This is a genomic window from Allobosea sp. (assembly GCF_035944895.1).
Lineage (GTDB): Bacteria > Pseudomonadota > Alphaproteobacteria > Rhizobiales > Beijerinckiaceae > Allobosea.
Window position 1 is genome coordinate 562,938 of sequence record NZ_DASZAT010000012.1, and the last position, 55,631, is coordinate 618,568.

Genomic DNA, 55,631 nt, shown 5'->3' on the forward strand with positions numbered 1-55,631 from the left:
GCATCGCCGACCCCTATGCCGGCTCCGAGCCGGAACCCATGCAGCCCCGCCCAGCGTCCAAGACCAAGAAGCCCCAGCCAGCGTCATGAGCGACGACACCCGATCTTCCTCCTCATCGGAACCAACAGGCCGCGGCCTGTCGCATTGGCTCGGCCAGTTCCTCGACCGGCTCGGCCTGCGCCAGGGTGGCTCGATCCGCGAGGACATCACCGAGGCGCTGGCGCAGGACAGCGGCGGAGTGACCGACCTCTCGCCGCAAGAGCGGGCGATGCTCTCGAACGTGCTGAGCCTGCGCGAGCGCCGCGTCGCCGATGTGATGGTGCCGCGCGCGGACGTCATCGCAGTCTCCTCGGAGGCGACGCTCGGTGACCTCCTGGCCCTGTTCCGCACCGCCGGCCATTCGCGCCTGCCTGTTTACGGGGAATCGCTCGACGACCCCCGCGGAATGATCCACATCCGCGACTTCCTCGACTTCATCGCGGCGCGGGCCAAGCCGGGCCGGAAGCTGCGCGGCGAGGCCGAGGCGCCGGCCGGCCCGAGTCTCGGCGCCATCGACCTCTCGATGACGCTGGCCCAGGCCAAGATCCTGCGGCCGGTGCTCTATGTGCCGCCCTCCATGCCGGCGGTCGACCTTCTTGTCCGGATGCAGGCAACGCGCACCCATATCGCCCTGGTGATCGACGAATATGGCGGCACGGACGGGCTGATCTCGATCGAGGACCTCGTCGAGATCGTCGTCGGCGACATCGAGGACGAGCACGATCTCGACGAAGCCCCCGCGATCGCGCCGGCCGGCGAGAACCGCTTCATCGCCGATGCCCGCGCCACGCTCGACGAGCTGAAGGAGGCGACCGGGATCGACCTGTCGCGCGCCGAGGTCGCCGAGGAGGTCGATACGCTCGGCGGGCTGATCGTGACCCTCGCCGGCCGTGTGCCGGTACGTGGCGAACTGATCAAGGGGCCGGAAGACCTCGAATTCGAGGTGCTCGACGCCGATCCGCGCCGGGTCAAGCGCCTGCGCATCCATCGCCGCGACCCCGTCGCGGCCGAGCCGCCAGCCGAACCGGACGCCGCATGACCATGCTCTCGGCGCTGGCCGACCGCGTCATCCTCGCCTGGGGTTGGCCGCGCCGGCTGATCGCGCTCATCTGCGGCGCGAGCGGGGCGCTGGCGCTGGCCCCGCTCGACCTCTGGCCGCTGATGGTCGTGCCGATGACCGCCGCGGTCTGGCTGATCGACGGCTCGGTCGCGCAGACCCGGCGCGGGCGCCTCTGGGCGGCCGCGAGCGCCGGCTGGTGGTGGGGCTTCGGCTATCATCTCGCCGGCTTGTGGTGGCTCGGCGCCGCCTTCCTGGTCGAGGCCGACAAATTCGCCTGGGCGATGCCGCTCGGCGTCGTGGCGCTGCCGGCCTTCCTCGCCATCTTCCCGGCCGCCGGCTTCGCCCTGGCGCGGGCGCTCTGGCCGACCGGTGCCGGCCGCATCCTGGTACTGGCGGCCGCGCTGGCGCTGAGCGAGTGGCTGCGGGGCCATGTCCTCACCGGCTTTCCCTGGAACGTCTACGGCATGATGCTGGCCGGCCCGACCTGGCTGGCCCAGAGCGCCAGCCTGATCGGGCTCTACGGGCTGACGGCGCTGGCCGTCGCGATCGGGGCCGCCCCAGCCGTGCTCGGCACGGGCGAAGAGGGCGAAGGGCGCTGGCGCGCTCCGCCGCTGGCGGGGCTCGTGCTGGCGGCCATGGCCGGATTCGGCGCCTGGCGGATTCCGGCGGAGCCGGCTCCGGCGGTGAACGGGGTCAAGCTCCGGCTGATGCAGCCGAACCTGCCGCAGGATGCCAAGTTCAGCCCGCGCAACAGCGAGATGATCCTGTCGCACTACCTCGCGCTTAGCGACCGGGCGACCGGTCCGGCGACCTCGGGCGTGCAGGACGTGACCCATCTGATCTGGCCCGAATCGGCTTTCCCCTTCCTGCTCGGGCGCACGCCGCAGGCGTTGGCGCGGATCGCCGCGCTGCTGCCGCCGAACACGACCCTGATCACCGGCGCGGCCCGGGCCGGCGAGACCTTGCCCGGCGAAAGCCGGCCGCCGATCTACAATGCGATCCAGGTGGTGAACGACGAAGGCGTGATCACCGGCAGCTACGACAAGGTCCATCTCGTCCCCTTCGGCGAGTATCTGCCTGCTGTCTTCGAGCGGCTGATCCGGGCGGTCGGCCTGTCCGAATTCGTCTCGATTCCCGGCGGCTTTGCCTCCGGCAGCCGACGCACGCCGCTGTCGATCCGTGGCCTGCCGCCGGCGGCGAGCCTGATCTGCTACGAGGTGATCTTCCCCGGCGAGGCGATGCCGAGCGGGCCGCGGCCGGGCTTCATCCTCAATTTGACCAATGATGGCTGGTTCGGGCAGACCAGCGGCCCCTACCAGCATCTCGCCCAGGCCCGCCTGCGCGCCATCGAGGAAGGCCTGCCGCTGGTGCGCGTTGCCAACACCGGCATCTCGGCGGTGGCCGACCATTACGGGCGCATCCGCGCAGCGTTACCGCTCGGCGAGGCCGGCGTCATCGACACCTCGCTGCCTCGTGTTGGCCCGGCGACACCCTATTCCCGCTTCGGCGACCTTTTCTTTGCAGGTGTAGTTGCCAGCCTAATGCTCGCTGGAGTAATAATGCGGCGACGGTAATCCCATTTGGAACTTTCTTTCGGGGAGCGCCGCCGAATGGCCAGCATGCCGGGCCTTCAACGGGCCGCCGGCAGACCTGGACAAATAAAAAAGGGGACCGGCAAGCCATGTTGAAGAAAGTACCGAACCCGATCGACCGGCACGTCGGCAGCCGTGTCCGGATGCGCCGCATGCTCGCCGGCGTCAGCCAGGAGCGGCTCGGCGAGGCGCTGGGCCTGACCTTCCAGCAAGTGCAGAAATACGAGAAGGGCACCAACCGGATCAGCGCCAGCCGGTTGCAGCAGATTTCCAAGATGCTGGGCGTGCCCGTCGCCTTCTTCTTCGACGGCGCCCCCGCCGACGATAGCGTCGGGGAAGGCTTCGCCGATGCGTCGGCCACGACCTATGTCGCCGATTTCCTTGCGACCAGCGAGGGCGTGCAGCTGACCAAGGCCTTCGTGCGGATCAAGAGCCCGCGCGTGCGCCGGCGTATCGTCGATCTCGTCGAATCGCTCGGCGACACGCCGATCGAGACCATCGAGCAGTGACGCACTGAACCGCTGAATTTCCTGCCAAGGCATGCTGTCTTTCCGGGACTTCGCGTAGCGAAGGGCCGGAAAGACAGAGCGGTTCCCTTGATGGGACGTTGGCTCAGTGCAGGGCCGGGGGCATATCCTGGGTCAGGACAAGCGTGCTCCGATTGAGCCGCTGCAGTTGCGGGCTGGGATTCACCAGCAGGAAATCCCTGAGCTTCACCTGGTCCGGCTCCGACATGGACAGGATCTGCACTGCGAGCCAGAGCTCGTCCGGCAAATCCATGCGGTGGGCGACATCCACCAGTTCCTGATGCACCGGCTGGTTGCGCAGCAGGGTGGTGAGCAGGCCGAGGGCGTATTCGATCTTGTCCCGGCTGCTGCCGGTGTCGTGCTGATTAGCCATGCGGGATCCTCCGCTCGCCCGGGGCCCGCTTCGCGTCGCGACGCGACAGGATGACCGGCGCTTCGATGTCCTTGAAGGCAAGGGTACGGCGATAGGCGTCCTCGCTGACCGTGATGATCGTGCCGACGCAGTTCATGCCCTCGATCATCGTCGGCAGGCCGAGCGGCCGGACCTCCCAGCCCAGTTCCAGGAAACGCGGCATCCACCACGTCTCCATCACCACCGTGATCGCCGTGATGTCGTTGGCGAGGCAGTGCTCGAACATCCCGGCCAGAACGGTATGCAGGATCTTGCTGTCGGTGCCGCGCCGCTCCGGCACGACGAAGATGCGCGTCCATTCGACGATGTCGGTGCCGCGCTGGAGCCCACGCACATCGGCCAGGAACGGAAAGACATCCGCCATCAGATGCGGAGATGTCGTCGGCACGAGCCGTGTTCCGCCGATGACGCGCCCGTTCTCGATCGCCAGCAGATAGGTCGCATCCGCATTGTCGAACTGGTCGACCTCGCGGCCATCGGACCGCTCGAGCGCCATCCATTTGCGCTCGCCGACATAGATCTGATGCCGAATCCGGTAGTGCTGCTCGAGCTCGGCCCCGTAGAGGTGCCGGTTCCCGGCATCGATAACGTGGATCATCGCCGCTTCCCTCCCTAGAGGGACGCAAGCTGGCTCCATTCAGGTTTCACGGGTATTCCGGAATTCCGGAAGATGCGGGCGAATCCGACCGGATTCGAACGGTTGTTCCTACCGCAAAAGTAGTCCCGCCGCTACGGAACACGCCTAGATGCTGATCTCGCCGCGGCGATAGGCCTCGATCACCGTGCGCGTGCGGCCCCTGACACCGAGCTTGCGGGCGGCGTTCTCGAAATGGGCCTCCGCCGTGCCGGCGGAAACGCCGAGACGCTCCGCCACGCCTTCAGTCGTCTTGCCGATCGCGAACCAGGTCAGGACTTCGCGCTCGCGCACCGTCAGGACGTGCTCGCGGCGCGCCGGCCGCAGGCAATCGGCCGCCTTGCCATGCGCGTAGATCGACATCAGGTGAATGGCCGAACGGGCCTGGCGCGACAGGTCCGGCCGATCGCCGGCCATGGTGACCACCGCCTGAAAGCCCGCCTCGCCATGGATCGGCACGCAGAAGCCCTCGATCATGTTGAAGTCGCGAGCCCGGTGCATCACCTCGCGCTGGCGCGGCAGCGCCGCGCCCTCCTGGTAGACGTCGTTCCAGGCGAACGGGTCGATCGTCGTCTTGCAATGCGCCGCGATCGGGTCCCAGTCCGAGAACGACTTCTCCAGATAGAGCTCGAACCAGCCCGGCGGCCAGCCATTGAGGAGAACGAGCGGGTCGATCCGGTCGCCGATTTCCGGCAGGCCCGTGATGAGGAAGGCGTGGAAGCCATAGCTGGCGAGCTTGTCGCGCAAAGCGGCGACAACCATCGTCGGATCGGCGAGGGTGCTCAGCCGATCGATGAAGTCGAGCGCGTCTCGTCCCGCGTTGAAATGTCGTCCCGACATGTCCCGTCTTTTTCCGACCTTAGCAGCTTCAACCCAGAACGGCCAAGAATCAACGCATACCAATGCATACCGACTCGTGGCTTTGCGGAGCTGGCGGTAGACGCGCGGCCGGAAGTGCGGTTGAGTGGCCCCGAGGTGAACGGCACATGCTGAAGAAACTTCCGAATCCGATCGACCGCCATGTCGGCAGCCGGGTACGCATGCAGCGCATGCTGGCCGGAATCAGCCAGGAAAAGCTGGGCGAGGCGCTGGGGCTGACCTTTCAGCAGGTGCAGAAATACGAGAAGGGCACCAATAGAATCAGTGCCAGCCGCCTGCAGCAGATCGCCAAGATGCTGGGCGTACCCGTCGCCTTCTTCTTCGAGGGCGCCCCGACCGGCGACGTGGCCGCCGGCGGTTTCGCCGACGCAGCGGCAACGACCTATGTCGCCGACTTCCTCTCCACCAGCGAGGGCGTACAATTGTCCAAGGCGTTCGTACGCATCAAGAACCCGCGTGTACGCCGACGCGTCATCGACCTGGTCGAGGCCCTGGCGGACGAATCCGGAGAAACAACCTGATTCCACGTCCTGTTCGTTCGACTTAACGAACAAAATATCTATCAAAAGAATTTCCTGCCTTGACGGCGGACCTTTCCGCTGCAAAAGACGCTGCGCATTTTTCATCCGTGCGCAGGTCCCCACCGGCGCCGCCCCGCAGCCTGGGAAGGATCCCCGACCGTGTCCCGCCAGAACTACCTCTTCACCAGCGAGTCCGTTTCCGAAGGCCACCCGGACAAGGTCTGCGACCGGATCTCGGACGAGATCGTCGATCTGTTCTTCAAGGAAGCGATCAAGGCGGGCCATGACCCGGCGCAGGTGCGCGTCGCCGCCGAGACGCTGGCGACCACCAACCGCATCGTCGTCGCCGGCGAGGTCCGCACCCATCTCGACGAGAAGCAGATCAAGTCGAAGGTGAAGTCGGCGGCGCGCAAGGCGGTCCGCGCGATCGGCTACGAGCAGGACGGCTTCCACTGGAAGAAGGCCAAGATCGACGTGCTGCTGCACCCGCAGTCGGCCGACATCGCCCAGGGCGTCGACGAAGGCAGCAACAAGGATGTCGGCGCCGGCGACCAGGGCATCATGTTCGGCTACGCCTGCCGCGAGACGCCGGAGCTGATGGCCGCGCCGATCTACTACGCCCACAAGATCCTCGAGGTCCTCGCCAAGGCCCGTCACGCCGGCGAAGGCCCGGCCGCCAAGCTCGGCCCCGACGCCAAGAGCCAGGTCACGGTCAAGTACGAGAACGGCAAGCCGGTCGGCGTCACCCAGATCGTGCTCTCGACCCAGCATCTCGACGAGAAGCTCACCTCGGCCGATGTCCGCAAGATCGTCGAGCCCTATATCCGTGAGACCCTGCCCGATGGCTGGATCTCGAAGGACACCGTCTGGCACGTCAACCCGACCGGCAAGTTCGTGATCGGCGGCCCCGATGGCGACGCCGGCCTGACCGGCCGCAAGATCATCGTCGACACCTATGGTGGCGCGGCGCCCCATGGCGGCGGCGCCTTCTCGGGCAAGGACCCGACCAAGGTCGACCGTTCGGCCGCCTATGCGGCGCGCTATCTCGCCAAGAACGTCGTCGCCGCCAAGCTGGCCGACCGTTGCACGATCCAGCTTTCCTACGCCATCGGCGTCGCCAAGCCGCTGTCGATCTATGTCGACCTGCACGGCACCGGCAAGATCGACGAGGCCAAGCTCGAGGGCGTGCTCGGCGAGGTGATGGACCTGACACCGCGCGGCATCCGCACGCATCTGGGCCTCAACAAGCCGATCTACGCCAAGTCGGCGGCCTATGGCCATTTCGGCCGCAAGGCCGGCCGCGACGGCAGCTTCTCCTGGGAGAAGACCGATCTGGTCGATGCGCTGAAGAAGGCCGTCGCCTGATCCAGGCCGCCCGCGCGGACATCGAGGCCGGGGCGACGCCCCGGCCTTTTTCTTTTCGGCCGTCCGCCGTAAAGGCATCCCCATGACAGAGCAGCACGATCCAGACCGGGCCTTCTTCGGCCGCCGCAAGGGCAAGGGCCTGCGCCAGGGCCAGGCCGAGCGCATCGCCGAGACCTTGCCGGCGCTTCGCCTGCCGGAAGGGCAGATCCAGGATCTGAAGGCGCTCTTTCCGATCCCCGTCGAAGCCGTCAGGCTCGAGATCGGCTTCGGCGGCGGCGAGCATCTGCTGGCGCGCATGCGCGAGAGCCCGCAGATCGGCTTCATCGGCGTCGAGCCCTTCATCAACGGCATGGCCAAGTTCCTGGCCGTGATCGAGCAGGAAGGCCTGCGCAACATCCGGCTTTGGGACGGCGATGCCGCGCTGCTTCTGCCGCAGTTCCCCGAGGGGAGCATCGATGCGGCCGACCTGCTCTATCCGGACCCATGGCCGAAACGCCGCCAGCGCAAGCGCCGCTTCGTCTCGGAGCGGACGCTCTCCCTGCTCGCCAGGGTGCTGCGGCCGGGCGGGCGCTTCCGCTTCGCCAGCGACATCGACGACTATGTCGGCTGGACGCTGGCGCGGCTCGCCGCCTCGCCCGATTTCGACTGGATCGACGAGAGCGCGGACGAGTGGCGCCAGCCCTATCCCGGCTGGGTCCGCACGCGCTACGAGGCCAAGGCGATCAAGGCCGGGCGAGTGCCGAGCTATCTGACTGCGCACCGTCGCGCATCCTGAGGAAGCCGAGCACGCGCTGCGCCGTCACCGGCGTCAGGTTGCGGAAGCTCTGCTTGGCCCGCTCCAGCACCGGGGCGGACTTGCCGTCGCCCTTGCGCAGACCGATCAGCGCCCTGGTCGTCTCCCAGGACCAGCCCATGCCGCGCGCCACCAGGAGCACGGCATCGCGATCGGGACCGAAGACGATCTGCTCGGTCGCCGGCAACGTCAGGCGGGCGAGGGTGGCGACCCCGCAGATCGCATGCTCGACCGCGCCGGAGGTGGCGTATTGGGCGACCACGGATTCGTCGAGCTTGCCGGCCTCGTCCAAGGCCTTGACGTCCGCCAGCGCCTTGCCGAACCGGCCGAGCTCGTCGCCGATGGCCGTCTGGGCCGAGACCGCTTCGGCGCCGCGCTCGACCGCGCCGGCGACGGCACCCATCAGGGACGGCTCCAGCGAGGCTTCGAGCCGGCGGCGGGCCGAGCTCTTGGCCGCCGCCATCAACTGCTCGGCGAGATCGGCCGGGATGTCGGCGCGGGTGCCCAGCGTCGCCTGCAGGGCGTCGTCCTGGGCCGCGCGCATGACGAGCACGCCCATACCGTGGCGGGAGAAGCGGGCGCTCTGGTTGGCGGCGACGGCATGGGTCACGACGCGCCCGCCGCGCAGAATCAGGAAATCGGTGACCGGCTCGCCAAGGTCCGGACGCTCGGTGATGGCGAGCATGTGATCGCGGCCCTTGGCGGCGGCGATGGCGACGAGATCATGGTCGCTGAGACGGGGCGAGGCGACGAGGACCGGCCGCGCCACCGCGATCTCGTCGAGCGCGAGCTGGCGCACGACGCCGCTCGGCGCATTGGGGACGGGAGCGAGCCGCTCGGCCAGTTCGATGCGTGCCCTCATCTCGATCGCGCGGGCCAGGCGGCCGATCACCACGTCGAAGACGCCGACCTGATCCTCGCCCATCTCGTTGGCCGTGGCCAGGAAGAGGTCGGTCAGGCGCGACAGGATGACGGCGCGCTCGTCGGTCGAGCCGCGTGCCATCGTCGTCTCGAGATCGCGCAGCAACGCGCCGACAGGACTCATCACGCAACCTCACCACTCAACCATCCCCCGATCCTAGCAATGAAGAATGACCAGCGGGTTAGCGGCATCGTCGAAATCGAGGACAGGCTTGCAAGATCGCCGAAACGGGACTAGATAGCGGCCAACAGCTCTGGTTTCGGTGTAAGCCGGCGATCAAGAGCGGGCCCACCGGCCCGCTCTTTTTTATTGGCCGAACCGCCCCTGAGTCTTTTTTGGAGCCGGCGGGAGACGGGCGAGCCATACGGATGGTCGAGCAGAACAGCCAGGACCGGGAAGAGCGGCAAGAGGCGCGCATCGTCGTGGAGAGCGGCGTGGCCGCGCGCGTCGCGGCAATCGTCGAGCCGGCGATCATGGATCTCGGCTACCGGCTGGTGCGCGTGCGCGTCACCAGCCAGAACGGTTGCACCGTCCAGATCATGGCCGAGCGCCCGGACGGCACCATGACCGTCGAGGGTTGCGAGGCCGTGAGCCAGGCGGCATCGCCGGCGCTGGACGTCGACGATCCCGTTCAGACGGCCTATCATCTGGAAGTATCGTCGCCGGGCATCGACCGGCCGCTGGTCAGGCCGAGCGATTTCGAGCGCTGGGCCGGGCACCTGACCAAGATCGAGACCAGCGAGCCCTTCGCCGGGCGCAAGCGCTTCCGCGGTATCCTGCGGGGCGCCAGCGGAACCGACGCCCTGCTGAGCCGCGACGACGCCAAGACCGACGAGGAGCGCGATGTCGCGATCCCGATGCGCCTGATCGCCGAGGCGCGGCTGGTGCTGACCGACGCACTGGTCACCGAATCGCTCCGGCGCGGCAAATCTGGCCTGGCGCCGGAAATGCCGCCCGCCGACGAGATCGCCCAGCCCGTACCCGGGCGCGGAAAGTCGCTCGGCCCCCGTGACCCCAAGGCCCGCAAGCCGGGCAAGGGCGCCAAGGGGCCGGTGAAGAACACACAGGAAGAGGAGTGAGCGCCATGGCCGTCAGCGCCAACCGGCTCGAGCTGTTGCAGATCGCCGACGCCGTCGCCCGCGAGAAGTCGATCGACCGGCAGATCGTGATCGACGCGATGCAGGACGCGATCGCCAAGGCGGCGCGCTCGCGCTACGGCGCCGAGACTGACGTGCACGCCGAGATCAACACCAAGTCGGGCGAGCTGCGCCTGGCGCGCCATCTCCAGGTCGTCGACCTCGTCGAGAACGGCGCCGTCGAGATCACCGTCGACGAGGCCAAGCGTCACAACCCGGCCGCCCAGGTCGGCGACGTGATCGCCGATCCGCTGCCGCCCTTCGATTTCGGCCGCATCGCCGCGCAGTCGGCCAAGCAGGTCATCGTGCAGAAGGTGCGCGAAGCCGAACGCGACCGGCAGTATGACGAGTACAAGGATCGTATCGGCGAGATCGTCAACGGCGCGGTCAAGCGCGTCGAATACGGCAATGTCTTCGTCGATCTCGGCCGTGGCGAGGCGATCATCCGCCGCGACGAGATGATCCCGCGCGAGACCTTCAAGGTCGGCGACCGCGCCCGCGCCTATGTCTACGACGTGCGCCGCGAGCCGCGTGGACCGCAGATCTTCCTGTCGCGCACCCATCCGCAGTTCATGGCCAAGCTGTTCGGCCAGGAAGTGCCGGAGATCTATGACGGGATCGTCGAGGTGAAGGCCGTCGCCCGCGATCCGGGCTCCCGCGCCAAGATCGCGGTGATCTCGCGCGATTCCTCGATCGATCCGGTCGGCGCCTGCGTCGGCATGCGCGGCTCGCGCGTGCAGGCCGTGGTCGGCGAGCTCCAGGGCGAGAAGATCGACATCATCCCGTGGTCGCCCGATGTCGCGACCTTCGTCGTCAACGCGCTGCAGCCGGCGGAAGTCGCCAAGGTCGTGCTGGACGAGGAAGCCGACAAGATCGAGGTCGTGGTGCCGGACGAGCAGCTCTCGCTCGCGATCGGCCGCCGCGGCCAGAATGTCCGCCTGGCGTCGCAGCTCACCGGCTGGGACATCGACATCCTGACTGAAGCCGAAGAGTCCGAGCGCCGCCAGAAGGAGTTCGTGCAGCGCACCGAGCTGTTCATGAACGCCCTCAATGTCGACGAGACCGTCGGCCAGCTGCTCGCCTCGGAAGGCTTCCGCTCGGTCGAGGAAGTCGCCTATGTCGAGCCGAGCGAATTGTCCTCGATCGAGGGCTTCGACGAAGACACCGCCGCCGAGATCCAGAACCGCGCCCAGGAATATCTGGCCACGATCGAGGCCGAGCTCGACGAGAAGCGCAAGGCGCTGGGCGTCGAGGACGAGCTGCGCGAGGTCGAGGGCGTCACCACCGCGATGATGGTCGCGCTCGGCGAGAACGACGTGAAGAGCGTCGAGGATCTCGCCGGCTGCGCCACCGACGACCTGGTCGGCTGGACCGAGCGCAAGGATGGCGAGACCACCCGCCACTCCGGCTATCTCGACGGTTTCGACCTGTCGCGGCAGGACGCCGAGGCGATCGTGATGGCCGCCCGCATCAAGGCCGGCTGGATCGAGGCGCCGGAGCCGGAAGCCGAGGCGGAGGCCGAGACCGAGGAGTCGCAGGCCTGAGCCGGGACAGCGCGAGATGAACCGGCGCGCCGAACGCGAGGGCCCGGAACGGACCTGCGTGGTGACGCGCCAGGGCCGGGCGCCGGAAGACCTGATCCGCTTCGTGGTCGGCCCCGGCGAGGTCTTGGTGCCGGACATCAGGCGCAAGCTGCCGGGACGCGGCGTCTGGGTCTCGCTCAGCGCCGCCGCGGTCCGCGAAGCGGTGAAGCGACGCGCGTTCGAGCGCTCGCTGAAGACGAAAGTCACGGTTTCGCCCGAGCTGGCGGCCGAGGTCGACGCGCTGCTGGTCCGGGACGCGATCCAGGCGCTGGCGATGGCGAACAAGGCGGGGCTGGTCTCGACCGGCTTCGCCAAGGTCGAGGCCCAGGCGGAAGCAGGGCGTCCCGCCGCGGTGATCGCCGCGAGCGACGGCGCCGAGGACGGAAAGCGTAAGATCGGCCAGGCGCTGCGGCGTGCGTCGGTGCCGAAAGAGATACCGGTCGTGGCGATTTTCGCCGCGGCTGAACTGGAACTGGCGCTGGGGCGTGAGCATGTGATACATGCAGCGCTTGCTCCGGGTCCGGCGACTGAGGGTTTCCTCGCGCGCTGGCGTCGGCTCATCCGTTTTCGGATGAACGATGCTGGCGAAACGGCGTTCATCGACCCGGCAGAATCCGACGTACGCGACCAGACGAAGACCGAACCGGCAGGACCGACAGCGGAATGAGTGATACCAAGACCCCCGGCGACAAGACCTTGAGCGTAACGCCTCCGAAGACGTTGTCGCTGAAGCGTCCTGTCGAGCAGAGCACGGTTCGGCAGAGCTTCTCGCATGGGCGCACGAAGCAGGTCGTCGTCGAGGTCAAGCGCCGCGTCAGCGGCCACGAACCCGTGGCAGCGCCGGTTGTCCGTGCCCCGCAGCCGCAGCAGCAGGCTCCGACGCCGCCGCGGCCACAGGCTCCGCAGCCCGCGCCGCAGGCCAGCCGCCCGGCCGGCAGCATGCTGCTGCGCACGCTCTCGGACGATGAGAAGGATGCGCGTCAGCGCGCCCTCTCCGATGCTCGCGCCACCGAGGCGGAGGCCCGCGCCCGCGCCGAAGAGGAAGCGCGCCAGCGCGCCGCCCGCGAGCAGCGTGAACGCGCCGAGCGCGAGGCCGCCCAGGCCCGCCAGCGCGAGGAAGAAGATCGCCGCCGTCAGGAAGACGAGCACAAGCGCCGGGCCGAGAGCGCGGCCCGCCAGCGCATGAGCGAGGAGGCCGCCCCGCCGCGGCCCGCACCGCCGCGTGACGCTGCACCTTCGGCTGCTCCCTCAGCTCCGCCCTACGCCCAGGCGCCGCGCCCTGCTCCGTCCGGCCCCCGGGAGACGCGTGAATTCGGTGGGCCGCGCCCGCCGGCGCGCGATGTCGGCGCCCGCCCGCCGCGCCTGGATTTCCGGCCGCCGCGTTCGGATTCGCCGCGCCCGCCGCGTCCCGATGCCAATGCGACCGCCGAGCCGCTCGTCGCCCGGCCCGCGCGCCAGGCGCCCTCTGCGGCAGGCGCACCCCGCAGCCGTCCCGATGACGGCGAGGCGCGTCCCGCCTTCCGCCGTCCCGGTGGCAGCCCCGGCGGCGCACCCCGCGGCGCCCCGGCTCCGGCTCCGAAGACCCCGAAGGTCGGCGAGAAGCCGCGCGGCCGCCTGACGCTGTCGACCGCCACAGGCGGGGACGACGAGCGGACCCGCTCGCTCGCCTCGTTCCGGCGGCGCGTGCAGCGCATGACCGGCCATCGTGCCTCGGACGCGCAGAAAGAGCGCGTGATGCGCGAGGTGATCATCCCGGAGACGATCACCATCCAGGAACTCGCGAACCGCATGACGGAGCGCGGCGTCGACGTCATCCGCCTGCTGATGAAGCAGGGCGCGATGCACAAGATCACCGACGTGATCGACGCCGACACCGCTCAGCTCGTGGCCGAGGAAATGGGCCACACCGTCAAGCGCGTCGCCGAATCCGACGTCGAGGAAGGCCTGTTCGACACGCCGGACACCGACGAGACCTTGGTCTCGCGGCCGCCGGTCGTGACCATCATGGGCCATGTCGACCACGGCAAGACCTCGCTGCTCGACGCGATCCGCAAGACCCATGTCGTCTCCGGCGAAGCCGGCGGCATCACCCAGCATATCGGCGCCTATCAGGTGACGACGCCGGCCGGTGCCAAGGTGACCTTCATCGACACGCCCGGCCACGCCGCCTTCACGGCGATGCGTGCCCGCGGCGCCAAGGTCACGGACGTGGTCGTGCTGGTGGTCGCCGCCGATGACGGCGTGATGCCGCAGACGGTCGAGGCCATCAACCACGCCAAGGCGGCCAAGGTGCCGCTGATCGTGGCGATCAACAAGATCGACAAGTCGGACGCCAATCCGGACCGGGTCCGCTCGGAGCTGCTGCAATACGAGATCCAGGTCGAGTCGCTCGGCGGCGAGACGCTGGAGATCGAGGTCTCGGCCAAGACCGGCCAGGGGCTCGACACGCTGCTCGAAGCAATTGCGCTGCAGGCCGAGGTGCTCGACCTCAAGGCCAACCCCGATCGCGCCGCCGAAGGCACGGTGATCGAGGCCAAGCTCGATCGCGGCCGCGGCCCGGTTGCGACCGTACTGGTCCAGCGCGGCACCCTGCGCACCGGCGACATCGTCGTCGCCGGCGCCGAATGGGGCCGCGTCCGCGCGCTGATCTCCGACACCGGCGCCCAGATCAAGGAAGCGGCGCCGTCGCTTCCGGTCGAGGTGCTCGGCTTCAACGGCACGCCGGAAGCCGGCGATCGCGTCGCGGTCGTCGAGTCGGAAGCCCGTGCCCGCGAGATCACCGACTACCGCGAGCGCCAGAAGCGCGATCGCCTCGCCGCCCGCGGCGCCGGCTCGGGTGCCGGCCGCTCGCTCGCCGAGATGATGCGCGAGCTCAAGGAAGGCGCCGGCCGCAAGGAGTTCCCGCTCGTCGTCAAGGGCGACGTGCAGGGCTCGGTGGAAGCCATCGTCGGCTCGCTGGAGAAGGTCGGCAATGACGAGGTCCGTGCCCGCGTGCTCTCGTCCGGCGTCGGCGCGATCACCGAATCCGACGTCACGCTGGCCCAGGCCTCGGGCGCGGTGGTGATCGGCTTCAACGTCCGCGCCCACAAGGAAGCGCGCGAGGCGGCCGAACGGGCCGGCGTCGAAATCCGCTACTACAGCATCATCTACAACCTGATGGATGATGTGAAGGATGCGATGTCGGGCCTGCTGGCGCCGACCCTGCGCGAGACCATGCTCGGCAACGCGCAGATCCTCGAGATCTTCAACGTCTCGAAGGTCGGCAAGATCGCCGGCTGCCGCGTCACCGACGGCACGATCGAACGCGGCGCCAATGTCCGCCTGATCCGCGACGGCGTCGTGGTTCACGAGGGCAAGCTCGCCCAGCTCAAGCGCTTCAAGGACGACGCCAAGGAAGTGGTCGCCGGCCAGGAGTGCGGCATGTCCTTCGAGAACTACCAGGATATGCGCGCTGGCGATGTGATCGAATGCTTCCGCGTCGAGGAGATCAAGCGCAGCCTCTGATCGGCCCGCTTGTTCCCGGAAACCTAGAGATGGCCGGGCTTTCGCCCGGCCATGACGTTTCAAACCCGTCCGTCCGGTCCGATCCCGGAGAACGAGAACCATGGCGAAGAAACCCAATTCACAGGGCTCAGGGCCCTCGCAGCGGCAATTGCGCGTCGGCGAACTGATCCGGCATGCGCTGGCCGAGATGCTGGCGCGCGGCGACATCCATGACGATGTGCTGGCGAAGCATGTCATCACCGTGCCGGAGGTCCGGCTCTCGCCCGATCTCAAGCTCGCAACCTGCTACATCATGCCCCTCGGCGGCCAGGACATCGCAGCCGTGCTGAAGGCACTCGACGGGCACAAGCGCCATATCCGCGGCGAGATCGCCCATAAGGTGAACCTGAAATACGCGCCGGACCTCCGCTTCCGCCAGGACGAGAGCTTCGACGAGGCGGCGCGGATCGACGCCCTGCTCGATTCCGACGCCGTCCGCCGCGACACCGACCGCAAGCCGCTGCGGATCGACCAGGACTTTGATCAGCAAGACAAGCATGATGACGACGACTGACGAGAACCGCCCGGCAGAGGCGGAAAGCGGGCGGCCGCCGCGCCCGAAGAAGCGCGACGTGCATGGCTGGGTCGTGCTCGACAAGCCGGTCGGCATGACCTCGACCCATGCGGTCGCCGTGGTGAAGCGCGCCTATGCGGCGAAGAAGGCCGGCCACGCCGGCACGCTCGATCCGCTCGCCTCGGGCCTCCTGCCGATTGCGCTGGGCGAAGCGACCAAGACCGTTCCGTTCGTGATGGACGGCCGCAAGGCCTATGAGTTCACCGTCGCCTGGGGCTCGCAGACCGATACCGACGATACCGAGGGCAAGGTCGTCGCGACCTCCGAGCTCAGGCCGGACGAGCCGGCGATCGCAGCCTTGCTGCCGCGCTTCACCGGCACGATCCAGCAGGTGCCGCCGAAGTTCTCGGCGATCAAGATCGCCGGCGAGCGCGCCTATGACCTCGCCCGCGACGGCGAGGAGGTGACGCTGGAGGCGCGCCCGGTCGAGATCACCGCGCTGCGCATCGTCAACCATGACGGCCCGACCACCACCTTCGAGGCCGAATGCGGCAAGGGCACCTATGTCCGCGCCATCGCCAGGGATCTCGGCCTGGCGCTCGGCTGCCTCGGCCATGTCGCGCATCTGCGCCGCACCCGCGTTGGACCGTTTGCGGTCGCGGATGCCGCGACCGTGGAGGCACTGCGCGAAGGCGAGGGTGCCGCCGAGGCGCTGCTGCCTGTCTCAGCGGCGTTGACGCTGATCCCGGAGATCGTGGTGCATCGCGACGCCGCGCTCCGGCTGAAGCGCGGCCAGAGCGTGCTGCTGCGCGGCCGCGACGCCCCCCTGGAAGCTGATGCCGTCTATGCCGTGAGCGGCGGCGTGCTGATCGCGACCGGCTCGATCGCGCAGGGCGAGTTCGTCCCACATCGCGTGTTCAACCTGTAGAAGAGTGCTCTGCAGAGCACACGCATGTCGCGGCCCATTTTGTACTGAATGGAACGAGCTCTTCGCAAAACAGGGCCTTTTGGGTCGATATTTCGCCCTTTTAAAACGAAATTTACCAGTTTCGACAGGTTCTTGAGTGCAGGTCGATCTCGGCCGCCTCAAGGAGCCGCCCGTGAAGAAGCTCGCCTCCCTCTGGCTACCCATCTCCAACCGGCTCGCGATCGTCGGCATCGCCATCTTCGCCGCCGCGATCGCGGCATCGGTAATCGTCTCGATCCGCGCCGCCGACAGTGCGATGCGCGAGCGGGCTCAGGCCAGCCTGACCGTCAACATCAACCTGCTGCGGGATATCCTTACGGCCAAGGGTGAGCCCCGGCTGGACGGCGACAAGCTTTTCTTCGGCTCGGAGCTGGTCAACGGCAATTTTGCCGCGGTCGACAAGGTCAAGGCGCTCTCCGGCGGCACCGCGACGGTGTTCATGGGCGACACGCGCGTCACGACCAACGTCCAGAAGCCGGATGGCTCGCGTGCGGTGGGCACCAAGCTCGCGCAGGGCCCTGCTCACGACGCTGTCTTCAAGGAGCGCAAGACCTATTCCGGCGCCGCCGACATCCTCGGCATTCCGTATTTCACCATCTACGAGCCGATCATCCAGACGTCGGACAATGCGGTGATCGGCATCCTCTATGTCGGCATCAAGCAGTCGGACTTCCTTACCGTCATCGACGAGATGATCCGCAACAATGTCATCGCCGGCCTCGTGATCGCCGCGATCGGTGGGGCGCTGCTGTTCTGGCTGACGCGCCGGACGTTGAGGCCTCTGGGCCAGCTCAAGGACACGATGCTGAAGCTGGCCGCAGGTGATCTTGCCAGCGAGCCGCCGAAGCTGCGCAGCGGTGACGAAGTGGCGGCCATGGCGGACGCGGTTTCCATCCTGCGCGAGGCGGCGATCGAGAAGGCACGGCTGGAGACCGAAGCGACCGAGCAATCCGAGCGCAGCGATGCCGAGCGCCGCAGCAACCAGGCCGAGCGCGAGCGCACGGTTGAGCAGCAGCGCGAGCATGCGCGCCAGCAGGAAGCGATCGTCCGTGCTTTGGCAGCCGGTCTGGAGCGTCTCGCCCAGGCGGACCTGACCTGCCGGCTCGAAGACGCCTTCCCGGCCGAGTACGAACAGCTCCGGGCTGACTTCAATGGGGCCGTCGATCGCCTCTCCGCGACGGTCTCGACGATCCAGCTGACAGCCTCCGAGGTCGGCATTGCGGCGCGCGAGATCAACACTGGCGCAGATGACCTGTCGAAGCGCACTGAGGAGCAGGCCTCCTCACTGGAGGAGACCGCGGCGACGACCGAGGAGCTGGCGGCTTCAGTGAAGGCCTCCGCCCAGGGCGCGCGCCAGGCGGCGGCGATCGCCGAGGAGGCGATGCAGGCGGCGCAGGAGGGCGGCGCCATCGCCGGCGAGGCGGTCAGCGCCATGGCCCGGATCGAGGACGCCTCGCGCAAGATCTCCGACATCATCCGCGTCATCGACGACATCGCCTTCCAGACCAACCTGCTGGCGCTCAATGCGGCGGTCGAGGCGGCCCGCGCCGGCGATGCCGGCAAGGGTTTTGCGGTGGTCGCGTCGGAAGTGCGCACCCTGGCGCAGCGTTCCAGCGAGGCGGCCAAGGATATTTCCGGGCTGATCTCCTCCTCGAACAGCGAAGTCGAGGCCGGGGTGAAGCTGGTGCGCCGGGCCGGCGAGTCGCTGGAGACGATCCTGGCGGCCTCGCGCAAGGTCACCGGCACGATCCAGGAGATCTCGGCGGCAGCGGGCGAGCAGGCGGGCGGCATCGAGGAGATGAGCCAGGCGGTCGCCCATCTCGACGAGATGACGCAGGCGAACGCCGCGCTGGCCGAGCAGAGCGCCGCTTCGGCGGGAGCGCTCAGCGGCCGGATCGGCGAGCTCAACACGCTGGTGGCGAGCTTCCGGACGGGCGGCGGGACGCTTGGCGCCATGGCGGCGGGGCCAGGCTCCGCCGGCTTCGGGACGCGTCCGGCGCCCCGGCCTGCCAACCCTGCACTGCGGGCGCCCGCACGCCCTGCGGGGGCTGCGCCACATGCCGCCGGCCCGGCCGATCGCGGCAGTGGCCAGGCGCCGGAGCCGGAGCGCCTGCGCCAGCTCGCCGAGGCCGCCTTCGCCCAGAGCAAGGCCGCCGCGCCCCAGCAGCGCAAGACCGCGAACAGTCGCGCAAGCGAGACCGGATGGGAGGAGTTCTAGGCCGCGTCAGCCGTTGAGCGCTGTTCGGTGCCCCGCAGGCGCGCGACATCGCGCAGCGGCGGGGCGCCGAACAGGCGGCTATACTCGCGGCTGAACTGGGACGGGCTCTCATAGCCAACCTCGAACCCGGCCGAGGCGGCATCATGCGCGTTGGCCAGGATCAGCCGACGGGCTTCCTGCAGCCGCAATTGCTTCTGGTATTGCAGCGGACTCATCGCCGTCACCGCTTTGAAGTGCTGGTGCAGGGCGGACGCACTCATCCGCGCTTCCGCCGCGACGATCTCGACGCTGAAAGGATTGCGGTAGTTGCGCTTGATCCAGGCGATGGCGCGGTTGACCTGCTGCAGCTTGCTCTCCGCCACCGCGATCTGGCGCAAGCGCGCCGCCTGCTCTCCCGTCAGCAGGCGATAGAGAATCTCGCGCTCGACAAGCGGCGCGAGCACCGTAATGTCAGCGGGGGACTCCAGCAGGCTGGTCAGCCGGATGACGGCATCGCGCAAGACCGACGTCATCGGGCTGACCGTCAGCCCCGGGCCGGATGACAGCTCCGGCTCGGCGAGCGGCGGCGCTTCCAGCATCAGCGCGCCGATGGCGGCCGGGTCGAGCTCGAGCTTGGCGCAGAGATAGGGTTCTTCCGGCGTCGCCTCGATCACCTGGCCGATGACCGGCAGATCGAGCGAGACGACGAGGCAATGGGCGGCGTCGTAGCGATAGATCCGGTCGCCCAGGATCACCTGCTTGGCGCCTTGGGCGATGATGCAGAGCGCTGGCTCGTGCAGGCCGTGCATTGGCTCGCTGGGTTGCGAGAGACGGACGACCTTCAGGCGCGGGACCGCGGTCTCGTGGACACCGTCGGTCGGCGCGAAGCGCGCGATCAGCGTGGCGAGTTCCTGAATCTGGGGCATGCACCGGCCTCCATGGCGGGTGACCAAGGCCACCTGATTGCCTGGACTTTCATATAAGGAAATGCGGCGCCTTTGCCATAGCCAGACTCCAGTGCTGGAGGATCAGGCAATGATCGCGGCGGATCGGTCTACCGCTCCCGGCTCGCGCCGATGCATTGTCCCAGCATACCGGCAGCGTCGTCGACCACGGACCCACGGGCGGATCGCCCTGGGCGCCCCGAGCCGGTTGCTACTGACATATTCCTGTCAAAGGCGGCGCTATCTGCACCGCCCAACAACCTGAACGAAAGGAGATCACCATGCCCTTCAGCCAGGTCTTCCAGTCGCTCGGCGCGATCGCGTCGATCATCGTGCCGGCCAAGCGGCCGATCCGCCCGCTCGAGATCGACCTCGAAGCCTTCCAGCCACTGAGCAAGGCCGAGCGCGCCGTGCTCGGCCGCTGGGTCAGCGAGGATGGGGCCACCCGGCTCGATCTTCGTCCCAATGGCCGCTTCGGCAAGCAGCGCGATCAGGCGGCCGGTCATGGCGGCCGCTACGAGGTCGATGCGTCGCAGCTCTATTTCGAGAGCGACGCCGGCCATGTCTGGAGCGGCGAACTTCGCCGCGGCCAACTCGCTTTCGGCGAGAAGCGCTTCCGCCGCACCCTGCAGCTGGATCCGGTCGGATTGATCCGATCCGACCGGTAAAGCCCCACAGCGTCGAGGCGGGGCCTTGTGCCCCGCCTCAATAACCGACCGTGAAACGCTGGCGCGAATGCGCCGGCTTTTCCAGTTCATCGACCAAAGCGACAGCGTAGTCCTCGGCCGAAATCCGGCTCTGGCCGTTGCCATCGACCAAGAGCTGGTCCTTGCCGAGGCGGAACTTGCCGGTGCGCTCGCCCGGCTCGATCAAGGCGGAAGGCGAGAGGAAGGTCCAGTCGAGACCGGGCTCGCCCTTCAGCAGATCGAGATAGGCGCCGCCCTTCCTGGCTTCGTCGAGATAGATCGCCGGGAACTCCTTGGTGTCGAACAGCTTGACGCCCGGCGCAACCTCGAGGCTGCCGGCGCCGCCGACGACGAGATAGCGCTTCACACCGGACTGCTTCACCGCAGCGAGCAGCGTCGCCGGATCGCTGGCGGTGTAATGCACTGCGCTGATCACCGCATCATGGCCGGCGAGCGGGGCGGCGAGCCCGTCCCTGTCATAGACATCGCCTTTCAGCGCGGTGACGCCGGCGCCCTGCGGCACCTTCCCGGGATTCCGAACGATGGCGGTGACCTGATGGCCGCGGCTGGTCAGCTCGGTGAGCAGGCGCGAGCCGATGAAGCCGGTGGCGCCGATGAGAGCAATCTTCATGGTGATCTTCCCTAGTATCTGATGGGAACCTACATCCCAATGGACACCAGATGGCAGGCATGCGATTTTCTCTCAAGAAGGCACTTTCACGCCACAAGGTCACCTGTCGGAAACCGCCATGCTTCAACGCCCCGACCCGTTCAACGCCCGCTGCCCGACACGGCAGGTGCTCGACCGCATCGGCGACAAGTGGGCGGTGTTGGTCATGATCCTGCTCGAACAGGAGACGCTGCGGTTCAACGAATTGCGCCGGCGCATCGACAGCGTCTCACAAAAGATGCTGTCGCAGACGCTGAAGAGCCTGGAACGCGACGGGTTGATCTCGCGCCGGGCCTTCGCGACCGTGCCGGTCACGGTCGAGTATTCGCTGACGCCGCTCGGGCGCACGCTCGCCGGAACGGTCGCGGCATTGACGCAATGGGCCGAAGCCCATATCGGCGAGGTCGAGGAGGCGCAGCGGCGCTATGATCGCGGCGAGATCAGCGCTTCAGGGGCCGCTTCGGCTTGAAGAAGGCGGCCCAGGCGTCGTCAGGCGCGCCCTTTTTCATGACGTCCGGTGCCTTGTAAGCGTCGGGCTTCAAACCCTTCTCCAGCAGCTCCCAGGCGACCGGCATGGCGACTGCGGCGCCGGGGCGTGCGCGCGTCGAGAACGGCGCGATGGCGGTCGAGCCGCGGCCATTCCTGAGGTAATCGATGAAGATGCGACCCTTGCGGGCCTTCTTCGACAGGGTCGCGGTATAGAGTTTCGGCTCGGCCTGCTCCATCGCCTTGGCGAAGTCGCGAGCGAAGCCTTTGACCGCGTCCCAGTCCGCCTTGGGCTTCAGCGGCAGCACGACATGGAAACCCTTGCCGCCGGAGGTCTTGAGGAAGCTTTCGAAGCCGAGCTCATCGAGCCGCTGGCGCACGGTGAGCGCCGCCTCGCGCACGCGCTCCATCGGCACGTCCTGGTCGGGATCGAGATCGAAGATGACCTGATCAGGCGTCTCGACCGCATCGACTTTGGCGCCCCAGACATGGACTTCCACCGTGCCGAGCTGCACCAAAGCGGCGAGCCCGTCGAAATCACGGATGAAGAGCAGCTCCTCGCCATCCTTGTCCCTCATTCGCGAGACGGATTTATGCAGGCCGGCGCCGGCATGCTTCTGGAAGAAAACCTGGCCGCCGACGCCATCGGGCGCACGCAGCAGGCTCAAGGGGCGTTCGATCACGAAGGGCGCCATGCGCTCCCAGACGCTGGCGTAATAGTCGAGCAGATCCTGCTTGGTGAAGCCGATATCGGGCCAGAGCGGCTTGCCGGGATTGCTGAGGGTCACGGTCGTCTCCGGGCCAGCCTTGCGCCTGCCCTTCGTCGCTGGTGCCTTGTTCGCTACGGCCTTGGCGGGCTTCTCCTCGACGACCTCTCCAGCCGGCTTGTCCTCACGCAGGCCGAGGAAGGACGAGTGCCGCAGCGTCTTGGAGGCTGTCCACGAACCAAAGGCGATCTCGGCGACGAGCTCGGGCCTGACCCAGACGATACCACGCTCGCGGCCGGCTTCACCGGGGAATGGCGAGGCTTTCGCGGCAATGGCGTCGAGCTTCTTCTTCAGCGCCGCGGCCGAGTTGCGGGTGAAGCCGGTGCCGACGCGACCGGCGGGCTTCAGCTCGCCATCATCGTGATAGCCGAGGACGAGCGAGCCAAGCTGGTTGCGCGAGGCCTTCGACGGAACATAGCCGGCGATGACGAATTCCTGGCGCTGAGTGCATTTCGACTTGACCCAGTCGCGCCCGCGGCCGCTGCGGTAGGGCGCCTCGGCGCGCTTGGAGATCACCCCCTCCAGCCCCATGCGGCAGGCATGGCGCAGCATGGTCTGGCCGGGCTCGATGAAGTGCTCGGAATAGCGCAAGGGCGAATCCGACCCGACGCTCTTCAGCAGCTCCTCCAGCCGTTCCTTGCGGGCGAGCAACGGCTCCGATCGCAGATCCTCGCCATCGAGATGGAGCAGGTCGAAGGCGTAGAAGACGAGGTTTGCGGTCTTGCCCTCTGACAAAGCGGCTTGGAGCGCGGAGAAAGAGGAGATGCCGTTCTCGCCCAGCGCGACAACCTCGCCGTCGATCAGCGCCGTGTCGTAAGGCAGCGCAGTGAGCGCCTCGGCGATCCGGTCGCCGAAACGCTCGGTCCAGTCGAGCCCGGTGCGTGTGAGCAGCTTGACCTTTTCAGCCGAGAGCCGCGCCTGCAGCCGATAGCCATCGAACTTGACCTCATGCAGCCAGGCGTCACCCGCCGGCGGCTTGTTCTGCAAGGTCGCAAGGCATGGCTCGACGAAGCGAGGCAGCGGCTCGCCTTCGGTCTTTTCCCAACGGCGGGCCGGCTTGGCCTTCGCTGATTTTGCTTTGGCCGCCTTGGCCTGGCGGCCCTTTGCAGGTTTCTCATCGGTCGACCAGACGTCGCCTGCGGGATCCTCGCCGACTTCCTCGACGCTCCTGCCCGACTTCACCGAATCCGGCGCCGTCTCCAGAATATCCTCGTCGTCGCGGGCGAAATCGTCCTCGACCTTGATCAGCAGCCAGTTGTCGCGCTTCTCGCCGCGGCGAGGCTTCAGCCTGACGAGATGCCAGCGCCCGCCGAGCTTGTGGCCTTCCAGCGCGAAGGCAAGATGGCCCTTCTCCATGCCGCGGACGGGGTCGCCCTCCGGAATCCACTTGCCCTCATCCCAAACGACGACCGAGCCGGCGCCATATTCCCCTTCGGGAATCGTGCCCTCGAAGGCGCCGTATTCGAGCGGGTGGTCCTCGACATGAACCGCGAGGCGCTTCTCGCCGGGATCGAGGCTCGGGCCCCGCGTCACCGCCCAGGACCAGAGCACGCCGTCGTGCTCCAGCCTGAGATCGTAGTGGAGGCGGCGCGCGGCGTGCTTATGGATGACGAAGGCGCCGCCGGCCTGCGCTGCTTTGCTACGGCGCTTGCCGGCCCCCTTCGGCTCATGGGTCCGGGAGAAGTCGCGCTTCGAACGGTAGAGATCGAGATTGGCCATGGCGCCCTCCGACGCGCGTCAGGCGCTCTTTTTAGCCTTGCCGGCAGCAGGCTTCTTCGCCGGTTTGCGGGCATTCGACGGCTTCTTGCCGCGTGCTGACGGCTTGCCGGGCGAGCCGCTCTCTTCGCCGAGGCTCTTCTTCAAAGCCTCGAACAGGTTGACCACATTGGAAGGGCGTTCGGCGGGCTTTGCCACCGGCGGCTTCTTGCCCTTGCGCTTGGCCGCGATCAGCTCGAGCAGCGCCTCCTCATAGCGATCCTCGAAGCCGCTCGGATCGAACTTCGCCTCTTTCTTCTCGATGATATGAGTGGCGAGGTCGACCAGTTCCGCATCGAGCTTGCCCTTGCGCAGCCCGTCGAAGATCTCATCCGGCTGGCGCACGGTCTTGTCGTAGCGCAGCGTGGTCAGCAGCAGGCCTTTGTCGAAGGGCTCGATCATCACCGGGCGCTCGCGGCGATAGAGCACGATCCGGGCTATGCCGGCCTTCTTCTGCTTGGCCATCGCCTCGCGGATCACGGCGAAGGCCTCCTCCGAGACCTCGTCGGAGGGGCTAAGATAATAGGGCTGGTCGAAATAGATCTGCGGAATCGCGGCGCGGTCGACGAATTGCTCGATCGAGAGCGTGTGGGAACTCTCGATCTGAACCGCGTCGATCTCGTCCTCCTCGATCAGCAGATATTCGTCGCCGCCGATCTCGTAGCCCTTGACCTCGTCGTCGGAATCGACCGGCTTACCGTTTACGCTGTCGATGTACTGCCGCCTGACCGTGTTGCCGGTCTTGCGGTTGATGACGCGAAACGAGACCTTCTCGCTATGGTCGGTCGCCGACGTCAGTTCGACAGCGCAGGAGACCAGCGAGAGCTTGAGATAGCCCTTCCAGGCCGGCCGGGGCGCCATCAGGCCGCCCTCAGTCTGGGTCGGACCGGCAAGGCCGGCGGCAGCCCACGCAGCCAGGCTTCGGCCCGCACGATCTCGTCGCGGGTCACGACCGGAACGGGATCCGACAGGATGGCGAGCAGCACCTCGCGGTCGAGCTGGCCGTTGGCGATCACATCGGCGAGCGCGTCGCGGGTCTCGCGCTCGGCTCGGAGCTGGGCGCCGAGCGCGGCAATGAGGCGGTCCTTCGACATGGCTGGCATGATACGCAACCCCGGTTGGAAACCTGCGGCGAATCAACCTGCGGAGCCGGCAGAGGTTCCGGGAGCCGTGCTCCCCCTGCTGCGATGCAGCACGCTAGCGTTTCGCCAGATTTCGTGTATATCCCCGGCCAACCGGCCCGATGGCTGGCTGCGCATCCCTTCCGCGATGAGGCGGATGCGGGCTTCGGACCTTGCTGGACGACATCCCGGCCTGGCCCGCCAGATCAACACCCAACCGAAGGACATCACGATGTCGATCACTGCCGAGCGCAAGACCGCGCTCATCAAGGAACATGCCACCAAGCCGAACGACACCGGCTCGCCGGAAGTCCAGGTCGCGATCCTCACCGAGCGCATCAACAACCTGACCGGCCACTTCAAGTCCCACACCAAGGACAACCATTCGCGCCGCGGCCTGCTCAAGCTGGTCTCGCAGCGCCGCTCCCTGCTCGACTACCTGAAGGGCAAGGAAGAAGCGCGCTACAAGAGCCTGATCGAGAAGCTCGGCATCCGCCGCTGATCGAGACCGAAATTCCGCCCGGTGCCTCGCTGCTCCGGGCGGTTCTACTAGGGGCCGATTGATCGGCCTCGCTCCGGGAGCGCCGCAATGACGCGACCTCCCATTCCAGTGCGGCAACCGCATGGGGCGGCTTCCCGCATGATCCGCCGGCGTCAGCGACGTCCATGGCAGGATCGCCGAGCGCCCGGGCGCGCTTCCTGCAAGCACCTCCCGGACGTTTAGCCGTCTTGCCCATGGGCACGATCGACGCCGGACGGATCGCATCCGACCGAAAGAAAATCCTATGTTCGATGTGCAAACCGAAGAGCTGATCTGGGGCGGGCGCAAGCTCGTGCTCGAAACCGGCAAGATCGCCCGTCAGGCTGATGCCGCCGTGCTCGCCACCTATGGCGAGACCGTCGTGCTCGCGACCGTCGTCTCCGCCAAGTCGCCGAAGCCCGGGATCGATTTCTTCCCGCTGACCGTGAACTACCAGGAAAAGACCTTCGCCGCCGGCCGCATTCCCGGCGGCTATTTCAAGCGCGAGGGACGTCCGACCGAGAAGGAGACGCTGGTCTCGCGCCTGATCGACCGGCCGATCCGCCCGCTCTTCGTCGAGGGCTACCGCAACGAGACGCAGGTCGTCTGCACCGTACTGCAGCATGACCTCGAGAACGATCCCGACATCGTCGCGATGGTCGCCGCCTCCGCCGCCCTGACGCTTTCGGGCGTGCCGTTCATGGGCCCGGTCGGCGCTGCCCGCGTCGGCTATATCGACGGCGCCTACAAGCTCAACCCGCTGATCGACGAGGTCAAGGAATCGCAGCTCGACCTGGTCGTCGCCGGCACGCCCGACGCCGTCCTGATGGTCGAATCGGAGGCCAAGCAGCTCTCCGAGGAGGTCATGCTCGGCGCCGTGATGTTCGGTCACAAGCACTTCCAGCCGGTGATCGACGCGATCATCCGCCTGGCCGAGAAGGCCGCCAAGGAGCCGCGCGACTACGTGCCGGCCGACAACTCGGTCGTGCTCGAGGCCGTGCTCAAGCTGGTCGATGCGGATATCCGCGCCGCCTACAAGATCACCACCAAGGCCGAGCGCTACAAGGCTCTCGACGCCGCCAAGGCCAAGGTCCAGGCGCTCGTCTCCGAGACACCGGACGGCAAGACCACCTTCACCAAGGAGCAGGTCGCCGGCCAGTTCAAGGAAGCCCAGGCCAAGGTCGTGCGCTGGACCATCCTCGACGACGGCGTCCGCATCGACGGCCGCGACCTCAAGACGGTCCGCAAGATCGTCTCGGAAGCCGGCATCCTGCCGCGCACCCACGGTTCGGCGCTGTTCACTCGCGGCGAGACCCAGGCGCTGGTCGTGACCACGCTCGGCACCGGCGATGACGAGCAGTTCATCGACTCGCTGGAAGGCACCTACAAGGAGACCTTCCTGCTGCACTACAACTTCCCCCCCTATTCGGTGGGTGAAGCCGGCCGCATGGGTTCGCCCGGCCGCCGCGAAATCGGCCATGGCAAGCTCGCCTGGCGCGCCATTCGCCCGATGCTGCCGGCGAAGTCGGAGTTTCCCTACACGATCCGCGTCGTCTCGGAGATCACCGAGTCGAACGGCTCCTCCTCGATGGCCACCGTCTGCGGCACCTCGCTGGCGTTGATGGATGCCGGTGTGCCGCTGAAGGCGCCGGTCGCGGGCATCGCCATGGGCCTGATCCTGGAAGGCGAGCGCTTCGCAGTGCTCTCCGACATCCTCGGTGACGAGGACCATCTCGGCGACATGGACTTCAAGGTCGCCGGCACGGCCGAGGGCATCACCTCGCTGCAGATGGACATCAAGATCGCTGGGATCACCGAGGAGATCATGAAGGTCGCCCTCGACCAGGCCAAGGGCGGTCGCGATCACATCCTCGGCGAGATGAACAAGGCCCTCTCGGCCTCGCGTGGCCAGCTCGGCGAGTACGCGCCGCGCATCGAGACGATGAAGATCCCGGTCGACAAGATCCGCGAAGTCATCGGTTCGGGCGGCAAGGTGATCCGCGAGATCGTCGAGAAGACCGGCGCCAAGGTCAACATCGAGGACGACGGCACCATCAAGATCGCCTCGGCCGACGGCAAGTCGATCGAAGCGGCGATCAAGTGGATCAAGTCGATCGTCTCGGAAGCCGAGCCCGGCATGATCTATGACGGCACCGTCGTGAAGGTCATGGAGTTCGGCGCTTTCGTGAACTTCTTCGGCGCCAAGGACGGCCTCGTCCACATCTCCGAGCTCGCTCCCAAGCGGGTCCAGAAGGTGCAGGACGTCGTCAAGGAAGGCGACAAGGTCAAGGTCAAGTTCCTCGGCATGGACGAGCGTGGCAAGGTGCGCCTGTCGATGAAGGTGGTCGACCAGGCCACGGGTGAGGACATCACCGAAAAGCTGAAGGCCGAGCGCGAAGCCGAGAAGGCTCGCGAGCGCCAGAACGCCGACGACTGATACGCGATCTGCGTTTCACGTGAATCAGACGCCCCCGCATCGTAGGATGCGGGGGCGTTTTCTTTTGGCCGCCCTCTGGTGCGCTGCAACGAAGTCGAATAGTCTAGACTTATTGACTTCGGAGGCTGGCATGACCGCGCATCGGATTACGTCGCTTGATCAGCTCGCCGCGCTCTATCCGAACCCGATCGCGCCGGCTTCGGTCATGAAGGAGATCGATCACATCGACGCCAACTATGGCGCACTGATCGCGGCCTCGCCGTTTTTCGTGCTCGCGACCAATGGTCCTGATGGCCTGGATTGCTCACCGCGCGGGGATCAGCCTGGCTTTGTCACCGTGAGCGACGCGAAAACGCTGCTGATTCCGGACAGAAGAGGCAATAACCGCCTGGATTCGTTGAAGAATCTTCTGTCCGACAATCGAATCGGAATGCTCTTCCTGATCCCCGGTTACGGCGAAACCCTGCGTGTGAACGGCACCGCGGTGCTCTCGACCGACCCGGAGCTGTGCGCGCGCTTCGAGATGGCCGGAAAACTGCCAGCCTGCGTGATCGTGGTCACCGTCGAGGCCGCCTACTTCCAGTGCTCGCGGGCGGTGGTGCGCGCCGATCTCTGGAACCCGGCGGCGCAGGTCGACAAGCGCTCGCTGCCGAGCGCCGGCACGATCCTGCGCGAGATCTCGGCGCGGACGGCGACAGAGGCCTTCGACGGCGAGGCCTATGACAAGGCGCTGCCGGAACGGGTCAAGGCGACGCTGTACTAACAGACGTGATTCTCGGGCGGAGCGAAGCGCAGACCCGAGAAGCTCATGACGAGAAGGCGCTGACCGGAGTTTCATCCGGCCTGAGATGCTCGGCTCAAGGCCGAGCATGACATGCGTAGTCAGGCAGCGCCCTACTCCAATCCCCCTACGGCCGCCTCGACCGCCTCGACGATCGCACCGGAACGGACCAGAGCCGTCGCCTGGTTCATCTCGGCGGCGTACCAGCGGTCGCCGTCGAGCGCCGGCGGGATCGTCTCCCGGACGGCCTCCAGCGCCGCCTGCGTGCCCTTGCCGAGCGGATGGGCCTTGGCGGTGTCGGCGATCAGCGAGAGCGCCTGGCAGGCCATCAGGATCTCCGCGGCAATGATCATCTCGACATTCTCGACGACCGTGCGCGCCTTGCGGCCGCACCAGGTCGAGTTCGAGACATGGTCCTCGGCATTGGACTTGCCCGGGATCGAGTCGACCGAGCCGGGCGAGGACAGCGTGCGGTTCTCCATCACCAGCGCCGACATCGAGCACTGCACGGTGGCAAAGCCTGTGTTGAGGCCGCGCTTGCCGGCGAGCAGGTTGCGCGGCAGGCCGTAGCTCAAGGTCGGATCGACCAGGCGGGCGAGGCGGCGCTCGCAGATCGAGCCGAGATCGGTCATGGCGATGGCGAGCAGGTCCATCGCCTGCGCCACGTACTGGCCGTGGAAATGGCCGCCGGAGATGACGCGGTAGCCGTCATCCTCGGGGAAGATCAGCGGGTTGTCGGTCGCCGAATTGGTCTCGGTCGCGATGATCCGGCTGATATAGTCGAGCGCTTCGCGCGCCGGCCCATGCACCTGCGGGGCACAGCGCAGCGAATAGACGTCCTGCACGCGCGGCGCCGGCGGCTTGCCGGGCGTGCGACCGATCTCGTCGGGATAGATCGTCTCGCGGGCGGAGGCCGAGCAGCGCTTCGAGCCCTGCGTGATCTTGAGGAGGTTGCGCGCGACCAGCGCCTGGCCGGGATGCGGGCGAGCGGCGTGGACGCGCGGATCGAAGGCCGCGAGCTCGCCGCGCATGGCCTCGAGCGAGAGGGCAAGGCCGATATCGGCAGCCTTGATCAGGCGCCTGGCGTCCTCGGTCGCGAGCACGCCGAGCGCCAGCGACACCGTCGAGCCGTTGATCAGGGCCGAGGCGTCCTTGGCGCCGAGCTTGAAGTCCGGCTCCAGCCCGGCCTTGGCCAGGGCGTCGCGAGCCTTCATCCGCTTGCCCTTGTAGACCGCCTCGCCCTCCTCGAAACCGCAGACCGCGGCCGACATATGGGCGAGCGGGGCGAGGTCGCCGGAGGCGCCGACCGAGCCCTTCTGCGGGATCACCGGATGGATGCCGGCATTGAGGCAGGCGAGCAGGCGCTCGACCAGGGCGACCTGAGGCCCGGAATAGTTCGAGGCGAAGGCGTTGGCGCGCAGCAGCATGGTGGCGCGCGTCACATCCTCGGGAAAGGGCTCACCGATGCCGGTCGCGTGAGCATAGACGCTCTTGCGCTGGTATTCGGTCATCTCCGACATCAGCACGCGCTGGTCCTTGAACAGGCCGACGCCGGTGTTGAAGGAGTACATGAACGGAGCTTCGTCGTTCATGAAATTGGCGTCGATATGGGCGCGCGTCGCCGCGATCGCCTCGCGGGCGGACTTGGCCAGGCTCGCCTTCTCATAGCGGCCGGAGGCGCCGGGCCGGGCCACGCGCAGCACCTGCCTGCCCTTCAGGGTCCGTCCGTCGATCGTTACCGCCATGGCCCGCTCCTCGTCAGCTTTGCCAACGATCTAAAGGGCCAGCGCGCCAAAGGGAAAGACCCATTCCCTGCCGGAAACGAAAAGCACCTTGCACGATGCGGCGTGGCCGGCCCTGGCCTCGATCCGCCAGGGCCCTGCTGCGGCGCGACATCGGCGCGCCTTTACCCTGTGGCTGGAATCCCTCAAAGCTGGCGCCAGGAGGCTCCCCAATGGATTTCCAGGCCTTTTTTCGCAGCGAGCTCGACGGCCTCAAGGCCGAGGGCCGCTATCGCGTCTTCGCCGATCTCGAGCGCCGCGCCGGCCGCTTTCCGCGCGCCGCCTTCCACGGCCCGAACGGCCCGCGCGAGGTCACCGTCTGGTGCTCCAACGATTATCTCGGCATGGGCCAGCACCCTGCCGTGCTCACCGCGATGCGCGAGGCGCTCGATGCCTGCGGCGCCGGCGCCGGCGGCACGCGCAACATCGCCGGGACCAACCACTACCATGTCCTGTTGGAGCGCGAGCTCGCCGACCTGCACGGCAAGGACGCGGCGCTGCTGTTCAACTCCGGCTACATGTCGAACTGGGCCTCGCTCTCGACGCTGGCCGCGCGCATTCCCGGCTGCGTCGTCGTCACCGATGCCGCCAACCATGCCTCGATGATCGAGGGCATCCGGCATTCGCGTGCCGAGAAATTGATCTTCGCCCACAATGACCCGCAGGACCTGCGCCGCAAGCTCGCAAGCGTCGATCCGGCCAGGCCGAAGCTGATCGCCTTCGAATCGGTCTATTCGATGGATGGCGACATCGCGCCAATTGCCGAATTCTGCGATCTCGCCGAGGAATTCGGCGCGCTGACCTATGTCGACGAGGTCCATGCCGTCGGGCTCTACGGCGCCCGCGGCGGCGGCATCAGCGAGCGCGACGGCCTCAGCCACCGGCTCGACTTGATCGAGGGTACGCTGGCCAAGTCCTTCGGCGTGATGGGAGGCTATGTCACCGGCTCGGCTGATCTCTGCGACTTCATCCGCAGCTTCGCCTCGGGCTTCATCTTCTCCAGCTCGCTGCCGCCGACCCTGGCGGCCGGCGCGCTCGCGGCGATCCGGCATCTCAAGGCGAGCTCAGCCGAACGCGAGGGGCAGCAGGATAGGGTGCGCAAGCTGCGCGGCCAGCTCGACCAGGCCGGCATTCCGCATCTGCCCAATCCCAGCCATATCGTGCCGGTGATGGTCGGCGATGCCGCCCTGTGCAAGCGGATCAGCGACGAGTTGCTGGAGCGCTTTGCAATCTACGTCCAGCCGATCAACTACCCGACCGTGGCGCGCGGCACCGAGCGTTTGCGGATCACGCCGACGCCGCTGCACTCGGACGAGGACATCGCCGCTCTGGTCGGCGCCCTCAGCGAGATCTGGAGCGCGACGGGGCTGAAGCGGGCGGCCTGAGCCGCCCGCGCTCCTGTCTCAGAGCAGACCGTTATTGCTCGCAAGCATCTTCAGGTTGACGTCCGGGCGCGCGCCGACATGGCTGATGACCTCGGCGGCGGCGAGTGCGCCAAGCCGCAGGCAGTCGCGCGCCTCGCGGTTCGTCGTCAGGCCGTGCAGGAAGCCGGCAGCGAAGAGGTCGCCGGCACCGGTCGCGTCGACGACGCGCTCGATCGGAAAGACCGGCTCGGCCACGACGCCATCCGGCGTCAGCGCCAGCGCGCCGTTTTCGGAGCGAGTGATCACGGCAAGCACGTTCTCCGCGCGCAGCGCCGCCAGCGCCGTGTCGAAATCGGCGCTCTGGTAGAGGCTCTTCAGCTCGTGCTCGTTGGCGAAGACGAGATCGACCATGCGGTTGCGGATCAGGCCGAGGAACTCGTCACGATAGCGATCGACGCAGAACGAGTCGGACAGGGTGATGGCGACGCGGCCACCGGCCTTATGCGCGAGCTCGGAGGCCTTGCGGAAAGCGTCCTTGGCCGCCGGCGGATCCCAGAGGTAGCCTTCGAGATAGACGATGTCGGCGTTCTCGACCGTGGCCGGATCGACATCGGCCGGGGACAGGCCCTGGCAGGCGCCGAGATAGGTGTTCATCGTGCGCTCGCCATCGGGCGTGACGATGATGAAGGAGCGTGCCGTCGCCGGGCCTTCGGTCGCCGCGGCGGTATCGAATGCGACGCCGAGCGAGGCCAGGTCGTGACGATAGAGCTTGCCGAGCTCGTCGGCCTTGACCTTGCCGATGAAGGCGCCCTTGCCGCCGAAGGAGGCGAGACCGGCAATGGTGTTGGCGGCCGAGCCGCCCGAGACCACCTTGCCCGGGCCCATCGCGCCATAGAGCAGCTCGGCCCGCGGCTCGTCAATCAACGCCATCGAGCCTTTGACCAGCTCGTACTTCATCAGGAAGTCTTCCTCCGCCGAAGCGAAGACGTCGACGATGGCATTGCCCAAGGCGAGCACGTCATAGCGCTTGGAGGTCATGAAACGATCCGTAATGGCGGGAGGATGGCGGCGTGTGGCATTGCCGGCAGGTCAGGTCAAGCGCTGCCGCGCCGGCGCGCGGCACTGTCGAGGATCGAGGTCAGCGCTGCCAGGTCCGACGGACCGAGCCATTGTACCTCATGGGCGAGGCGATTGGCGACCAGGGTTGCTTCCGGTTCGAGACCCGCGGTGTCGATTACCACGCGCGGATGCGAGAGCTCGGCGAGACGGATCAATTCGTCGGCCTCATCCCAGATCACGCCGAGATGATGGATTGCGCCCTGGATCAGGGTGAAGGTCGGCTGGCCGCGCTTGCCGTGCTCCAGCGCCGAGAGATAGGCCGGGGTGACGCCGAGCGCCTGCGCCATCTGCGCCAGTGTGACGCCGCGGGCAGCGCGCAGCTCACGGACGCGGCGGCCGAACGGCGTCATCAACCCGGCTCCCGGCTGCGGCGCAGGCGGATATAGAGCGCCCCGGTGCCGCCATGGCGCTGCTCGGCCTCGTCGAAGCCGAGCACCAGCGACCGCAAGTCCGGCAGCCGGAGCCAATGGGGAACGTTGCGGCGCAGGATGCCGCGCTCCTCGCCATAAGGGACATCGCCGGCAATGCCCTTGCCGGTCACCACCAGCACGAGCTTGGCGCCGCGCTGCTGCTGCAGGCGCAGGAAACCGCGCAAGGCCGAATGCGCCTCGTCCTGGCGCAGGCCGTGCAGGTCGATGACAGCCTCGACGCCCTGCTGGCCGCGGCGCAACTGCGTGCGCATGCGCCGCTCCAGCGGCACCAGGGGCGGCGGGGCGGGCTTCGCTGATTGCCGACCGGGCGCAAGAACAGCGGGTGACGGACTACTCTCTGCCATAGGAACAGGCTTGACCTGTTCGGCCTCCGGTTCAGGCTCGACCGGCGCACGGCCGGCCAGCGGCTTCACCGTGCGCGCGACCTGGCGCCAGAGCGCGAGTTCCGCCTCGGAGAGGAGCTTGCCGCGCCGGCGCATGGCTCAGCGCGGCCAGAGCACGATGAAATCGACGGGATGCCGGATCAGGCCGGCACGGTGGCCTGCTTCCGCGCCCGAGCCGACAAAGAGATCGATCCGCGCCGGGCCGATGATCGCGGTTCCGGTATCCTGGGCCAGCATGAGCCGGGCCAGTTTCTCACTGCCACCCTTGCCGTCGGGGATCTCGGTCTCGATCCAGGCCGGCATACCATAGGGCCAGAGCGAGCGGTCGACCGCGACGCTGCGCAGCGGAGTCAACGGCAGGCCGGCTCCGCCGATCGGTCCGGACTCGGGCGGAAGATCGTCGTTGCGGGCATAGAAAACGAAAGAGCGGTTGAGCCGGATGAGGTCGCGGGCGAAGCCGGCATCGGCCTTCAGCCGGGCGATCAGCTTGTCCATCGTCATCTGCTCGGGCGGGATGTTCTCGCGCCGGCTGAGCTCGCGCCCGAGCGAGGTATAGGGGTGGCCGTTGCGCCCGGAATAGATGAGGCGCGTCACCTTGCCGTCCGGCAGGCGGATCCGGCCCGAGCCCTGGACCTGCAGCACGAAGCGGTCGACGGGATCGCGCATCCAGAGGATCTCGAGCCCCTGGCCGGCAAGCGCGCCCTCCTCGATCGCGGTGCGATCCGGGAAGGGCTCCAGCCCCTTAGCCGTCCGGCGCGCCGAGGTCAGGGCCGGATCGAGGCCGGGCCAGTCATCGCCCGGCATCTTGGTCACGAGATCGGCCGGGCGGCCATAGAGCGGCGTCGGGAAGGCGTCCGAACGGGTCAGCGAGCCCTCGAATTCCGGCTCGAAATAGCCGGTCATGAAGCCGCGCTCGGCGCCGGCCGGGCGGATGCGCCAGAAGGCGAAATTATCGGCGAAGAAGCGCCGGGCCGAGTCCGGGCTGACATCGCCCGCGGCAAGCAGGGCCGCTGCCTTGATGCACAGGGCCGGCAGGGCCGCAGGCGCAGGAGCGCCCTGCCGCAGCGGCGGATCGGTCTCGCAGCCCTGCGCGAACAGGCGCAGCACAGCGAGCTGGTCGTCGGTGCTCCAGCCGGCAAGCGAAGCGGGCGCCACGGGTTCGGCCCGGGCGCCCTGCGGCAGAGATGGGGGAGAAGCGTGAGCGCCGGTCATCGACATACCTGCGGCCAGCAGCCCCAGAACGAAACCGACGACACGGATCACGCGGCCGATTCGGTGGCGACCAGCAGCCAGTTCGGATCGCGGCTGCCGAGCTGGCGGGCGAAGGTCCAGACGTCGTTGACCTCGGAGACCGCCTCGGCGCTGCCGTCGACGACATTGCCCTGCGCATCGCGAACAGCGCTGATCAATTGCGAGACGAAGGCGATGGTGACCTGAGCGGCCTTGCCCTTGACGTCGACGCCGACGATCTCGGCCTTGTCGATCGAGACGAAGTTGGACTCGGCCTTCTCGCCACGCTTCTCCCGCTCGGCGATCGCCTGCTCGAAGCCGTCATAGACTTCCTTGGCGAGCAGGCCCTTCAAGGCCTTGCGGTCGCCGCGGGCGAAGGCGGTGACGATGGTCTCATAGGCCGATTTCGCGCCGATGAGGAAGCCCGGCGCGTCGAAGCGCGGTTCCTGGCGGAGGATGGCGTCGAGGCCGACAGCGATAGCCGAGCCCGGCTCGGCAATGCCCTTCCAGCGCTCGGCATCGGCCACGGGGGCAGCCGCTGCGTCGTTGGCGGCGCCCGGCAGGCGGACGACATTGTCGCGCCTCTCGCCATTGCCGGGCTGATCCGGGCGCAGCGGCGGCGTCTCGCGGCGCGCGAACGGATCGGCCGGCGGCTTCTCGTGCCCGGTCTTCTGGCCCAGAACCGAGCGCAGTTTCCAGGCGACGAAAACGGCCAGGGCCAGGAAGACCAGGGTCGTCATATCGAAATTCTGCATCGCCGGCTGATCCGAACCTCGAAAACTCGTTCCCGCGCGGGCGCACGTCGTCGCCCGTCATCGAACGGATATGGTGTGGGAGGCTCGTAACATCCACCCCCGGGGGCGACAAGGGTGCGAAAGCGCGCGTCGCTTGTGCCGGCCCCGCCGCCATGATAGCCGACGCGAGCCCGGCGCCGCCGCTTGCCGGGCAATTCCGGCCACGGCGCGGAATTTCCCGATGGTTTTCTAGACAATGATGATGGGACCCATGGCCAACGAAAACGGCAACGGCGCCGCCGCCGACCAGCAGGGGCCCAGCCTCAACACGCTGGTCCAGTACATCAAGGACCTCTCCTTCGAGAACCCCAATGCTCCGCGCTCGCTGACCCAGCAGCAACAGCAGGGCGGGCCGCAGATCGGCCTGCAGGTCAACGTCCACGCCAACGCGCTCGGCGAGAACGACGTCGAGACGATCCTGACGCTCGAAGGCAAGGCGACCCTGAACGACGAGACGCTGTTCGCGTTCGAGCTCAGCTATGCCGGCGTCTTCCGCATCCTCGGCGTGCCGCAGGAGCAGCTGCATGCGGTCGTGATGATCGACTGCCCGCGCCTGCTCTTCCCCTTCGCCCGTGCGATCGTCGCCGAAGCCGTCCGCAATGGCGGCTTCCCGCCGCTCTATATCGACCCGATCGATTTCGCTTCGCTCTACCGCCAGCGCCTCGAGGAGATGCAGGCGCAGCAGGGCATGCCGAACGCCTGAACCGCGGCGGAAATCGTGAATTCGACAGGAAAGAGCCCTCAGGGGCTCTTTTTTGTTGGCCCGACCGTTGTAAATCGCCCGGGCGTTTCCATCTCCCGCGGGCCAGAGGCCGCCATCCCGGCGCGCCGTTTCCGCGAGGTACACGACGTCCATGGATTCCCTTATGACGCTCGCCGCCGACCCAGCAGTCTGGGTGGCGCTCGGCGCCCTGATCGCCATGGAGGTCGTCCTCGGTATCGACAACCTCATCTTCATCTCGATCCTGACCAACAAGCTGCCCGAGCATCAGCGCTCGCGCGGCCGGCGGATCGGCATCGGCCTGGCGCTGATCCTGCGCCTCGGCCTGCTCTCAACCGTCGCCTTCATCGTGCAGCTGACCGCGCCGGTGTTCTCGGTCTTCGGCAAGGCCTTCTCCTGGCGCGACATCATCCTGATCGCCGGCGGCCTGTTCCTGGTCTGGAAGGCGACGAAGGAGATCCATCACAAGGTCGATCCGGATCACGGGCCGGACATGTTCGACGGCAGCGCGGCCGCGGCCGTGACCTTCGGCGGCGTGATCTTCCAGATCCTGCTGCTCGACCTCGTCTTCTCGATCGACAGCATCATCACCGCCGTCGGCATGACCGAACATATCCCGGTGATGGTGATCGCCGTCATCGTCGCCGTCGCGGTGATGCTGCTCGCGGCCGACCCGCTGGCGCGCTTCATCGACAAGAACCCGACGATCGTGATGCTGGCCCTCGGCTTCCTCCTGATGATCGGCGGCACGCTGATCGGCGAAGGCTTCGGCGCCCATATTCCGAAGGGCTACATCTACGCCGCCATGGCCTTCTCGGCCCTGATCGAGGGGCTGAACATGATGTCGCGCCGGGCAAGCCGGAAACAGGGCGAGTAGTAAGTGCGACCGTCATGCTCGGGCTCGACCCGAGCATGACGCAGGCGTTCAGGCTTCCTCGGGCACGCCGAGATAACCGCGCCAGAGCGGCCCCTTGAGCTTCAGCACGAAGGCCTCATGGGCCGCTCTTTCCTCAGGCGTAAGCCGCGGCGCGAGCGCACGCTGGCGCACCGGGCGCTCGATCGCGACCGCAAGCCCGGCACCTGCCTTGCCGGCAACGGCGCCGCCGAAGCCGAGGCTCGTCTGCTTGCCACCGATCAGCTCGATATAGACCTCGGCCAGGATCTCGGAGTCGAGCAGCGCGCCGTGCTTGGTGCGGCGGCTATTGTCGATGCCGTAGCGCGAGCAGAGCGCGTCGAGGCTGTTGCTGGCGCCGGGATGCTTGCGCCGGGCCATGGCGAGCGTATCGACGACGAGCGCCGGCACGATCGCGGGCAGGCCGAGCCGGCCGAACTCCATGTTGATGAAGCCGACGTCGAAGGCGGCGTTGTGGATGACCAGCTTGGCATCCGCGATGAACGCGGCGAACTCGCTGGCGATCGCGGCGAAGACCGGCTTGTCGGACAGGAAGGCCTCGGACAGCCCGTGCACCCGGAAGGCGCCATCCGGCATGTCGCGCTCGGGGTTGATGTAGACATGATAGTTGCGGCCGGTCGGGCAATGATTGAGCAGCTCGACGCAGCCGATCTCGACGATGCGGTCGCCCTTCAGCGGTTCGACGCCGGTGGTCTCGGTATCGAGAACGATCTCGCGCATGTCAGCCCGCCCTTTGCGGCCGGCCGAAGCGGCCAGCGACGGCATTCAGGATAGAGCGGACCTGGCGCTCGGCGGCCACGAGCCCGCGTGAGGTGTCCACAAGGAAGTGGGCGCGGCGGCGCTTCTCCGCATCCGGCATCTGGCGAGCGAGGATCGCAGCGAACTTCTCTTCCGTCATACCAGGACGGCCGAGGACGCGCTTGCGCTGGACCTCGGCCGGGGCGGTGACGACGACGACCCCGTCGTAACGCCCCTCCCCGCCCGTCTCGAGCAAAAGCGGAATGTCGAGCACAGCGACGGCCGCGCCACCCCTGCGAGCTTTCGCCAGGAAGGCCTGCTCCTCGGCCCGCACGAGCGGATGCACGATCGCCTCGAGCTTCGCCAACGCTTCGGGCCGGCCCAGCACGGCGGCGGAAAGCCTGGCCCGGTCGACGACGCCATTCGCCGTCGTTCCCGGGAAGGCCGCCTCGATCTGCGGCGCCGCCGCGCCGGCATAGAGATCGTGTACTGCCTGGTCAGCGTCATGGACCGGAACGCCGGCGGCGCGGAACATCGCCGAGGTCGTCGACTTGCCCATGCCGATCGAGCCGGTCAGGCCGAGCAGGAAGGTCATCGCAGCGCCTCCGCCATCGCGCTCAAACGCGGGGAATGTCGATTTCGAGCTTCGCGCGCAGCGCCGCCGTCACCTGCGGGCGGATGCCGAACCAGCGCTCGAAGCCCGGGACCGCCTGGTGCAGCAGCATGCCGAGACCGTCGACCGGGATACCGCCGCGGCGCCGGGCCTCGGCGAGCAGCGGCGTCTCCAGCGGGACATAGACGATGTCGTCGACGATGGTGCCCGGGCGCAAGGCGGAGAGGTCGATCTCCAGCGGCGGCTGGCCATGCATGCCGAGCGAGGTGGTGTTGACGATCAGGTCGCTCTCGCCGACCAGCCGGGCAACGTCCTGCCAGAGCCGGGCTTCGACTGTTCGCGGGAACGATGCCGCCAGCTCGACCGCACGCTCCGGACTGCGATTGACCAGCAGGATGCGGCCGACGCCACGTTCGGCGAGGCCATGGATCACGGCGCGTGCCGCGCCGCCGGCGCCGAGAATGAGCGCCGTGCCGCTCCGCCCGGCCCAATCGGGCACGCAAGCGTCGAGATGAGCCAGGAAGCCATAGGCATCGGTGTTGTCGCCGTGGAGCCTGCCGCCCTCCATCCAGAGCGTGTTGGCGGCGCCCATGGCCCGCGCGGTCTCGCTGACGTCGTCGAGCAGGGCCAGAACGACCTCCTTGTTCGGCACGGTGACATTGCCACCGACGAACTCGCCGGCGCGCAGCCTGGCGATGAGGCCCGGCACCTTGGCCGGCGGGACATCGACGCGCTCATAGCTGCCGGCAAGGCCATGCTCGGCGAGCCAGTGGCCATGGATCAGCGGCGAGCGGGAATGCGCGACGGGATGTCCGATGATGAAGCAGCGTCTGGTCATGGCAGTCGTGGAGCTAAGGATCATGCGACGAGGTCAAGCTCGCGCAGCGTGGCGAGCAGGCTCAGCATAGGCAGGCCGAGGATGGTGGAATGATCGCCCTCGATCGTCTCGAACAGATGGATACCGAGGCCTTCGAGCTGATAGCCACCAACGCTGGTGGTCGCAGCCTGACCAGCCAGCACGACGTAATCCCTGATGAAGCCGGGGGTCAGCGCACGCATGGCAAGCACTGCGCTACTGGTACCACGGCCGATGATCTTGCCATTGCGAGCCAGGGTGAAGGCCGAGGTGAGCTCGTGCTTGCGACCAGCGAGCAAGGCGATCTGCCGCTCGGCCGCTGCCGTGCCCTCGGGCTTGTGAAACGGCCGGCCTTCGCAGACCAGCATCTGGTCGGCGGCGAGGACGGTCCGGCCGAACTGACGCGGCGAGACCGACAGGGCTTTGGCATCCGCCAGCGCGGCAGCGACGCCGGCAGGCGGGCCGCCCATGGCGAGAAAATCGGCTTCGATGGCGCGTTCGTCGACATCCGGCCTGACCACCTCGACCGGGAGTCCTGCCGCTTCCAGCAGCTGTCGCCGCGTCGTGCTGCCGGAAGCGAGGATGAGCGGCGCATCGCCACGCCAGAATGTCGTCTGGCCGGTCACGTCGCGATGAACTTCATGCGGTGGTCGCGCAGCAGGTCGAGGATGGCGGCCGCCGTCTCCTCGATCGAGCGGCGGGTCACGTCGATCACCGGCCAGCCCCTGCGAGCGCAGAGCCGGCGTGACTGGGTGAGCTCATCAGCGACCGCATCAGGATCGACATAAGGCGTCTCGTCATCTGCCCTCAGCGACAACAGCCGGTTCTGACGAATCTGGATGATACGCTCGGCGCTGGCGACGAGGCCGACGATCAGCGGCTTCTTGAGGCTTTCGACCTCGACTGGAAGCGGCACGTTCGGCACCAGCGGGATGTTGGCGGTCTTGATGCCGCGATTGGCGAGATAGATGCTCGTCGGCGTCTTCGAGGTCCGGCTGATGCCAAGCAGGACGACGTCGGCGCTTTCGAGATCGCCGCCGAGCTGGCCGTCATCATGCATCAGCGTGTAGTTCATCGCGTCGATGCGGCGGAAGTAATCGGCATTGAGCGTGTGCTGCGCGCCAGGACGCGGCGCCGAAGCCTGGCCAAGATAGGACTGGAACAGTGAGTGCACGGGTTGCAGGACCGAGAGGCAGGGGCAACCGATGTCGCGGCAGAAGGCCTCCAGACGCTCGGCCCATTCCGGTTCGACCAGTGTATAGAGAACCACACCAGGAGAGGTTTCGATCTCGGCGAGCACGCGCGACAACTGGTTCTCTGACCGGACCAGCGGGTAGACATGTTCGATCGCGGAAACCGCTTCGTATTGTGCGGCAGCGGCGCGGCTGACCGCGATCAGGGTCTCACCGGTCGCGTCGGAGACCAGATGCAGGTGAAAATAGTTGCGCGCCACGGCTTTCGTCGCCCCTGCCGGCCTTGTCTCGTCCCAGCTCTAGAGCTGTTCCGCCAGCATGGGAATCCCTTTTCGATCCTCTGGACATGGCCGAACCGGCACTCACCAGGGGTTGGGATGACTGGGGATAACCCGGCCCCGCCGTGGATCGGTCCCGAGAGGGCGGGATAACCCGGCTCAGGGTTCAACAGGCATCGGCCTGTGGGCTGAATCGGGATGTTTCACGTGAATCATTTTCGGACGCGGCGCCAGGCCGCGCCCCGGAGCAAAATCCAATTCGTTAAGAAACCCTTAAGGGCTGGTCGGCTCCAAAAGACTCTGCCCGCCGGTCGGAGTGCGACCTGTGGACCGGTTGTGGACAATCTTGGGGCGGGCTATGTGCCCCCACCCAAGAGTCAAAACAAAAGACTCTCTTAGAAAAGAATCTTTTAGGACGATGGGCTCAAGGCCCGGTGCGCTTCATGACCCAAAGCCTCTTCCTGCGAGCTCTCTCCGGCGAGACCCTCCCCAAGCCTCCGCTCTGGCTGATGCGACAGGCTGGCCGATATCTGCCAGAATATCGCGAGCTTCGCGCCAAGGCCGGAGGCTTCCTTGATCTCTGCTACAACCCGGAATGGGCAGCCGAGGTCACCCTTCAGCCGATCCGGCGTTTCGGCTTCGATGCGGCGATCCTGTTCTCCGATATCCTGGTGATCCCCCACGCGCTCGGGCAGAAGCTCTGGTTCGCACAAGGGGAAGGACCAAGGCTGGAGCCAGTCGCCGATGCGACTCGCTTCGGCGAGATCCGGGAGGAGATCGATCCCGACGTGCTGGCACCGGTCTACGAGACCGTCCGGCGCGTGAAGGCGATGCTTCCCCAGGGAACGGCATTGATCGGCTTCTGCGGCGCTCCCTGGACCGTCGCGACCTATATGGTCGCCGGGCGCGGCACATCCGATAAGGGACCGGCCAAGGATCTGTTTCGGCGCGACCCCTCTCTGTTTGCCAGGCTGATCGACAGGCTCGTCGTCAACTCGGCCGCTTATCTCAATGCGCAGATCGAGGCGGGCGTCGATGCCGTGCAGATCTTCGACAGCTGGGCAGGTTCGCTTGGCCCGGAGGATTTCCAACGCTGGTGCATCGAGCCGACCAGGCGGATCGTCGATCTGGTTCGGGCCCGTCACCCCCACGCGAAGATCATCGGCTTTCCGCGCGGTGCCGGCGCGGGCATTCCGGATTACGTTCGCGAGACCGGCATCGATGCAGTCGGGCTCGAGACCGAGATCGAGCGGAGCTTCGTGCGCGAGGCGATCCAGCCCCTGGTGCCGGTGCAGGGTCATCTCGATCCGGAGTTGCTGCGGGCGGGGGGGCCGGAACTCGACCGGGAGATCGCAGCGATCCGTGCGGCATTTGGCGATAGACCGTTCGTCTTCAATCTGGGGCATGGCATTCTGCCGGACACGCCGATCGCTCATGTCGAGCGGCTGGTCGAACTGGTGCGCGCTTAAGGGCCTGAGGACGACCGCTATGGCTTACGAATGGATCAAGGCTTTCCACGTCATGGCGGTGATCGCCTGGATGGCGGGGATGCTCTATCTGCCGCGGCTGATGGTCTATCATGCCGAGGCGCAGGTCGGCTCGATCCAGTCCGAGACCTTCAAGATCATGGAGCGCCGGCTGCTCAAGGGGATCATCAACCCTTCGATGATCATGACTTGGGTGCTTGGGCTCTACCTCGCCTGGAGCGCCTTCGGCTTCAAGGGAGGCTGGCTGCACGGCAAGATCGCGCTGGTCCTTGTCCTCTCGGGCATCCATGGCTACCTGGTCGGCAGGGTCAGGGCTTTCGCCGAGGATCGTAACGACAAGCCGGCGCGCTTCTACCGCATCCTCAACGAGGTGCCGGCTTTGCTGATGGCGGGCATCGTTATCCTGGTGATCGTCAAGCCGTTCTGAGATCGCCGCGGTTTCCCGCTTGAGCGATTCGGGGAAAACGGTTATCAAGCCTCTGCGCTTTCGTACGCGTCCTTCCTTATCGTCGACGGCTCGTGCCGCGGCTGCTTTCTCGGCCGACACGACTTCCTGACAAGCGGGCCTTCAGGCCTTTCGTCCCGTCGATCCCCCAACTGTCGTCCGGCCTGCCTGACCGCGGGCCCTGTTACTCCGGGTACCCCATGCGGGAAATCAAGCTCCACGAACTCAAGGCGAAGTCGCCGACCGAACTGCTCACCTTCGCCGAAGGTATGGAAGTCGAGAACGCGAGCACCATGCGCAAGCAGGAGCTCATGTTCGCCATCCTGAAGCAGCTCGCCTCTCAGGAAACCGAAATCCTCGGCGAAGGCGTCGTCGAGGTGCTGCAGGATGGCTTCGGCTTCCTGCGCTCCTCCGATTCGAACTACCTGCCGGGTCCCGACGACATCTATGTTTCGCCCTCGCAGATCCGGAAGTTCGGGTTGCGCACCGGCGACACCGTCGAAGGCCCGATCCGCGGCCCGAAGGATGGCGAGCGCTATTTCGCCCTGCTCAAGGTCAACACGATCAACTTCGAGGATCCGGAGAAGATCAAGCACAAGATCCACTTCGACAACCTGACGCCGCTCTATCCCGACGAGCGGCTCCGGCTCGAAGTGCAGGATCCGACCAAGAAGGATTTCTCGCCGCGCGTCATCGACATCGTCGCCCCGATCGGCAAGGGTCAGCGCGCCTTGATCGTGGCGCCGCCGCGCACCGGCAAGACCGTGCTGCTGCAGAACATCGCGCAGTCGATCACGACCAATCATCCCGAGTGCTACCTGATCGTGCTGCTGATCGATGAGCGGCCCGAGGAAGTCACGGACATGCAGCGCTCGGTGAAGGGCGAGGTGGTGTCCTCGACCTTCGACGAGCCGGCGACCCGCCACGTCCAGGTCGCGGAAATGGTGATCGAAAAGGCCAAGCGCCTGGTCGAGCACGGCCGCGACGTCGTCATCCTGCTCGACTCGATCACCCGCCTCGGCCGCGCCTACAATACGGTGGTGCCGTCCTCCGGCAAGGTGCTGACCGGCGGTGTCGACGCCAACGCCCTGCAGCGCCCGAAGCGCTTCTTCGGCGCCGCCCGCAATATCGAGGAAGGCGGCTCGCTGACCATCGTCGCAACCGCGCTGATCGACACTGGCAGCCGCATGGACGAGGTCATCTTCGAGGAGTTCAAGGGCACCGGTAACTCGGAAATCATCCTTGACCGCAAGGTGGCCGACAAGCGCATTTTCCCGGCGATCGACATCATCAAGTCGGGTACCCGCAAGGAGGAGCTCATCACGCCGCGCTCCGACCTGCAGAAGACTTATGTGCTGCGCCGCATCCTCAACCCGATGGGCCCGCAGGACGCGATCGAGTTCCTCTTGGACAAGCTGCGCCAGACCAAGCAGAACTCCGAATTTTTCGATTCGATGAATACCTGATCGGCGCTGGCCGCCTCAGCAACAAGGAAAGCCCCGGCATTGCACCGGGGCTTTTTCTTTTGGGGTGTTGTGTCAGATGCGGTAGCGCCAGGCCGGTCTGCCTGAAGGATTCTCGAGTCGGACCGGCGAGTATGACGTCCACACCACCGTAGACGAGGTCACGGGCGTTGAGCATCGAGCTGCGAGCCATCCGGCCATGCGCTGCCACGGCGAGCATGGTCGACAGAAAATGGTCGGTACGCTTGCGATCTTCAGGCACGCCAGTCTGCGTGGCGATCCGCAACAGGGTTGCGGCATGCAGGCCCCCTTGGCATAGGCGCGCCGCCGTCTGGAGTCGGCCTGGGTACGACTGGCAGAGCGGCCCAGTCGGCCCGAGTCATCCGCAGAAGGCCTGCGTCGACCCCGTGGTAGTGCCGGCCGAGATGGGCACTCCTACACTCGGTGAAAGCGAAGTCGTGCCGTTTGCCGGTGGCGTCGCGCAGCGCGTGGGCTGCTTTCCCCATCGCAGTGTGGCCGAGCGCGAAGCCGGGCGTGATCGAGCGGCTGGCGTCATAAGAACGAGCGAGGCCATTGCCATCAGTCATGGATTCGGCAACGAAACGATAGGTGTCGGCCGTGACTTTCACCCAATCTTTCGGCCAGGGATACCGGCAGTGTGGGCAGGCGAACGATCACCAGCCCATTCCAATTCGCCATGAGCGCGCATAGCGCGTTCATGCTGGGGTGATCGATGTCAGACCGCCTTTCGTGATCGGCCTTGATGTTCACGACGGGCTCGTTCATCACCGCAGCGATCGCCGCGTTCTCAACTGCTAGCGCGCGCTTGGGTGAAAGCGCCTCTGCCCCGCCCCCATCAGTGAACGGGGTTATTCTGATGCTGCAGCAGGAGCGGACGGGCGGCGCGCTTCCGGCGATTCATCAGCGCAACTCCAACCCCGGGCGGGAACGAGCGATGAAAACCTACCCGACGATCGTGGCGTTGTCCTCCGGCGCCGGCCGCGCTGGCGTGGCGGTCGTTCGCATCTCCGGCGAACGCGTCCGATTCGTTGTCGAAACGATTGCGGGATCCCTCCCCGAAGCGCGCAAGGCCGCCTATCGGGCGCTGCGCGATCCCGAGGGCGCGATCATCGATCATGGTCTCGTCCTGTTCTTCCCCGCACCTGCAAGTTTTACGGGGGAGGATGTTGCCGAGTTCCATATCCACGGCTCGCGGGCGGTGCTGACGCGGCTACTCTCTGTGCTCGCGGCCCTGCCGGGGGTGCGTCTGGCGGAGGCGGGCGAATTCACCCGCCGTGCCTTCGAAGCGGGCAAGCTGGATCTTGCGGCGGTGGAGGGTCTTGCCGACCTGATCGATTCGGAGACGGAATGGCAGCGCAGACAGGCGCTGCGTCAGATGGAAGGCGCGCTCGGGCAAGCCGCCGGCGAATGGCGCAGGGCGCTGATCAAAGCCATGACGCTGCTCGAGGCCGAGATCGACTTTTCCGATGAGGGCGATGTCGCTGGGCCACTGATCGTCGAAGCCGTGGCTGGGGCGCAGGGCGTACTCGGTAGTCTGCAGGGAGCACTCGGTAGTTTTGCTGCTGGTGAGCGGGTGCGCGAAGGCTTCATCGTGGTGCTCGCCGGGCCCCCCAATGCGGGTAAGTCGAGCCTGCTCAACGCGTTGACCCGGAGAGACGTGGCAATCGTCTCGCCGATCGCCGGTACGACCCGGGACGCCATCGAAGTCAGACTGGATCTGGGTGGTATTCCCGTTGTCCTGGTCGATACCGCCGGCCTGCGCGAGAGCTCCGACGAGATCGAGGCGGAAGGCGTACGGCGCGCCCGCCTAAGGGCTGATAATGCCGACCTCGTGCTACGGCTGCGGCCTCCCGATTCGGGACCGGAACAACGAGGTGGTGGCACTACCGAGATCGTTGTCGCGACGAAGCTCGATCTTGGCGGTAGTGCTCGGCTTGGCGAGGTCGGTGTGTCCGCCATGACCGGGGCAGGACTACCGGAGTTGGTCGACCTCATCGCGTCTCGCCTCGGCAAGCTCGGCCAGGCGGAGCCTGCCCTTGTCACCCGGGAACGCCAGCGCGTCGCTGTGGCGGATGCTGCGGCTGCGATCGAACGAGCTGCCCTGCTCCCGCATGAGCAGCCCGAGCTCATTGCGGAGGAGCTGCGTCTCGCCGTCCGGGCGTTGGAGCGCCTGATCGGCAGGGTCGATGTCGAGGACGTGCTCGATAGCCTGTTCTCCGGCTTCTGTATCGGCAAATAGGCGGTTTTCATTGACCTCGCGGCCCGGCTTGGCTAGCGAATTGCTTATGTCGAATGCACAGGCGAACCAGCACTACGATGTCGTCGTGGTGGGCGGCGGTCATGCCGGGGCGGAAGCCGCGGCTGCGGCCGCGCGCGCTGGCGTCCGCACAGCCCTGATCACCCAGCAGATCGCCACCGTCGGTGCAATGTCCTGCAACCCGGCGATCGGCGGGCTCGGCAAGGGCCACCTCGTTCGTGAGATCGACGCACTCGACGGGATCATGGCGCGCTGCGCCGATCAGGGCGGCATCCAGTTCCGCATGCTCAATCGGCGAAAGGGGCCAGCGGTGCGTGGACCGCGGGCTCAGGCCGACCGTAAGCTCTACCGCGAGGCCGTGCAGGCCGCACTCGCTGACCAGGCCGGCCTGAGCCTGATCGAGGGCGAGGCGTTCGACCTGGAGATCGTCGCTGGCGAGGTCGTCGGCGTCGTGCTCGCCGATGGTCGTCGATTCGCTTGCGGAACGGTCGTGCTCACCACCGGAACCTTCCTGCGCGGCCTGATCCATATCGGCGAAAAGAAGATCCCCGCCGGGCGCGTGGGCGAAGCGCCGTCGCTTGGCCTCTCCGCAACGCTGGAGCGCCATGGCTTTCCGCTTGGCCGGCTGAAGACGGGAACGCCGCCGCGCCTCGACGGCCGCACGATCGACTGGGCCAGCCTAGAGATGCAGCCGGGTGATGAGCCGCCGGAGCCGTTTTCGGCGATGACCGAGGCGATCACCACCCCGCAGATCAGCTGCGGCGTGACACGCACGACGCTGGCAACGCATGAGCTGATCCGCGCCAATCTCCACCGGGCGCCGATGTTTTCGGGCCAGATCGAAGGGCGCGGGCCGCGCTATTGCCCGTCGATCGAGGATAAGGTCGGCCGCTTCGGCGATCGCGACGGCCACCAGATCTTTCTTGAGCCGGAAGGTCTCGACGACCCCACCGTCTATCCGAACGGGATTTCGACCTCGCTGCCCGAGGATGTCCAGCTGGGCCTTCTCAAGACGATCCCGGGCCTGGAACGCACCGTGATGCTGCGGCCCGGCTATGCGATCGAATATGATTATGTCGATCCGCGGGCGCTGAAGCCGACACTGGAGACGCGGGCGGTCTCGGGTCTTTTCCTGGCTGGCCAGATCAACGGAACGACCGGCTACGAGGAGGCGGCGGCGCAGGGGCTGCTCGCGGGGCTCAATGCTGCGCGCCGCGCCGGTGGCAGCGAACCGGTCAGCCTCGACCGGACGCAATCCTATATCGGGGTGATGGTCGATGACCTGGTGACGCGCGGCGTTACGGAGCCGTATCGGATGTTCACCTCGCGCGCCGAGTTCCGGCTGTCGCTGCGGGTCGACAATGCCGACGAGCGCCTGACGCCGCTCGGCATCAGGCTTGGCGTCGTCGGCGGTGCTCGCCAGGAGCGCTTCGAGCGTCGGCAATCCGAAATCGTTAAGCTTACCGAACTCTTAAGCGAACGCTCTCTCTCGCCGAATCAAGCGGCGGCGTCTGGGCTGGAGCTCAATCGTGACGGCATCAGGCGCTCTGCCTTCCAGATCCTGTCCTACCCGACCGTTGGTTTCGAGGCCTTGCTCCGGGTCTGGCCCGATCTCGCAAGCTTTCCCGAAACTGTGCGGGCGCGTGTCGCGGCAGATGCGACCTATGCGGTTTATCTCGACCGGCAGGCAGCCGAGATCGAGTCCTATCAACGCGACCAGGCGCTGGCGCTGCCCGCCGATCTTGATCTCGATGGCATCTCCGGGCTGTCGAACGAGGTGCGGCTGAAGCTGCGCGCGGCCTGGCCGAGCAATCTGGCGCAGGCCGGCCGGATCGAAGGCATGACGCCGGCTGCCTTGACCTTGCTGGCCGCGCATGCGCGTAAGCATCAGGCCGCACGTATGGCGGATGCCGAGGCATGACCCTGTGAGTTCTGTTGATAATGCGGATAACTCTGACAGGCAGCGTGCTTTTCGCTTGACGCCTGTTTCACGTGAAACAGAGGAGCGCCTCGCCATTCTGGTGGCGGAGCTCAAGCGCTGGCAGCAGGCGAAAAACCTCGTCTCGGGGGCGACGCTGGACGAGGTCTGGACCCGGCATGTCGCCGATTCCTTGCAATTGCTCGACCATGCGCCGCAGGCGCGCCGCTGGCTCGATCTCGGCTCGGGCGGCGGCTTCCCCGGTCTTGTCCTCGGCATCCAGTTGGCCGAGCTCGGCGGGCATATCGACCTCGTCGAAAGCAACGCCCGCAAATGCGCCTTCCTGCGCCATGCCGCGCGCCTGACGGGCTCGCCCGTCACGGTCCACAATGCGCGGATCGAGGATGTCGTCGATGGCTTTGCCGGCAAGGTCGAGGTGGTGACGGCACGCGCGCTGGCGCCGCTGCCGCTGCTGCTCGACTGGTGCAAAGAGCTGTTGAGAACCGGGGCGACAGGAGTCTTTCCCAAGGGACAACATCTAGAGGCGGAATTGACCGCCGCGGCTAAATATTGGAAGATTCAGGCCACAACGTTTCCATCCTTGACGGATTCGGCGGCCACTATCCTGGTGATAGGCGGCGCCGAGAAACGGGCCGATTGATGACCGATTCTCGTCCTATCTCCATTCCCACGCGTCCGCGCGTGCTGGCGCTCGCCAATCAGAAGGGTGGGGTCGGCAAGACCACGACCGCGATCAACCTTGGCACTGCCCTCGCCGCCATCGGCGAGAAAGTGCTGATCATCGATCTCGATCCGCAGGGCAATGCCTCTACCGGCCTGGGCGTCGACAGGAAGAGCCGCAAGGCTTCGACCTACGATGTGCTCTGCGGCGATATCGGTCTCGGCATGGCGATGCAGGCGACTGCTGTTCCCAATTTGTTCCTGGCGCCGTCGACGCTCGACCTTCTGGGTGTCGAGCTTGAGATCGCCAGCGCCAAAGACCGCGCGCTGCGGTTGAAGAAGGCGATCGACGAGCTGGTTCACGATCAGCGCTGCAGCGACCTGACCTATATCCTGATCGATTGCCCGCCCTCGCTCAGCCTGATCACCATCAACGCGATGACGGCAGCGGACGCGGTCCTGGTGCCGTTGCAATGCGAGTTCTTCGCGCTGGAGGGCCTCAGCCAGTTGCTCAAGACGGTCGAACAGGTGCGAGCCGGTCTCAACCCGCGCCTGATCATCCAGGGCGTGGTGCTGACCATGTACGACCCGCGCAATAATCTCTCGGGCCAGGTCATGGCCGATGTCCGCGATTTTCTCGGCGACAAGGTCTACGACACCGTGATTCCGCGCAATGTGCGGATCTCGGAAGCGCCGTCCTATGGCAAGCCGGCGCTGCTCTATGATCTGCGCTGCGCGGGCTCGCAGGCCTATCTGAAGCTGGCCTCGGAGGTGATCAAGCGCGAGCGCACGCTGCGCGCCGCCTGATCGGTAAGAAAAGGTTCAAGAGGAATGGCAATGGTCGAGGAACAGGGGCGTTCGCGTCTTGGCCGAGGTCTGGCTGCGTTGATCGGCGATGTCGGCGAAGAGATCGGCGCGATCGAGCGGGCGCGCGGACAGCGCAAGGTTCCCGTCGAGTTCCTGCGCCCGAATGCGCGCAATCCGCGCAAGGCATTCGCAGAAGCCGAGCTTGAGGACCTTGCCGCCTCGGTACGCGAGCGCGGCATCCTGCAGCCGATCATCGTGCGCTCGATCCCGGGTATGATCGACGCCTACGAGATCATCGCCGGCGAACGGCGCTGGCGGGCAGCGCAGCGGGCCGAGCTGCATGACGTCCCGGTCATCCTGGTCGAGGCCAATGATCGCGAGGCGCTCGAAATCGCCATCGTCGAGAACGTCCAACGCGCTGATCTCAACGCCATGGAAGAGGCGGCCGGCTATGAGCGGCTGATCGCCGAATTCGACTATACCCAGAACGACCTCGCCAAGGTGATCGGCAAGAGCCGCTCGCATGTGGCGAACACGCTGCGCTTGAGCAAGCTGCCCGAGCCGGTCAAGCGCATGGTCGGCGAGGGCGCGGTCTCGGCCGGCCATGCCCGCGCGCTGCTTGCTGTTTCGGAACCGGAACAGATCGCGAAACGCATTGTTGAGGAAGGACTTACGGTCCGTGACATCGAGCGGCTCGGCCAGGACGAGGCGCGTAGCGAGAACAAGCCCGTCAGGGCGGCAGCACCGAAGCCGGAGAAGGATCCGGATACGCGTGCGGTCGAGAAGGCGCTGGAAGAAGCGCTCGGCCTCAGTGTCTCGATCCAGCATCGTGCCAGCGGCGGTGGCGAGATGAGGATCAGCTACAAGACGCTGGAGCAGCTCGATGCGCTCTGCCGGCGGCTGAAGGCCTGATCAGCGGCCTCGGCCACCCATCCGGCTGAGTGTCCAGAGCGCCCGGGCGGCAATTGGCTTACCCATGTCGCCGTCGCGGCGAACGGCCAGCATCGCGGTTCCTAGGATCGTCACGGCGTCGCGCAACTTCGTGGTCGGCCAAGCATTGAGCGCCGCTTCCGCCGCCGCGATGCGCGGATAGGGCAGGCGCATGGCGCCGACAGCTTCGCGCGGCGGCTTGCCGCCTTCGATGGCGAGCTTCGCCTTGAGCAGTGCGAGCGTGTGGCGGAGAACTGCGCCGAGCAGAACGCCCTGATCGAGCCCCTCCCCGGCGAGCTTGGCGAGAGCCAGATCGAGGCTGGGCAGCCGGCCGGCGAAGACGGCATCGACCACGCCCGCCTGCTCGCGCTGCGCGGTGTCGCCGACGACGGCTTCGACATGGGCGGCCGTCAGGGTGGCATCGGCGCCAGCGTAAAGGATCAATTTGTCGATCTCCTGCCGCGAGGTCTGGCGGTCGCCACCGAGCAGGCTGGTCAGGAGGTCGCGGGTGGTGCGGTCGATGCTCTTGCCGGCTGCGCGGGCCATCTCGTCGACGATCGTACCGAGGTCGCGGGCAGCATCGCCATAGCAGGGCACGGCGAGCGCGGATCTGGCGCGTTCGCAGGCGGTCCGCAGCGGGTTACTCTTCTGCAGGTCGCCGGCCTCGACGATCACGATCGCGTCCTGCGAGGGTGTCGCCAGTAAGGGCTCGACGGCTGCGACGAGCGGGCGCGAAGTCGGCGAGACCCGGATGGCGCGGCGGCCGCCGAACAAGCCGATTGTATTGGCCTCGTCGACCAGCTTCAGCGGATCGGAAGCGATGTCGTCGCCATCCATGCGGATCAGCTGGAAAGCGTCCTGTGGATCATCGACGCTGCTGCGCGCCAGCGCCGCAGCTCGTTCGGAGATCAGGCCGGCATCAGGGCCATAGAACAAGAAGAGGCGCCAGGCGGGGTCGGGACGCGCCAGCGCGCGGTCCGCCTCGTGCGCCTTGATCATTGCCATCGGCTCAGCCGGCGACGAGCGCAGCCGCGACGCGGGCCTTGATCAGCTGCGCCAGGCTCTTGGCGGCCCGAACCTGTGCGTCGCGCGCAGCGCGCAGCGAAGCGAAGCGCTGCTGCGAGCGTTCATAGGGCGCGCGGACGACGCTTTGGCCGGTGGCGACGACTTCGTTCGAGCCGGCGCGGGTGAGCTGCCAGTCGGCGGTGGCGACCAGGGTTGCCGAATCGGCCCGGCCATTGGCGTAGTCGACGGTGATGACCTCGAGCGATTCGGTCGTGGTCGCAGTGAGTTTCAGGATCTTCTGCTGATCGGGCGCCCCGCCACCGTCGAACTCGAAGACGAGCTCGTTGCGCAGATAGTGGCCGACCAGGCCCTTGATTTCCGGCACCTCGATGCCGAGCATGGCGTTGCGGACATTGCCGCCGACCTTGCTCACCGTGCCCTCGCCATAGAGTGGCTGGAAACAGCCGCCAGCGAGCGCGGCGAGGCCGAGGGCAGCTGCGAGCGCCAGCGGACGACGGCGCGTCATGGTGCCGGTCTCAGACGACGACATTCACGATCCTCCCCGGCACCACGATCACCTTGCGGATCGGCCGGTTCTCCAGAGCCCTGGCGACAGCCTCGGAGGCGCGCACGATCGCCTCGACCGCTACGGTATCGGCATCGGCAGGCACCGTCACCTCCGCCCGCTTCTTGCCGTTGACCTGTACCGGCAGGATCTTGCTGTCATCCTGTAACAAATCCGTTTCGGTCTGCGGCCAGGAGGCTTCGCCGGCGAGGCCGGGAAGCTGCAGCGCCTGCCAGCATTCCTCGGCCAGGTGCGGCATCATCGGGGCGACAAGCTGCGTGGCGATCATGGCGGATTCATGCAGCGCGAAGGCCATGTCGGCTGGAACGTCAGCCGACTCGGCGGCCGCATCGAGCGCTTTGCCGATGGCGTTGGTCAGTGTGTAGACATGGGCGATGCAGCGGTTGAAGGCGAGCCGCTCGATATCGGCGCCGACGGCGTGCAAGGCGCGGTGGCTCGCCTTGCGCAAGGTGAGCGCGCCTTCGGAGAACGTGGCCGGGCGCGCCGGCGCGGCGCCGGTGCGCTCGCCGATCTCGGCAACGAGGCGCCAGAGTCGCTGCACGAACCGGGCTGCGCCCTGGACGCCTTCGTCGCTCCAGATCACGTCGCGATCCGGCGGCGAATCGGAGAGCATGAACCAGCGGGCGGTGTCGGCGCCGTAGGAAGCGATGATGTCGTCGGGATCGACGACGTTCTTCTTCGACTTCGACATCTTCTCGATCGAGCCGATCTCGATCGGAGCCCCGGTCTCGACGTCGAAACCGCGGCGTTCGTTGCCGACCGTCTCGATCCGGACATTGCCGGGCTCGACCCAGGCGCCATCGGCGGCCTTGTAGGTCTCGTGCACGACCATGCCTTGCGTGAACATGCCATCGAAAGGCTCGTCCAGCCCGGTATGACCGGTCGCCTTCATCGCGCGGGTGAAGAAGCGCGAATAGAGCAGGTGCAGGATCGCGTGCTCGACGCCGCCGATATACTGATCGACCGGCAGGAAACGATCGACCGCCTTGCGGTCGGTCGGGCTATCGGTGCGCCACGGGTCGGTGAAGCGGGCGAAATACCAGGACGAATCGACGAAGGTGTCCATGGTGTCGGTTTCGCGCCGGGCCGGCTTGCCGCATTGCGGGCAGGCGACATGCTTCCAGCTCGGATGGTGGTCGAGCGGGTTGCCGGGCTTGTCGAAGGAGACGTCGTCCGGGAGCTTGACCGGCAGGTCCTGCTCCGGCACCGGCACGACGCCGCAATCCTCACAGTGGACGATCGGGATCGGGCAGCCCCAATAGCGCTGGCGCGAGATGCCCCAGTCGCGCAGGCGGAAATTGACCTTGCGCTGGGCCACGGGGCGGTTGCCGAGGGTCTCGGCTTCGAGCCGCCTGGCGACCTCTTCTTTCGCCTCCGGAATGGTCATGCCGTCCAGGAAGCGCGAATTGATCATGCGGCCGTCATCGACATAGGCCGTGTCGGTGACGACGAAGCTCGCGGGGTCGGTGCCTTCGGGGCAGACCACAGGGGTATTGCCGAGGCCATATTTGTTGACGAAGTCGAGGTCGCGCTGGTCATGGGCCGGGCAGCCGAAGATCGCGCCCGTGCCGTATTCCATCAGGATGAAGTTCGCGACATAGACCGGCAAGGTCCATGAGGGATCAAAGGGATGGGCGGCGCGCAGGCCGGTGTCGAAACCCTGCTTCTCGGCCTTGTCGATGTTCTCCTGGGCCGTGCCGGTCTTCTTGCACTCGGCGATGAAGTCCTGCAGCGCCGGATTCGTTTCGGCAGCGGCCTTGGCCAGGGGGTGATCCGGAGCGACCGCCAGGAACTTGGCGCCGAACAGCGTGTCCGGCCGGGTCGTGTAGACCTCGACCTCGTTCTGCCCGAGCGCATTCGATTCGAGAGCGAAACGAACAAGCAGGCCTTCCGAGCGGCCGATCCAGTTCTTCTGCATCAGCCGAACCTTGTCGGGCCAGCGGGTCAGGCCCTCAAGCGCGTCGTTCAGCTCCTGGCCGAAGGCGGTGATCTTGAAGAACCATTGCGTCAGCTCCCGGATCTCGACAGGGGCGCCGGAACGCCAACCGCGGCCATCGATGACCTGCTCGTTGGCGAGCACGGTCTCATCGACCGGGTCCCAGTTGACCTTGGCGGTCTTGCGGTCGACCAGCCCGGCCTTCAGGAAGTCGAGGAAGAGCTTCTGCTGGTGCTGGTAGTAGCTGGCGTCGCAGGTGGCGAGCTCGCGGCTCCAGTCGAGCGAGAGGCCCATGGACTGCAACTGGCCGCGCATGGTCGCGATATTGGCGTAGGTCCAGTCGCGCGGGTGGACCTTGTTGGCCTTGGCGGCGTTCTCCGCCGGCAAGCCGAAGGCGTCCCAGCCCATCGGGTGCAGCACCGAAAAACCCTTGGCGCGCTTGTAGCGCGCGACGACGTCGCCCATCGCATAGTTGCGGACATGGCCCATATGGATGCGCCCCGACGGATAGGGGAACATCTCGAGCACGTAGTAGGGCGGCCGTGTATCGTCGTTGCGGGTCTCGAAGAGCTTGCGCTCATCCCAGACCTTGCGCCATTTCGGCTCGGCTTCCTTCGGATTGTAGCGTTCGACGGCCATGCTGATCGTGTCGTTCTTGCGTGAGCGGACTGGGCCGGACTAGGACACCATCGCAGCCCCCGGGTCAATGTTCGGAACGGCTTGGCAGGGGCGCTCAAGGCGAGGACGGTCGAAATGTCGGATGTCGTGGCGAGACTTCAGGAAACGCGGGACGCGATCGCCCGGGCCGCGCGCGATTTCGGCCGCAAGCC

The 55,631-nt window shown here is 66.8% G+C and carries 54 protein-coding genes (2 of these 54 cut by a window edge); 31 read left to right on the plus strand and 23 right to left on the minus strand.

From position 1 onward, the window contains the following. The 4 genes from ybeY to VGV58_RS24850 all read left to right on the plus strand — a co-directional run. Positions 1–89, plus strand: the end of a protein-coding gene (ybeY, locus tag VGV58_RS24835) for an rRNA maturation RNase YbeY (RefSeq protein WP_326876725.1). Its footprint begins 424 nt before the window's first position; only the last 89 of its 513 coding nucleotides appear in the window; the start codon falls outside the window, past its left edge; the stop codon is at positions 87–89. Continuing rightward, complete coding sequence (locus tag VGV58_RS24840; RefSeq protein ID WP_326876726.1) at positions 86–1,078, plus strand: hemolysin family protein; 993 nt, start codon at positions 86–88, stop codon at positions 1,076–1,078. Before ybeY ends, VGV58_RS24840 begins: the two co-directional genes overlap by 4 nt. Beyond that, complete coding sequence (gene lnt, locus VGV58_RS24845; RefSeq protein ID WP_326876727.1) at positions 1,075–2,673, plus strand: apolipoprotein N-acyltransferase; 1,599 nt, start codon at positions 1,075–1,077, stop codon at positions 2,671–2,673. The genes VGV58_RS24840 and lnt overlap by 4 nt, the downstream gene beginning before the upstream one ends. A gap of 107 nt (positions 2,674–2,780) precedes the next feature. Beyond that, positions 2,781–3,200, plus strand: coding sequence for a helix-turn-helix domain-containing protein (locus VGV58_RS24850; protein ID WP_326876728.1), 420 nt, complete (start codon positions 2,781–2,783; stop codon positions 3,198–3,200). A gap of 103 nt (positions 3,201–3,303) precedes the next feature. Here the strand turns inward: VGV58_RS24850 and VGV58_RS24855 are convergent, their stop codons facing one another. From VGV58_RS24855 to VGV58_RS24865, 3 genes are all read right to left on the minus strand, one after another. Continuing rightward, on the minus strand, positions 3,304–3,591 hold the full coding sequence (locus tag VGV58_RS24855; protein ID WP_326876729.1) for a hypothetical protein: 288 nt from the start codon (positions 3,589–3,591) through the stop codon (positions 3,304–3,306). Continuing rightward, positions 3,584–4,228 (minus strand): acyl-homoserine-lactone synthase, encoded by a 645-nt coding sequence (locus VGV58_RS24860; RefSeq protein WP_326876730.1) that lies wholly within the window; start codon positions 4,226–4,228, stop codon positions 3,584–3,586. The genes VGV58_RS24855 and VGV58_RS24860 overlap by 8 nt, the downstream gene beginning before the upstream one ends. A 144-nt stretch (positions 4,229–4,372) precedes the next feature. Next, a complete protein-coding gene (locus tag VGV58_RS24865; RefSeq protein WP_326876731.1) occupies positions 4,373–5,104 on the minus strand; it encodes a LuxR family transcriptional regulator in 732 nt (243 codons plus the stop codon). 146 nt (positions 5,105–5,250) lie between these two features. Between VGV58_RS24865 and VGV58_RS24870 the strand changes: the two genes are divergently transcribed. The 3 genes from VGV58_RS24870 to trmB all read left to right on the plus strand — a co-directional run bounded on the left by VGV58_RS24870 (position 5,251) and on the right by trmB (position 7,804). Then, positions 5,251–5,664: a helix-turn-helix domain-containing protein gene (locus VGV58_RS24870; RefSeq protein WP_326876732.1), complete on the plus strand. Its 414-nt coding sequence runs from the start codon at positions 5,251–5,253 to the stop codon at positions 5,662–5,664. 159 nt (positions 5,665–5,823) lie between these two features. Continuing rightward, positions 5,824–7,029, plus strand: coding sequence for a methionine adenosyltransferase (gene metK / locus VGV58_RS24875; protein WP_326876733.1), 1,206 nt, complete (start codon positions 5,824–5,826; stop codon positions 7,027–7,029). 82 nt (positions 7,030–7,111) lie between these two features. Further along, positions 7,112–7,804, plus strand: a complete 693-nt coding sequence (trmB, locus tag VGV58_RS24880; RefSeq protein WP_326876734.1) for a tRNA (guanine(46)-N(7))-methyltransferase TrmB — start codon at positions 7,112–7,114, stop codon at positions 7,802–7,804. Here the strand turns inward: trmB and VGV58_RS24885 are convergent. Continuing rightward, positions 7,752–8,867: a DUF2336 domain-containing protein gene (locus tag VGV58_RS24885; RefSeq protein WP_326876735.1), complete on the minus strand. Its 1,116-nt coding sequence runs from the start codon at positions 8,865–8,867 to the stop codon at positions 7,752–7,754. The two genes, trmB and VGV58_RS24885, sit on opposite strands and share 53 nt — an antisense overlap. A gap of 245 nt (positions 8,868–9,112) precedes the next feature. Here VGV58_RS24885 and rimP point away from each other — a divergent pair, with 245 nt between their 5' ends. The 7 genes from rimP to VGV58_RS24920 all read left to right on the plus strand — a co-directional run bounded on the left by rimP (position 9,113) and on the right by VGV58_RS24920 (position 18,705). Next, positions 9,113–9,823, plus strand: coding sequence for a ribosome maturation factor RimP (gene rimP / locus VGV58_RS24890; RefSeq protein ID WP_326876736.1), 711 nt, complete (start codon positions 9,113–9,115; stop codon positions 9,821–9,823). A gap of 5 nt (positions 9,824–9,828) precedes the next feature. Further along, positions 9,829–11,424: a transcription termination factor NusA gene (nusA, locus tag VGV58_RS24895; RefSeq protein ID WP_326876737.1), complete on the plus strand. Its 1,596-nt coding sequence runs from the start codon at positions 9,829–9,831 to the stop codon at positions 11,422–11,424. A gap of 16 nt (positions 11,425–11,440) precedes the next feature. Next, positions 11,441–12,130, plus strand: coding sequence for an RNA-binding protein (locus VGV58_RS24900; protein WP_326876738.1), 690 nt, complete (start codon positions 11,441–11,443; stop codon positions 12,128–12,130). Next, complete coding sequence (gene infB / locus VGV58_RS24905; protein WP_326876739.1) at positions 12,127–14,967, plus strand: translation initiation factor IF-2; 2,841 nt, start codon at positions 12,127–12,129, stop codon at positions 14,965–14,967. Before VGV58_RS24900 ends, infB begins: the two co-directional genes overlap by 4 nt. Positions 14,968–15,067: 100 nt before the next feature. Beyond that, the gene (rbfA, locus tag VGV58_RS24910; RefSeq protein ID WP_326876740.1) at positions 15,068–15,520 is read left to right on the plus strand and encodes a 30S ribosome-binding factor RbfA; all 453 of its coding nucleotides are present in this window, start codon (positions 15,068–15,070) and stop codon (positions 15,518–15,520) included. Further along, the gene (truB, locus tag VGV58_RS24915; RefSeq protein ID WP_326876741.1) at positions 15,504–16,448 is read left to right on the plus strand and encodes a tRNA pseudouridine(55) synthase TruB; all 945 of its coding nucleotides are present in this window, start codon (positions 15,504–15,506) and stop codon (positions 16,446–16,448) included. The genes rbfA and truB overlap by 17 nt, the downstream gene beginning before the upstream one ends. 172 nt (positions 16,449–16,620) lie before the next feature. Continuing rightward, positions 16,621–18,705 carry a methyl-accepting chemotaxis protein gene (locus VGV58_RS24920; RefSeq protein ID WP_326876742.1) on the plus strand — a complete coding sequence of 695 codons (2,085 nt, stop codon included), beginning with the start codon at positions 16,621–16,623 and terminating at the stop codon, positions 18,703–18,705. Here VGV58_RS24920 and VGV58_RS24925 read toward each other — a convergent pair. After that, positions 18,702–19,610: an AraC family transcriptional regulator gene (locus VGV58_RS24925; protein WP_326876743.1), complete on the minus strand. Its 909-nt coding sequence runs from the start codon at positions 19,608–19,610 to the stop codon at positions 18,702–18,704. The genes VGV58_RS24920 and VGV58_RS24925 overlap by 4 nt on opposite strands. A 299-nt stretch (positions 19,611–19,909) precedes the next feature. Here VGV58_RS24925 and VGV58_RS24930 point away from each other — a divergent pair, with 299 nt between their 5' ends. After that, positions 19,910–20,296: an Atu4866 domain-containing protein gene (locus VGV58_RS24930; protein ID WP_326876744.1), complete on the plus strand. Its 387-nt coding sequence runs from the start codon at positions 19,910–19,912 to the stop codon at positions 20,294–20,296. A 37-nt stretch (positions 20,297–20,333) separates the two neighbouring features. On the opposite strand, the gene VGV58_RS24935 is transcribed toward VGV58_RS24930, so the two are convergent. Further along, complete coding sequence (locus tag VGV58_RS24935; RefSeq protein ID WP_326876745.1) at positions 20,334–20,945, minus strand: NAD(P)-dependent oxidoreductase; 612 nt, start codon at positions 20,943–20,945, stop codon at positions 20,334–20,336. 118 nt (positions 20,946–21,063) lie between these two features. On the opposite strand from VGV58_RS24935, the gene VGV58_RS24940 reads away from it, so the two are divergent. Then, entirely contained in the window at positions 21,064–21,453 is a 390-nt protein-coding gene (locus VGV58_RS24940; protein WP_326876746.1) for a winged helix-turn-helix transcriptional regulator, read from the plus strand. Here VGV58_RS24940 and ligD read toward each other — a convergent pair. Genes ligD through VGV58_RS24955 form a run of 3 tightly spaced genes read right to left on the minus strand, consistent with a single transcriptional unit; the run spans position 21,425 to position 25,095 of the window. Then, a complete protein-coding gene (ligD, locus tag VGV58_RS24945; RefSeq protein ID WP_326876747.1) occupies positions 21,425–23,956 on the minus strand; it encodes a DNA ligase D in 2,532 nt (843 codons plus the stop codon). The genes VGV58_RS24940 and ligD overlap by 29 nt on opposite strands. 18 nt (positions 23,957–23,974) lie before the next feature. Next, positions 23,975–24,853, minus strand: a complete 879-nt coding sequence (gene ku, locus VGV58_RS24950) for a non-homologous end joining protein Ku (RefSeq protein ID WP_326876748.1) — start codon at positions 24,851–24,853, stop codon at positions 23,975–23,977. Beyond that, positions 24,853–25,095, minus strand: coding sequence for a hypothetical protein (locus VGV58_RS24955; RefSeq protein WP_326876749.1), 243 nt, complete (start codon positions 25,093–25,095; stop codon positions 24,853–24,855). The genes ku and VGV58_RS24955 overlap by 1 nt, the downstream gene beginning before the upstream one ends. A gap of 250 nt (positions 25,096–25,345) precedes the next feature. Between VGV58_RS24955 and rpsO the strand changes: the two genes are divergently transcribed. From rpsO to VGV58_RS24970, 3 genes are all read left to right on the plus strand, one after another. Then, on the plus strand, positions 25,346–25,615 hold the full coding sequence (rpsO, locus tag VGV58_RS24960) for a 30S ribosomal protein S15 (protein WP_326876750.1): 270 nt from the start codon (positions 25,346–25,348) through the stop codon (positions 25,613–25,615). A 283-nt stretch (positions 25,616–25,898) separates the two neighbouring features. Continuing rightward, positions 25,899–28,070, plus strand: coding sequence for a polyribonucleotide nucleotidyltransferase (pnp, locus tag VGV58_RS24965; RefSeq protein ID WP_326876751.1), 2,172 nt, complete (start codon positions 25,899–25,901; stop codon positions 28,068–28,070). A gap of 130 nt (positions 28,071–28,200) precedes the next feature. Further along, on the plus strand, positions 28,201–28,833 hold the full coding sequence (locus VGV58_RS24970) for a pyridoxamine 5'-phosphate oxidase family protein (protein ID WP_326876752.1): 633 nt from the start codon (positions 28,201–28,203) through the stop codon (positions 28,831–28,833). A gap of 131 nt (positions 28,834–28,964) precedes the next feature. On the opposite strand, the gene VGV58_RS24975 is transcribed toward VGV58_RS24970, so the two are convergent. After that, positions 28,965–30,596, minus strand: coding sequence for an HAL/PAL/TAL family ammonia-lyase (locus tag VGV58_RS24975; protein WP_326876753.1), 1,632 nt, complete (start codon positions 30,594–30,596; stop codon positions 28,965–28,967). Between the two features lie 209 nt (positions 30,597–30,805). Between VGV58_RS24975 and hemA the strand changes: the two genes are divergently transcribed. Next, positions 30,806–32,017, plus strand: a complete 1,212-nt coding sequence (gene hemA, locus VGV58_RS24980; RefSeq protein WP_326876754.1) for a 5-aminolevulinate synthase — start codon at positions 30,806–30,808, stop codon at positions 32,015–32,017. 18 nt (positions 32,018–32,035) lie between these two features. On the opposite strand, the gene VGV58_RS24985 is transcribed toward hemA, so the two are convergent. Genes VGV58_RS24985 through VGV58_RS25005 form a run of 5 tightly spaced genes read right to left on the minus strand, consistent with a single transcriptional unit; the run spans position 32,036 to position 35,914 of the window. Beyond that, positions 32,036–33,034 carry an adenosine kinase gene (locus VGV58_RS24985; protein ID WP_326876755.1) on the minus strand — a complete coding sequence of 333 codons (999 nt, stop codon included), beginning with the start codon at positions 33,032–33,034 and terminating at the stop codon, positions 32,036–32,038. 56 nt (positions 33,035–33,090) lie between these two features. Then, complete coding sequence (locus tag VGV58_RS24990; RefSeq protein WP_326876756.1) at positions 33,091–33,465, minus strand: helix-turn-helix domain-containing protein; 375 nt, start codon at positions 33,463–33,465, stop codon at positions 33,091–33,093. Then, positions 33,465–34,025, minus strand: coding sequence for a Smr/MutS family protein (locus VGV58_RS24995; protein ID WP_326876757.1), 561 nt, complete (start codon positions 34,023–34,025; stop codon positions 33,465–33,467). Before VGV58_RS24995 ends, VGV58_RS24990 begins: the two co-directional genes overlap by 1 nt. Positions 34,026–34,028: 3 nt before the next feature. Further along, the gene (gene mltA / locus VGV58_RS25000; protein ID WP_326876758.1) at positions 34,029–35,192 is read right to left on the minus strand and encodes a murein transglycosylase A; all 1,164 of its coding nucleotides are present in this window, start codon (positions 35,190–35,192) and stop codon (positions 34,029–34,031) included. Continuing rightward, a complete protein-coding gene (locus VGV58_RS25005; protein WP_326876759.1) occupies positions 35,189–35,914 on the minus strand; it encodes a Tim44/TimA family putative adaptor protein in 726 nt (241 codons plus the stop codon). The genes mltA and VGV58_RS25005 overlap by 4 nt, the downstream gene beginning before the upstream one ends. 241 nt (positions 35,915–36,155) lie before the next feature. Between VGV58_RS25005 and secB the strand changes: the two genes are divergently transcribed. Further along, positions 36,156–36,656, plus strand: a complete 501-nt coding sequence (secB, locus tag VGV58_RS25010; protein ID WP_414644096.1) for a protein-export chaperone SecB — start codon at positions 36,156–36,158, stop codon at positions 36,654–36,656. A 151-nt stretch (positions 36,657–36,807) separates the two neighbouring features. After that, positions 36,808–37,551, plus strand: a complete 744-nt coding sequence (locus tag VGV58_RS25015; RefSeq protein WP_326876761.1) for a TerC family protein — start codon at positions 36,808–36,810, stop codon at positions 37,549–37,551. Between the two features lie 48 nt (positions 37,552–37,599). Here the strand turns inward: VGV58_RS25015 and dnaQ are convergent, their stop codons facing one another. The 5 genes from dnaQ to VGV58_RS25040 are packed head-to-tail and all read right to left on the minus strand — an operon-like array spanning position 37,600 to position 41,247. Then, positions 37,600–38,307, minus strand: a complete 708-nt coding sequence (gene dnaQ, locus VGV58_RS25020) for a DNA polymerase III subunit epsilon (protein ID WP_326876762.1) — start codon at positions 38,305–38,307, stop codon at positions 37,600–37,602. Between the two features lies 1 nt (position 38,308). Beyond that, positions 38,309–38,920, minus strand: coding sequence for a dephospho-CoA kinase (gene coaE / locus VGV58_RS25025; protein ID WP_326876763.1), 612 nt, complete (start codon positions 38,918–38,920; stop codon positions 38,309–38,311). Between the two features lie 22 nt (positions 38,921–38,942). Next, entirely contained in the window at positions 38,943–39,776 is an 834-nt protein-coding gene (locus VGV58_RS25030) for a shikimate dehydrogenase (protein ID WP_326876764.1), read from the minus strand. A 20-nt stretch (positions 39,777–39,796) separates the two neighbouring features. Then, positions 39,797–40,420, minus strand: coding sequence for a Maf family protein (locus VGV58_RS25035; RefSeq protein WP_326876765.1), 624 nt, complete (start codon positions 40,418–40,420; stop codon positions 39,797–39,799). Beyond that, positions 40,417–41,247, minus strand: coding sequence for a pyruvate, water dikinase regulatory protein (locus VGV58_RS25040; RefSeq protein ID WP_326876766.1), 831 nt, complete (start codon positions 41,245–41,247; stop codon positions 40,417–40,419). The genes VGV58_RS25035 and VGV58_RS25040 overlap by 4 nt, the downstream gene beginning before the upstream one ends. Before the next feature lie 461 nt (positions 41,248–41,708). On the opposite strand from VGV58_RS25040, the gene hemE reads away from it, so the two are divergent. The 8 genes from hemE (at position 41,709) to VGV58_RS25080 (ending at position 51,256) form a co-directional block, all read left to right on the plus strand. Then, positions 41,709–42,734 (plus strand): uroporphyrinogen decarboxylase, encoded by a 1,026-nt coding sequence (hemE, locus tag VGV58_RS25045; protein WP_326876767.1) that lies wholly within the window; start codon positions 41,709–41,711, stop codon positions 42,732–42,734. A 19-nt stretch (positions 42,735–42,753) separates the two neighbouring features. Further along, positions 42,754–43,179 carry a protoporphyrinogen oxidase HemJ gene (gene hemJ / locus VGV58_RS25050; protein ID WP_326876768.1) on the plus strand — a complete coding sequence of 142 codons (426 nt, stop codon included), beginning with the start codon at positions 42,754–42,756 and terminating at the stop codon, positions 43,177–43,179. A gap of 218 nt (positions 43,180–43,397) precedes the next feature. Then, positions 43,398–44,663, plus strand: coding sequence for a transcription termination factor Rho (gene rho / locus VGV58_RS25055; RefSeq protein ID WP_091835939.1), 1,266 nt, complete (start codon positions 43,398–43,400; stop codon positions 44,661–44,663). A gap of 952 nt (positions 44,664–45,615) precedes the next feature. Beyond that, positions 45,616–46,920: a tRNA uridine-5-carboxymethylaminomethyl(34) synthesis GTPase MnmE gene (mnmE, locus tag VGV58_RS25060; protein WP_326876798.1), complete on the plus strand. Its 1,305-nt coding sequence runs from the start codon at positions 45,616–45,618 to the stop codon at positions 46,918–46,920. A gap of 46 nt (positions 46,921–46,966) precedes the next feature. Beyond that, a complete protein-coding gene (gene mnmG / locus VGV58_RS25065) occupies positions 46,967–48,859 on the plus strand; it encodes a tRNA uridine-5-carboxymethylaminomethyl(34) synthesis enzyme MnmG (protein WP_326876769.1) in 1,893 nt (630 codons plus the stop codon). Continuing rightward, on the plus strand, positions 48,846–49,517 hold the full coding sequence (gene rsmG, locus VGV58_RS25070) for a 16S rRNA (guanine(527)-N(7))-methyltransferase RsmG (protein WP_414644087.1): 672 nt from the start codon (positions 48,846–48,848) through the stop codon (positions 49,515–49,517). Before mnmG ends, rsmG begins: the two co-directional genes overlap by 14 nt. Next, the gene (locus tag VGV58_RS25075; protein ID WP_326876771.1) at positions 49,517–50,344 is read left to right on the plus strand and encodes a ParA family protein; all 828 of its coding nucleotides are present in this window, start codon (positions 49,517–49,519) and stop codon (positions 50,342–50,344) included. The genes rsmG and VGV58_RS25075 overlap by 1 nt, the downstream gene beginning before the upstream one ends. Positions 50,345–50,374: 30 nt before the next feature. After that, on the plus strand, positions 50,375–51,256 hold the full coding sequence (locus VGV58_RS25080; RefSeq protein WP_326876772.1) for a ParB/RepB/Spo0J family partition protein: 882 nt from the start codon (positions 50,375–50,377) through the stop codon (positions 51,254–51,256). On the opposite strand, the gene holA is transcribed toward VGV58_RS25080, so the two are convergent. Genes holA through leuS form a run of 3 tightly spaced genes read right to left on the minus strand, consistent with a single transcriptional unit; the run spans position 51,257 to position 55,440 of the window. Then, positions 51,257–52,279 (minus strand): DNA polymerase III subunit delta, encoded by a 1,023-nt coding sequence (holA, locus tag VGV58_RS25085; RefSeq protein WP_326876773.1) that lies wholly within the window; start codon positions 52,277–52,279, stop codon positions 51,257–51,259. Between the two features lie 4 nt (positions 52,280–52,283). Next, positions 52,284–52,829: an LPS assembly lipoprotein LptE gene (lptE, locus tag VGV58_RS25090; RefSeq protein WP_326876774.1), complete on the minus strand. Its 546-nt coding sequence runs from the start codon at positions 52,827–52,829 to the stop codon at positions 52,284–52,286. Beyond that, complete coding sequence (gene leuS / locus VGV58_RS25095) at positions 52,816–55,440, minus strand: leucine--tRNA ligase (RefSeq protein ID WP_326876775.1); 2,625 nt, start codon at positions 55,438–55,440, stop codon at positions 52,816–52,818. Before leuS ends, lptE begins: the two co-directional genes overlap by 14 nt. Positions 55,441–55,554: 114 nt before the next feature. Here leuS and VGV58_RS25100 point away from each other — a divergent pair, with 114 nt between their 5' ends. Further along, positions 55,555–55,631 carry the start of a YggS family pyridoxal phosphate-dependent enzyme gene (locus VGV58_RS25100; RefSeq protein WP_326876776.1) on the plus strand. The gene runs 589 nt beyond the window's last position, so 77 of the gene's 666 nt are visible here — the first part of the coding sequence; the start codon lies at positions 55,555–55,557; its stop codon lies beyond the right edge, outside the window.

Bases quoted from the DNA above. Each gene is read 5' to 3' on its own strand.
- rsmG (WP_414644087.1), top strand. From the start codon at position 48,846: ATGCCGAGGCATGACCCTGTGAGTTCTGTTGATAATGCGGATAACTCT.
- VGV58_RS24850 (WP_326876728.1), top strand. From the start codon at position 2,781: ATGTTGAAGAAAGTACCGAACCCGATCGACCGGCACGTCGGCAGCCGT.
- ku (WP_326876748.1), bottom strand. From the start codon at position 24,853: ATGGCGCCCCGGCCGGCCTGGAAGGGCTATCTCAAGCTCTCGCTGGTC.
- coaE (WP_326876763.1), bottom strand. From the start codon at position 38,920: ATGACCTTCCTGCTCGGCCTGACCGGCTCGATCGGCATGGGCAAGTCG.
- mnmE (WP_326876798.1), top strand. From the start codon at position 45,616: ATGAAAACCTACCCGACGATCGTGGCGTTGTCCTCCGGCGCCGGCCGC.
- secB (WP_414644096.1), top strand. From the start codon at position 36,156: ATGGGACCCATGGCCAACGAAAACGGCAACGGCGCCGCCGCCGACCAG.
- lptE (WP_326876774.1), bottom strand. From the start codon at position 52,829: ATGTCGTCGTCTGAGACCGGCACCATGACGCGCCGTCGTCCGCTGGCG.
- nusA (WP_326876737.1), top strand. From the start codon at position 9,829: ATGGCCGTCAGCGCCAACCGGCTCGAGCTGTTGCAGATCGCCGACGCC.
- VGV58_RS25080 (WP_326876772.1), top strand. From the start codon at position 50,375: ATGGTCGAGGAACAGGGGCGTTCGCGTCTTGGCCGAGGTCTGGCTGCG.
- infB (WP_326876739.1), top strand. From the start codon at position 12,127: ATGAGTGATACCAAGACCCCCGGCGACAAGACCTTGAGCGTAACGCCT.
- rimP (WP_326876736.1), top strand. From the start codon at position 9,113: ATGGTCGAGCAGAACAGCCAGGACCGGGAAGAGCGGCAAGAGGCGCGC.
- VGV58_RS24990 (WP_326876756.1), bottom strand. From the start codon at position 33,465: ATGACGCCGTTCGGCCGCCGCGTCCGTGAGCTGCGCGCTGCCCGCGGC.
- VGV58_RS24935 (WP_326876745.1), bottom strand. From the start codon at position 20,945: ATGAAGATTGCTCTCATCGGCGCCACCGGCTTCATCGGCTCGCGCCTG.
- lnt (WP_326876727.1), top strand. From the start codon at position 1,075: ATGACCATGCTCTCGGCGCTGGCCGACCGCGTCATCCTCGCCTGGGGT.
- dnaQ (WP_326876762.1), bottom strand. From the start codon at position 38,307: ATGCGCGAGATCGTTCTCGATACCGAGACCACCGGCGTCGAACCGCTG.
- VGV58_RS24870 (WP_326876732.1), top strand. From the start codon at position 5,251: ATGCTGAAGAAACTTCCGAATCCGATCGACCGCCATGTCGGCAGCCGG.
- VGV58_RS24985 (WP_326876755.1), bottom strand. From the start codon at position 33,034: ATGACCTCCAAGCGCTATGACGTGCTCGCCTTGGGCAATGCCATCGTC.
- pnp (WP_326876751.1), top strand. From the start codon at position 25,899: ATGTTCGATGTGCAAACCGAAGAGCTGATCTGGGGCGGGCGCAAGCTC.
- trmB (WP_326876734.1), top strand. From the start codon at position 7,112: ATGACAGAGCAGCACGATCCAGACCGGGCCTTCTTCGGCCGCCGCAAG.
- VGV58_RS24940 (WP_326876746.1), top strand. From the start codon at position 21,064: ATGCTTCAACGCCCCGACCCGTTCAACGCCCGCTGCCCGACACGGCAG.
- rpsO (WP_326876750.1), top strand. From the start codon at position 25,346: ATGTCGATCACTGCCGAGCGCAAGACCGCGCTCATCAAGGAACATGCC.
- VGV58_RS25030 (WP_326876764.1), bottom strand. From the start codon at position 39,776: ATGACCAGACGCTGCTTCATCATCGGACATCCCGTCGCGCATTCCCGC.
- VGV58_RS24840 (WP_326876726.1), top strand. From the start codon at position 86: ATGAGCGACGACACCCGATCTTCCTCCTCATCGGAACCAACAGGCCGC.
- VGV58_RS25005 (WP_326876759.1), bottom strand. From the start codon at position 35,914: ATGCAGAATTTCGATATGACGACCCTGGTCTTCCTGGCCCTGGCCGTT.
- rbfA (WP_326876740.1), top strand. From the start codon at position 15,068: ATGGCGAAGAAACCCAATTCACAGGGCTCAGGGCCCTCGCAGCGGCAA.
- rho (WP_091835939.1), top strand. From the start codon at position 43,398: ATGCGGGAAATCAAGCTCCACGAACTCAAGGCGAAGTCGCCGACCGAA.
- hemE (WP_326876767.1), top strand. From the start codon at position 41,709: ATGACCCAAAGCCTCTTCCTGCGAGCTCTCTCCGGCGAGACCCTCCCC.
- hemA (WP_326876754.1), top strand. From the start codon at position 30,806: ATGGATTTCCAGGCCTTTTTTCGCAGCGAGCTCGACGGCCTCAAGGCC.
- holA (WP_326876773.1), bottom strand. From the start codon at position 52,279: ATGGCAATGATCAAGGCGCACGAGGCGGACCGCGCGCTGGCGCGTCCC.
- leuS (WP_326876775.1), bottom strand. From the start codon at position 55,440: ATGGCCGTCGAACGCTACAATCCGAAGGAAGCCGAGCCGAAATGGCGC.
- VGV58_RS24855 (WP_326876729.1), bottom strand. From the start codon at position 3,591: ATGGCTAATCAGCACGACACCGGCAGCAGCCGGGACAAGATCGAATAC.
- VGV58_RS25015 (WP_326876761.1), top strand. From the start codon at position 36,808: ATGGATTCCCTTATGACGCTCGCCGCCGACCCAGCAGTCTGGGTGGCG.
- ligD (WP_326876747.1), bottom strand. From the start codon at position 23,956: ATGGCCAATCTCGATCTCTACCGTTCGAAGCGCGACTTCTCCCGGACC.
- truB (WP_326876741.1), top strand. From the start codon at position 15,504: ATGATGACGACGACTGACGAGAACCGCCCGGCAGAGGCGGAAAGCGGG.
- hemJ (WP_326876768.1), top strand. From the start codon at position 42,754: ATGGCTTACGAATGGATCAAGGCTTTCCACGTCATGGCGGTGATCGCC.
- VGV58_RS24860 (WP_326876730.1), bottom strand. From the start codon at position 4,228: ATGATCCACGTTATCGATGCCGGGAACCGGCACCTCTACGGGGCCGAG.
- VGV58_RS25075 (WP_326876771.1), top strand. From the start codon at position 49,517: ATGACCGATTCTCGTCCTATCTCCATTCCCACGCGTCCGCGCGTGCTG.
- VGV58_RS24925 (WP_326876743.1), bottom strand. From the start codon at position 19,610: ATGCCCCAGATTCAGGAACTCGCCACGCTGATCGCGCGCTTCGCGCCG.
- mnmG (WP_326876769.1), top strand. From the start codon at position 46,967: ATGTCGAATGCACAGGCGAACCAGCACTACGATGTCGTCGTGGTGGGC.
- VGV58_RS24885 (WP_326876735.1), bottom strand. From the start codon at position 8,867: ATGAGTCCTGTCGGCGCGTTGCTGCGCGATCTCGAGACGACGATGGCA.
- VGV58_RS24865 (WP_326876731.1), bottom strand. From the start codon at position 5,104: ATGTCGGGACGACATTTCAACGCGGGACGAGACGCGCTCGACTTCATC.
- VGV58_RS24955 (WP_326876749.1), bottom strand. From the start codon at position 25,095: ATGCCAGCCATGTCGAAGGACCGCCTCATTGCCGCGCTCGGCGCCCAG.
- VGV58_RS24995 (WP_326876757.1), bottom strand. From the start codon at position 34,025: ATGCGCCGGCGCGGCAAGCTCCTCTCCGAGGCGGAACTCGCGCTCTGG.
- VGV58_RS24970 (WP_326876752.1), top strand. From the start codon at position 28,201: ATGACCGCGCATCGGATTACGTCGCTTGATCAGCTCGCCGCGCTCTAT.
- VGV58_RS24900 (WP_326876738.1), top strand. From the start codon at position 11,441: ATGAACCGGCGCGCCGAACGCGAGGGCCCGGAACGGACCTGCGTGGTG.
- VGV58_RS24930 (WP_326876744.1), top strand. From the start codon at position 19,910: ATGCCCTTCAGCCAGGTCTTCCAGTCGCTCGGCGCGATCGCGTCGATC.
- VGV58_RS24975 (WP_326876753.1), bottom strand. From the start codon at position 30,596: ATGGCGGTAACGATCGACGGACGGACCCTGAAGGGCAGGCAGGTGCTG.